Below are 49,854 nucleotides of genomic sequence, written 5' to 3'. Positions count from 1 at the left end.
CCGCAACGCCGTTCCCGCGCAAAAGCGGCCGAGCCCCTGCTTTCAATAGCTTGTGGGGTTGGTGCCCCCTGTTCCCCGATCCTGCGTTGCGCCGCTTGCGGGTAGAACCACTACCCGCTACACGACGCGCCTTGTCTCGGAAAACAGGGGGCACCAACGCGGACGTGCGATTCAATCAGCGTCTCCCTAGTCCGGCGCGTGGCCGAGGCCGGGAATGTCGAGTCAGATTAGCGCCCGTCGGCGGTGTCGGAGATGAGCGAGGTCAAGGGCCGCACCGGATGGTCGTCCTCGGCCTGGGGGTCCGCGGCCGGGCGAGCGGTCAGCAGCCAGGCCTGGTGGGCGGCGTCCAGCTCGTCACGGCGGGTGGACAGCACCAGCACGGTCTCCGGCGTCAGGCCGATCTCCTCCGCGAGACGACGGTAGCTGCCGGCATCGCGGCGGCCACCGATGCGGGTGTCGAACAGTCCGGTCAGGTGTTGTTCGACCTCCGGGTGCGGGCCGTGGCGCAGCCAGTCGCGCTGTACCGGTGCCGGGGTCGCGCCGAAGCTGTACAGGGCCACTCCGCTGCGGTGCAGCCGGTCCAGCGTCGCGGCGGTTTCCCGGGAGAGTTGTGGCTGCAGGGCCCCGGCCTCCAGCGCATCGGCCCAGACCATCCCCTGGAGCTGGCGCACCGGCGTGATGTCCTGCCCGCCCCGGATCCACGCGCGGATCTGGGACAGCAGCCCGTCCACGTCCAGCTCGCGCCCGGAGTAGGCGAGGATGTCCGTCAGCGTCCGCTGGACCGCGGTGGACTCGGCGTGACGCTCGAGGAAGTCCGGCAGCGCCTCGAGGGCGTGCGGTTCCAGCGTATCGCGCAGCACGCCGGACGGGGCGAGGACCCCCTCGAAGGCCAGGATGACGGCCTGGGGGGCGGGGTGAGCGGAGGTCGGGGTCATAGGGGTAGCTGGCGGGCCAGCGTTTCGCATTCGAACATGAACTCGAAGGCCTCGGTGCGCTGCATGGCCCGTTCCACCGTCTCGCCCCAGGTGTAGAGCCCGTGACCACCGATCAGGTAACCGGCAAGTGCCGGGTCGCGGTCCATGGCGGCGTCGACCCGGGCGGCCAGCTGCTGCATGTCCGGCTCGTTGGCGAACACCGGGATGCGGATGCCGCGCGCGGGGTGTTCGCAGCCGGGGAGTTCGCGCAGGGCCTCGTAGTCGCGCAGCAGCAGTGAGCCCGTGACCTGCCGCGACAGCACGGTACCCTGCACGCTGTGCGTATGCAGGACGGCGCCGAGCTGCGCGTCGCGGCGGTACATGATGATGTGCAGGAAGGTCTCGGGGCCGGGTTCGCCGCTGCCGGTGACCCGATGCCCTTCGAGATCCACCACCATGAAGTCGTGGGCGTCCAGCAGGTCCTTGCTGCGCCCCGGGGCGGTAATCACGATATGCCGGTCGTCCAGACGCGCGGAGAAGTGCCCGGTGCGCGCGGGGAGCCAGCCGCGGTCCGCGAGTTCGCGTCCGGCTTCGGCCAGCAGGCGAACCTGCGCTTTGAATTCGGGGCTTTGTTCCATGCGTCCGGGTGTCGACAAAAGAGCGGCAGCTTACGCGAGGCTCGGGTGCAAATCCATGGGCCGCGCGCGTTCCATGCCGTTCTCGTCGGTTGCGGTGGGCATCACTTGACGCGCATGCCGGGGCGGGCCCCGTCATCCGGGTTCAGGATGTAGAGCTCCGACCCACCCGGGCCGGCGGCCAGCACCATGCCCTCGGAGACGCCGAAGCGCATCTTGCGCGGGGCCAGGTTGGCGACCATCACGGTATACCGGCCGATCAGGTCCTCCGGGGCGTAGGCGGACTTGATGCCGGCGAATACCTGGCGCGTCTCGGAACCGATATCCAGGGTGAGTTTCAGGAGTTTGTCGGCGCCGTCCACGTGCTCGGCATTGGCGATGCGGGCGATACGCAGATCGACCCGGGCAAAGGTATCGAAGTCGATGGTCTCGGCAATCGGGTCCACGTTCGCCTCCGTGGCCTGTTCAGGGGCCGCGTTGTCGGGGCTGGCGGTCTCGCGGGCGGCCAGAGTGGCCTTCGAGGCCTCCAGCAGCTTTTCGATGGTCTCCGGCTCGATGCGCGTCATCAGCGGCTTGAACTTCTGGATGGAACGTCCGATCAGGGGTTCGCGGTTCGCCCAGCGGGTGTCGTCCAGGTTCAGGAACGCGGCGGCGTCGGCCGCCAGCTTCGGCAGCACCGGGGCGAGATAGACAATCAGGATGCGGAACAGGTCCAGCCCCTGGGTGTTGATGGCCTGCACCTCGGCCTCGCGACCTTCCTGCTTGGCCAGCACCCAGGGCTGGGCCTCGTCGATGTACTGGTTGGCCTGATCCGCCAGCGCCATGATGCGGCGCATCGCCTGGGCGAACTCGCGCCGCTCGAATGCCGCCGCGATCGCCTCGCCCTCGGCGACGAAGGCGTCGTGCAGGTCCGGGCGCGGGAGTTCCGCGGCCAGCTGGCCGTCGAAGCGCTTGTGGATGAAGCCGGCGCAGCGGCTGGCGATGTTGACCACCTTGCCGACCAGGTCCGAGTTCACGCGCTGCACGAAGTCGTCCAGGTTCAGGTCCAGGTCGTCGACCCCGTCGCCCAGTTTGGCGGCCAGGTAGTAGCGCAGCGATTCGGGGTTCAGGTGGTCCAGGTAGTCGCGGGCGCGGATGAAGGTCCCGCGCGACTTGGACATCTTCTGGCCGTTGACCGTCAGGAAGCCGTGGCAGAAGACCGCCGACGGGGTGCGAAAGCCCGCGCCATGCAGCATGGCCGGCCAGAACAGGGTGTGGAAGTAGGCGATGTCCTTGCCGATGAAGTGGTACAGCTCGGCGTCGGAGTCCGCGCCCCACCAGGCGTTGAAGTCCAGGCCCTGCTGCTCGGCGAAGGCGCGAAAGCTCGCCATGTAGCCAATCGGGGCGTCCAGCCACACGTAGAAGTACTTGCCCGGGGCGTCCGGGATCTCGAAACCGAAGTAGGGCTTGTCACGGGAGATGTCCCAGTCGCTCAGGCCGGTCTCGAACCATTCGTCCAGTTTGTTGCGGATCGCGTCCTGCAGACGGCCGGAGCGGGTCCAGTCGCGCAGGAAGGCCTCGAAGTCGCCCAGCTTGAAGAAGTAGTGCTCCGAGGCGCGTGACTCCGGGCGCGCGCCGCTGATGGCCGATACCGCGTCTTTCAGGTCCATCGGGCTGTAGGTCGCGCCGCAGGCCTCGCAGGAGTCGCCGTACTGCTCCTGCGCGCCGCATTTGGGGCAGGTGCCCTTGATGAAGCGATCCGGCAGGAACATCCCGGCCTCGGGGTCATAGGCCTGGTCGATGGTGCGGGTCTCGATGTGCCCGGCGTCGCGCAGGGCCTTGTAGATCTGGCCGGCCAGCTCGCGGTTCTCGTCGGAATGCGTCGAGTGGTAATGATCAAAGCCGATCAGGAATTCGCTGAAGTCGGCCTCGTGTTCCTGGCGCACCCGCGCGATCAGTTCCTCGGGTTCGATGCCCTCGGCACGGGCCTTGAGCATGATCGGCGTGCCGTGGGCGTCGTCCGCGCAGACATAGATCACCTCGTGGCCCCGCGCACGCTGGAACCGCACCCAGATGTCGGTCTGGATGTATTCCACCAGGTGTCCGAGATGGATCGGGCCGTTGGCGTAGGGCAGGGCGCTGGTGACGAGGATCTTGCGCGGGGTTTCGGTCATTGCTTGGCTCGTGATGGGCGGCGCCGGGCCGCGGGTGCAGGGGCGCTATTGTCGGGTGTGTCCGGCGGCTTGTCGAGGCGCAGCGCGGGCTGGGCCCGCTTGTCCACAGAAGCTGTGGATAAGTCTGTGGGAAACCCGGTGGAATCGGTCGCTACCCCTTGCCACACAAGGGCGCATGACAAATTGGTTAAAAATCGACCAACCCAGAAGAAAAGTGATAAAACAGAAAGTTACATAACTATTGTGCAGCGATTTGGATGTTTGTTCGGCTATCTTGGCCTGTCTTCCCGGTATGCTCCATGTTTGTGCATAAAGCCGTTGCGAAAGGCTTGACACCCGGCCGGATGAGCATGTTTGGGCCCCGGGAAAGGACTGGCACTGCGTGTTGCCATTGGCGTGCCGTACCGGTGCCAGTAGAATCGCGCGGTCACCCTTCAATTGCTGGATGGAACGAACACCATGGCCGAACTCTCGCGCGAGCAGATCGAAAACGCCCTGAAGACTGTTCAGGACAAGTACCTGGAGCAGGATTTGGTGGCCGCCGGCGCGGTCAAGGACATTCAGGTGGAGGGCGCGCGCGCCTCCATTGCCATCGAGATGGGCTACTCCTCGAACGGCTATCACGACGAGCTCCGCGCAGCCATCCAGGGGGCGCTGGCCGGTGTCGCCGGGCTGGAATCCTCGGAAGTGACCATCAACACCAAGGTCACGACGCACGCGGTGCAAAAGAGCCTCAAGCCGATGGCGGGGATCAAGAACATCATCGCCGTGGCCTCCGGCAAGGGCGGGGTGGGCAAGTCCACTACCGCGGTGAATCTGGCGCTGGGCCTGGCGGCCGAGGGCGCGCAGGTCGGCATCCTGGATGCGGACATCTACGGCCCCAGCCAGCCGCGCATGCTGGGCATCAAGGGCAACCCGGAGTCCAAGGATGGCAAGAGCATGGAGCCGCTGGAGCGCCACGGCGTACAGGCGATGTCCATCGGCTTCCTGATCGAGGAGGACACGCCGATGATCTGGCGTGGCCCGATGGTGACCCAGGCGCTGGAGCAGCTCCTGAACGAGACTAACTGGAAGGATCTGGACTACCTGATCATCGACCTGCCGCCGGGCACCGGCGACATCCAGCTGACGCTGTCGCAGAAGATTCCGGTGTCCGGCGCGGTGATCGTGACCACGCCGCAGGACATCGCGCTGCTAGACGCCCGCAAGGGCCTGCGCATGTTCGAGAAGGTCGAGGTGCCAGTGCTGGGCATCATCGAGAATATGAGCATCCACATCTGCTCGAAGTGCGGCAACGAAGAGTACATCTTCGGCCAGGGCGGGGCGGAGAACATGGCCGAGGAGTACGGGGTGGATATGCTGGGCGCCCTGCCGCTGGACATCCGCATCCGCGAACAGGCCGATGGCGGCGAGCCCACCGTGATCGCCGACCCGGATGGCCGCATTACCGAGATCTATCGCGAAATCGCGCGGCGCACCGGCGCCAAGCTGGCGGAGCAGTCCAAGGACTACAGCAGCAAGTTCCCCAATATCGTGATTCAGAACAACTGATCCGGCGAACCGCCGACCAGGGACAGGGCCAATGAGCATCAAGTCGGACCGCTGGATCCGGGAGATGGCCGAGACGCAGGGCATGATCGAGCCCTTCGAGCCCGGCCAGATCCGCTACCGCGACGAGGAGCGGATCGTGTCCTACGGCACCTCCAGCTACGGCTACGACGTTCGCTGTTCGGATCATTTCAAGATCTTCACCAACATCAATTCCAGCATCGTCGATCCCAAGGGCTTCGACGAGGGCAGCTTCGTGGATGTGCAGTCGGATGTCTGCATCATCCCGCCCAACTCCTTTGCCCTGGCGCACACGGTGGAGTACTTCCGTATCCCGCGCGATGTGCTGACCATCTGCCTGGGCAAGTCCACCTATGCCCGCTGCGGCATCATCGTGAACGTGACCCCGCTGGAGCCCGAGTGGGAGGGCCACGTGACGCTGGAGTTCTCCAACACCACGCCGTTGCCGGCCAAGATCTACGCCAACGAGGGTGTGGCGCAGATGCTGTTCCTGCAGTCCGACGAGGTCTGCGAGACGTCCTACAAGGATCGCGGCGGCAAGTACCAGGGGCAGCGCGGCGTCACCCTGCCGCGGACCTGACACCCACCAAATCCCCCGGAGGACCGCCATGCGCATCGTGATCGCGCTGGGCGGCAACGCCCTGTTGCAACGTGGCGAGACCCCCTCGGCCGAGGCCCAGCAGCGCAACGCGCAACAGGCCGCCGAGGCGATCGCCGCCGTGGCGCGCGAGCACGAGGTGGTCGTCACCCACGGGAACGGGCCGCAGGTTGGCCTGCTGGCCAATCAGGCGGAGTGCGATCGCATCGCCTGGCCGCTGGACGTTGTCGGCGCCGAGAGCCACGGCATGATCGGCTACATCCTGGCGCGCGAGCTGCACAACGCACTGGGGCATGACCGGGTGGCGAGCCTGCTGACGCAGACCGAGGTCGACCCCAACGATCCGGCCTTTGGCCATCCGGAGAAATTCATCGGCCCCACCTGGGATGAGGCCCGTGCTCGTGCGCTGGCCGACGAGCGCGGTTGGGATATCGCGCCCGACGGCGAGGGTTGGCGGCGCGTGGTAGCCTCGCCCGAGCCGCAGCGGCTGCTGGGCATGGAGGCGGTACGCTCCCTGGTGGATAGTGGCGCTGTCGCGATCTGCGCCGGGGGTGGGGGTGTGCCAGTCGCGCGCGACGCGGCCGGGCGCCTGCAGGGCATCGAGGCCGTGGTCGACAAGGACCTGACGGCCGCCCGTCTGGCCGCGCATGTCGAGGCCGACTGGCTGCTGATGCTGACCGATGTCGACGGCGTCTATATGGACTGGGGCACGCCGGACGCTCGGCGCTTGAAGGCCCTGCTGGTCACGGCCGTGGAGCCGGCGGCCTACCCCGCGGGTTCCATGGGCCCGAAGATGGAGGCGGCGCGGCGCGCGGCGCAAGGCGGCATCCGGGTCGGGATCGGTGCGCTGGGGCATGCCGCTGATATCCTGGACAGCCAGGCCGGGACCCGCATCCTGCCGGTCGGGGCCGTCTGACAGCGAATCCGCAGCCAGGCGGGTCTCAAGGGCGTGTGCCAAGCCCGTGATCTTCACGCCGGCGCTTGCGCGACGGGCCGTGGGCTTGCACGCTTTGACCTGAAAACACCCGAGAGCGATAGCGATGCGAGAGATTCAGCGAGCGACCCCCCTGGTGATCGGACTGACCGCCGTCGGCCTGCTGGCACTGGGCTGTGGCAACGGCGCGCCGGAGGAGGAGTCGGCGGGTGCACCCCAGAGTCTGGGGGAGGGGGGGCTGACCCCTCAGGACATGTCCAGTGACGAGGCACGGCGTCCGCAGCAGTCCGGCATGCCGGCCGCGGACGTGAAGCGCACCACGGACTGACGGACTCGCGGGGGCGCCTGCCCATGCGTGCCCCGTGCCCTCACCACATCAGGTCATCGGGAACGACGTAATCCTTGTAGGGGTCGTCCGGGTCGGGCTCGGACGACGCATCGTCCTCGGCCGGAATCACCAGCGGCCATTCCGGATCGCGCTCGCGGATGCGGTCCGCTGTCTCCCGCGGGATGACCCGGAAGCCCTTCTCCGGCCGGATATCCAGCCCCGCAATCGCGGCGCGCCCGTCGGCCAGGCGCTTTTGCAGATCCGCTGTCACCGGTAGGTGACGGATCTGCCCCCCCTGCTGAAAGTGATAGTCCAGCGCGGCATCGCCCGTGGGGATCGGCGCCAGGTGGGTGCTGACCAGCTCGCGGATCTGCGCGTGGCGGGCGCGGCGTTCGGCACGCTCCTGCTGTTCGCGGTTCTTCTGCCGCGAGCGTTCGGCCTGCTCGGCCTTGCGCGCCTCGGCCACGCCCGGCTCGGGGCCGGTCTTGCGGTCCTTCTTCTTTTTCGCGTTGCCCTTTTGCGCCTGATGCTTTTGCGCCTTGGCCTTGCGAACCTGTTTTTCGTCCACCAGCCCCGTCTTCAGGAGCTGGGTGCGCAGATCGTCGGACATGAATCCTGCCGTGTAGGGTCTGTATGCCGGGGAGGATAGCCGGAACCGCCAGCGCATGCAGCCGGCATGCCGCTACGTACGTCCCTGCGTGGACACGCTATTGAGAACACCGATCCGGAGTGTGTGGCGCGTCGCGGATCTCGGCCTCCGGCAATGCGGGGAACAGCGTGTGCAGTCGGCGCCGGTGGTTCACGGCGTGGGACCGGCTATCCGGCGTCGAGAGCTGGCGGGCCTGCGCGAGCAGTTGCAGGCCCGCCAGGCGCTCGCTCTGGAGTTCGAGCGCGAGTACCGCGCGGTAGAGCGTGTCGCGCTCGGGGGTGTGCAACTGGCGGCGCAGGGCGCGGATGCGTCCGGTGGCTGAGGTCTGCCAGCGGCGGGCGGTTTGCGCGAGCCGTTGCCACTGAGAGGTCGTCAGCGGTCGGGGGTACCACAGGGCGAACAGCGCCAGCATCACATCCACCCCGAAGTCCTCCTGCCAGCGCAGCAGGCGCGCGCGTGCATCGGGGGCGGCCCAGAGGGTTCCGGCGAAGCTCCAGAAGGCCTCGAAGCCCGTCGACGGCTCCTCCGGGGTGCCTCCGGATTCAGGCACTGCTCGCGGCGGAGGAGGTGAACGTCACCCCGGCGGTGTTCCGCAGACTCTCGGGCTCCAGGATCTCGAGGTCGCGGGTGTGCAGGCTGATTACGCCCTGGTTGCGCAGCTGGGTGAACAGTCGGCTGATGGTCTCCTGGGTCAGGCCCAGGTGGTTGGCGATGTCGGCGCGCGACATCGGCAGGTAGAACCGCTCGGGGGACAGGCCGCGAGTGCGCTGGCGTTCCGACAGCCCCACGAGGAATGTCGCCAGGCGCTGCTCGGCCGTGCGCTGGGCAAGCAGCGCATGCAGGCTTTCGTCCTGCGCGAGCTCCTGGCTCATCACGCTCATCATGTGCTGGCGGAACGTGGGCAGGCGCCCGGCGAGGTCGTCGACATGCCCGTAGGGCACGGCACAGACGCTGGTGGATTCCAGGGCCACGGCACTCACCGGGTGCTTGCCCGAATGGATCGCGTCCAGTCCCAGGAGGTCGCCGGCCAGGGCAAAGCCCGTGATCTGTTCAGTGCCGTCATCGGAGATCAGCACCGTCTTCAGCGCCCCCGTGCGGACCGCATACAGCGCGTCGAACTTGGCCCCCATGGTGAACAGGGCCGCGCCCTTGGCGATCGGCCGGCGCTGCTGGACGATCTCGTCGAGCTGCCAGAGCTCGTCCTGCGGCAGGCCGACCGGCAGGCAGAGCTGGCGCAGGGTGCAGTGCTGACAGGCTTGGGTGGGTCGTAGCGTCATGAGTGCAGGGTAGCCGTTTTTTCGGAATTGGGGAAAGGGATTTTCGGGGTCTGCCATCACGCTCGGGAATGCGCTACTGTCCCTGTGGAATGCAGGTGATTCGGGTCGGGGTTATTACGGGTCTCGAAGCGGCGCCGGCCGCCCACTTCACCGCGCGCGGCATCAGGCATGGACAACGCGAGATAACAATATTTAGACTCAGTTTACATTGGGTGGCGCGGCAACGGCCTGGAACCCACGCGTTGCGCACGGGCCGCCGAGACAAGGACAGGGGTCAAGATGATCGAGCGGTTACTCGAGCAATACATGCGCTACGGGACCTTTGTGCTGCGGCACCCGGATGGCCGCGAGCAGCGTTTCGGTAGCGGTACGCCGGAGATCACGATGCAGCTGCATGACCGGGCGGCGCTGCGCAAGATCGGTCGCGATCCGGGGTTCCAGCTGGGCGAGACCTACATGAACGGCATGTGGTCGCCTGGCCCCGAGGGCCTGCAGGTGTTCCTGGATGTGGCTATGCGCAACTTCGCGCCGATGTTCCAGCAGCGTGTCAATCCGGCGGTGCGTATGCTCCGGGCGCTGATCGAGCAGGGCAACAAGGTGGCGCGCTGCTATCAGAACATCGCCCATCATTATGATGTCGACGAGTGGCTTTATCGCCAGTTCCTGGACGAGGGCATGTTCTACAGTTGTGCCTACTTCGAGCGGCCCGATATGACGCTGGAGGAAGCGCAGCAGGCCAAGTGCGCGATGCTGCGCAGGAAGCTGCGCCTGGAACCCGGCATGCGGGTCCTTGATATCGGTTGCGGCTGGGGCGGCCTGGCCTTCCATCTGGCCGAGCACGCGGACGTGCAGGTCGACGGCGTGACACTGTCCCGGGAGCAGCTGCGGGTGGCCCGGGAGGAGGCCGGGCGACGCGGGCTGGAGGACCGGGTGCGGTTTCTCTACCAGGACTACCGCGAGCACGAGGACCAGTACGACCGGATTGTCAGCGTCGGCATGTTCGAGCATGTCGGCACACCCAACTACGGTACGTTCTTCCAGCGGGTACACGACCTCCTGACGCCCGACGGCATCGCCGTGCTGCATACCATCGGGCGGCAGGAGCCGCCGGGCACCTCCAACCCGTGGCTCAGCAAATACATCTTTCCGGGCGGGTACACCCCGGCGCTGTCCGAGGTGATGAGTGCGCTGGAACCCACCCCGCTGTACACCACGGACATCGAGTTCTGGCGGCTGCACTATGCCGAGACACTGGCTGAGTGGTACCGCCGCTTCCAGAAGGTCCGAGCCGAGGCCGTGACGCGCTTTGACGAGCGCTTCTGCCGCATGTGGGAGTTCTATCTGGCCAGTTGCGAGGGGACCTTCCGCTGGTGGGGACAGGTGGTCTTCCACGTGCAGATGGCCAAGCAGCAGGACGCGGTGCCGTTGACGCGCGACTACCTCTATCGCGACGATGCCTCCGAGGTGGTCTCGATCCCGCCCGGCGAGGCCCAGGCACGGCGCAGCAACGCGGCCTGAGGGGTGGCCGAATGCGCCGGGAACGGCGCGAAAACGGGGCCCGGAGCGCGCGAACCGAACGTACTTTCCCTACACTAATGGGGACGTTGCGGCCATGCCGGCGGTGACCATCCATTCCGGAGCAGGGGCGCGTGTTCGGTCGCTTTCGTAAACGCAGGGAGGCACCGGGTCAGGAAGACCCGCAGGCCGTCGGGCCGTCGCAGGAGAACGTCCTGATCGAGGCGGCCGGCCGCAGCCGCATCACCGAGGTGGCGGCCACCGCGCGGCGCGTCCCCTGGTCGCTCAATTTCCTCCAGCTGCTGTGGGCGGCGGGACCGGTCACGTTCCTGGCCATGCAGGGCGGGTACTTTCTCGGTTTCGGGCACGCCGCCCCGGCACAGAACTTCATCTTCTTCGCCGTCTACACCCTGCTGTTCGGGGTGATCGGCCTGGTGGCGCGCTTTGTTGCCGATGCCACCCGCGGCAAACGCCAGGAGCAGTCGCGCGACCAGCTGCGCAACACGATCGACCTGCTGCCGGACCTGCTGTTCGTGACCCGTGATCTGGCCATGAGCGAGCTCGCACCGGACATGCGCCGGCGCAAGGCGGCCGAGGTGCTGCTCCACGAGGTGGATATCTCGCCCGAGGGGGTGGCCGTCGCGGTGCGCGAGATGACCGGCGATACCAGCCTGGCGGCTGCCGCGGAGCAGATCGAGATCTATCGCCGCCTGGGCCTGCGCTCGCGCGTGGGCGATCTGGTGGGCGCGACCGAGGATTCGCGGCTCGCGGCCCTGGAGAAGCTGCACCACGAGGCCCCGGAGGTCGCCGACCTGCTGCGCGATCGGCTGCGCGGCGTGGCGCCGACCCAGGAGGATGGCGTGCGCCGCGTGGACCAGTTCCTGGACCGCCTGTTTTCCGCCGCCGATGCCGACGACCTGGCCCGGTGCACCCTCGACGATGTGCAGGCGATCTTCGTGCTCGCGTTCGAGCTCGTGAACGGGCGCCAGATCAAGCGCCTGAGCTTCGAATGGTCCGGTGGCTGGCAGCTCGGGGCCGCCCTGGACCGACTGGAATCCCAGGGCAACCGCTTTCGCGTGGCGCAGGCCGGGGTGGTCAGCCGCCTGCGCTCGCTCGGTATTCTGCTGTCCCAGAGCGATGCCTCGGGGCTGGATCCGCAGGCTCTGCGCGAGCCCGTAACCGACCTGGGGCGCCAGGTCCTGGAGGCACTGCGCACTCTGGAGGATCGGGAACCGGGGGAACATTCGCCGGACGGGCAGCTCCTGGGACTGGCACTGCGGCGGGTCGAGGACCTGCGCGAGGCGCGCGACCAGCTGATGCAGGCGCAGAGCCGTTACGCCAATGCGGTGGAGCGCTGGGAGGCCCTGCGCCGCGCCCAGGTGGAGAAGCGGGGCGAGAAGCGCTGGTTCAAGCGCAGTGTGCGCGGTATCCGGGTCAGCGAGGAGCTGATCGAGCTGACCGATGACCAGAAGCTGAAGCTGGCCAACGACTTCTGCAACTTCCTTAAGGAGTTGAAGATCCAGCGTGAGGGCGACCTGTTCTACTTCGGGGGGGCGGCGCTGGACGCCGAGACGGCCAAGCGCATCGGCATCCAACTGGCCCTGATCCTGGAGCCGCTGGTGGACCTCACCAACCCGAGCATCCAGCGCGCCATCTACGCCAACCCGGCCGCGTATCTTGGGGGGCTGTATGTGGGCATGAGCGCGGATGCCAAGGCGGGTCTGGGCTCGGCCATGGTGCGCAAGGTCCGCCAGGATCTGGGGCGCATGGCCGAATGGCTGGCGATGCGCCTCACGCGTATCTATCACCTGCCTTTGAGCGATTCCATGCGCGATTTCCTGGTCGAGCAGTACGGCGCCAACCGCGAGCGCCTGGACATGCTGGCAACGCATGCCGGCGACGAGTCGCATCCCGTGGCACTGCGCGCCGAGCGGTCGCCCGAGTTTGACGCCATGCTGCAGGACAAGACCTGGGGCCTGCTGCTGAAGCGCGGGACCCGCTATCTCCACGCCGAGGAGCGGCGCCGCCGCTGATGATCCGTCGCGACGGGCCTGGTTCGACGGTTCCGGTTGTGCGAGATCGAATCTCCCCCGGCTGGTAATTTTGCGCCCAATTGTGTAGTGTTCGCCGCGTTCCCCGGTGCCCGGCCAGGCTCGACCTGGCGGGTTAAACGGGAAGTTCGGTGAGTCCGGGCGGGTCTTCGAGGCCCGCGGACGATTCCGACGCTGCCCCCGCAACGGTGATCGAGCGAGGGACCGCCCGACGGTCCCTGATGGTCGCGGCCAGTGCCACTGAACATGCGTTCGGGAAGGCGCCGCATCGGAACGCTCGTCAGCCCGGAGACCGGCCAGGGAATGATCGCGCGGCATGCGGCGGGCATGCGAGGCGGATGATCGAGCCTGGCCGCTTGCCGGTTGTGGCCGATCCCCCCTCGTGTCTGTCTCCCCCTGTTCGGGCGATCCCGACGAATCAACGGCGTGCGGGCGGCTCGCCGGGAGACACGGACGACATGAAACGCACAGCACTTTCCACGGCCATCCTGCTGGCCACCAGTCCCGCTCTGGCGGATACGCCGAATACCAACGACGCGCAGACCCTGGAAACCGTCCAGGTCACCGCCTCTCGCATCGCGCAGACCGTCGACGAGACGCTTGCTTCGGTCACCATCATCGACCGCGAAGAGATCGAGCGCCTGCAGCCCCAGCAGTTCACCGATCTTTTAGATGGGCGCGCTGGCGTATCGGTGAGTGGTGCCGGCCCATTTGGTAAACAGTCGAGTGTGCGCGTGAGGGGTACCGAATCTGATCACCACCTGCTTTTGATCGATGGAGTTCGCATGGGCTCTGCGACCACCGGCGGGGCGAGTTGGCGGTTCCTGCCGCCGGAGGAGATCGAACGAGTGGAGATCGTGCGGGGCCCTCGAACCTCCATTTATGGGTCCGATGCCATTGGCGGCGTGACCCAGATCTTTACCCGAGAAGGTCGAGAAGGACCGCCGAAGGTCAACGCATTTGTCGGAGGCGGAAGTTTTGACACGTGGGAGACCGGAGTCGGCGTTGCCGGCGGCACCGAAAACACGAACTACAGTTTCTCGGTTAGCCACTTCGAGACCGATGGGATCAACGTGCAGGACGACGTCGGCGACGATGACCCTGACGGTTACAAAAACACCTCGCTGTCCGGGAAGGTAAGTCATCGTTTGGACAGCGGAATCGAACTTTTCGGGAATTTCTTGTACTCGGAAGGTCGTTCGGAGTATGACGCAGACGAGTTCGACCCTGCCACTTCCCTTATCCTCGGACCGTACGATCGAGCCTACACAGATTTTGTTCATGCCGCCCTGCGGGCCGGTATTCGTATTCCGGTAACCGACCGCTGGGACTCGGAAGTCACGCTTGGGCAGTCACGGGATGAGAGTGACGATGTGACGGAAGGCGGCGTGCTTGGTGGAAGCATCGATCGATTCGATACGCGTCGGAATCAGCTGACCTGGCGCAACGATCTCCGACTTGGGGATCGCACCGACCTAGTGGCCGGAGTGGATGCCTACGAGGACCAGGTTGATGGCACCACCGATTATGACGAGGACTCGCGTTACAACGTTGGCGTGTATTCGGTCTTGCGCACCGAACTTGGCAACCACGACCTGGAAGCTTCGCTGCGTTACGACGACAACGAGCAGTTCGGCGCAAAGACCACGGGGCAGATCGCCTGGGGCATGCAGGCCACCGATGCCCTGCGCCTGCGGGCCAGCTACGGCACCGCCTTCAAGGCGCCGACCTTCAATGATCTTTACTGGCCTTCTTCCGGCCCGATGAGTTTCCGCGGGAACCCCGACCTCGATCCGGAAGAGTCGGAGACCTTCGAGTTTGGGGTCAGGTATTCAGCCAGCCTTGCCTATGTGGATGTGGCAGTGTTCGAAACGCGTGTGGATGGCCTTATAACGGGTTTTCCAATGCGCGAAAACGTTGATGAGGCCCGAATTCGCGGGCTGGAAATCGAGGGTGGCCATGCCCTCGGGCCGTGGAATTCGCGGGTTGCGCTGACCCTGTTGGACGCGGAGGACCGGGATTCCGGAGATGAACTCGCGCGGCGGGCGCCGGTTTCGGCCCGTTTCGATCTAGATCGTCAGATCGGCGATTTCTCCGTAGGTGGTACGGTCCTCGCTCGGAGTCGGACCTATGAATACGACTTCTCGGGCGAGCCAAACCGGCTCTCGGGCTACGGCACGATGAACCTGCGCGCGGCGTATGCCCTCAACCCCGAATGGACGGTCGAGGGCTCCTTGACCAACGTCTTCGATCGGGATTATGAGACCCAGGGCGGCTATAACAACCCCGGCCGGGCCGCGTTCGTGAAGCTGCGCTACCAGCAGAGGTGATTCATGGGTAATCGACTGTCGAAGATCGCAACGCGTACCGGCGACGAAGGCCGGACCGGGCTGGGCGATGGCTCGCGGGTGGACAAGGACAGCCACCGCGTCGAGGCCTTTGGCGACGTGGACGAGCTGAACAGTGTCGTGGGCCGGGTCCTGGTCCACGACCTGCCCGAAGAGGTTCGTCGCTCGCTGGCTCTGGTGCAGCACGAGTTGTTTGATCTCGGAGCGGAACTGGCAGTGCCGGGGCATCAGGCCCTCCCGGAGGCTTCCGTGGAGCGGCTGGACGTGGAGCTGGAGTCCTTCAACGCCGATCTGCCCGCCCTGAAGGAGTTCATCCTTCCGGGTGGGGGTCCCGCTACAGCCGACTGTCACATTGCGCGCACCGTCTGCCGGCGTGCGGAACGGCGTCTGGTGGCGCTCAATCACCACGAGGCATTGCGTCCGGCGTCGCTGGCCTATGTCAACCGGTTGTCGGATCTCCTGTTCGTGCTCTGCCGTGTGCTGGCTCGTCACGAAAACGGTACCGAGGTCCTCTGGCAACCGGCGAACCAGCGCGGCTGACGGGTCTTCGTGGGGGCGCCGCGGTGGCGGCGTCCCATTCCCATTGCAACGGTCGAGGCGTGTCGAGTACACGCCTCGCGCCCTATTGCACCTGTTTATCGGGAAGTTTCCATGCGTTTTCGTTGCACGATCCTGAGCGTTTTCGCGCTTTTCCTTTTCGGAATGGTACCGGCCCATGCGGGTCCGCTCGTGGTGGGTGTGGTCTCCGATCGCTCGGCGGCGGAGGTGGCCGCTGGCGCGCATCGCTTCCTGGAGGCTCATCCGCAGGCGGAGGTGATCCTGCGGACACCGGAGCAACTCGCGGACAAGTCGGACGAGGCGGTATCGGCGCTGTGGCGGGAGGCCGACGCCATACTCGTTGCGGCTGTTTTCGGGGACCAGGCCGCGCGCCTCGACCGTCTGTTGCGGGAGGCCCCGCCGCCCGAGGGGGCCCCGATTCTGGCCATTAACAGCGTGCGTCACCTGACGGCGCTGTCCCGGATCGGCGGCGAGGCCGTACTCGTGGGTCTCGATGACGAGAAGCGAACCGAACTGGCGGCCAACCCCGACCCGGGCGAAGACCCGCGCGTGCACCTGGCCCAACAGCGGGAGCGTTTCCCCGAACAGGCGGACTGGCTGACCGGGCGCGCGTTCTATCAGGGGCGTACACCGGAGAATATGGAGGGGCTGATGCGCTGGCTGGCCGCGCGCGGCGGGCACGAGAACGAAGTTCCGGAGCCGGACCCGCGCGAGACCATCCGCTATTACCGGCATGGGAACTCCACTCCCGACCCGGACGATCTCGAGCTGGACGACGGGCCCGCCGTGGCGTTGCTGGACCTGGATACCGGTGACCGGCCGGGAGACCGCGCGCTGCTGGACGCAGCCTGCGAAGCCCTGGAGGCGCGAGACATCCAGTGCTTTGCGGTGCTGGCGCGCTGGGGCGGGGCCAGCCGCGAGGCGGTCGAGACGCTGGCCGAGGCGGCCGGGCCGGCGGATCTGGCGGGTATCGTCAGCCTGCAGGACTTCGTGGTCGGCGGGGGCGGCAACCGCGAGGCGGTGGCCGAGGCCTTCGGCGAGCTGGATGTCCCGGTGATCAAGGGCATCCGTCTGGCAGATGTGAGCGCGACCCAGTGGCGGCTGTCGCACGAGGGCATCCCCTGGGACAAGGTCCACTACCACGTGGCCATGCCGGAGTTGCAGGGCATGAGCCAGCCGATGGTGCTCGCGACCGCGGGCGCGCCGGAACAGGACGAACGCACCGGCGTGCGCCTGACCCTGACCGAGCCGGTCGACGAGCGGGTCGAGGCCCTGGCCGATCGGGTGGCGAGCTGGCAGCGGCTGCGCCGCCTGGACAACGCGGACAAGCGCGTGGCGGTGGTCTACTACAACCATCCGCCGGGTCGCCAGAACATCGGTGCGGACAAGCTGGATGTCCCCGAGTCGCTGCTGGAGATCCTGCAGCGCCTCGAGGCTGCCGGGTACGACCTGGGCGACGCGGTGCCGGAGGACGCCGAGACCCTGCTGGAGATGATCCAGGATCGGGCCGTGAACCTGCCGGAACAGGCGGACGCGCTGGACGCGATCGCCGGCCGGGTCGCCTCGCTGGATCGCGACCAGTATCAGGCGTATTTCGATAGCCTGCCGGAGCCCGTCCGGGCCGAACTGGTCGACGGCCCGATCGGCTATCTGCAGGCACGCCTGGAGGCCGCCAGGGCCGCCGACAAGGTCGAGATCGCGCAAGCTGCGCTGGAGAGCGGCGTTGGTGATCTGCGCCACATGCTCGAGAGTTATCCGCACGCGGCGCAGGAGCGGGCACTGGACCTGCTGGCCCAGTACGAGGAGGCCTGGGAGGCCACGCTGGCGGGAGAAGATGCCCACGCGACCACTGAGCAGTTGCGCAAGGCGTTGGTGCGCACGGGCATCCCCGGCCTGACCGGCTGGGGCGAGCCGCCGGGCGAGGCGATGACCCGCGATGGCGAGATGCTGTTCCCGGGGATCGAGTTCGGCAATGTGTTCATCGGCCCGCAGCCGCCGCGCGGCTGGGAGGTCAGCGAGCGCCTGCTGCACGCGAATACCACGTTCCCGCCGACCCACCAGTATGTCGGCTTCTACCACTGGATCCGCGATCACTTCGAGGCCGATGCGCTGGTCTATGTGGGCCGTCACTCGACCCGCGAATTCCTGCCGCGCCGGCGCGCGGGGCTGGCACCGGATGATTACCCCGAGCTCCTTGGCGGGGCCCTGCCGATCATCTATCCCTACATTGTCGATGGCGTGGGTGAGGGCATCCAGGCCAAGCGCCGCGCCATGGGCGTGATGATCAGCCACCTGACCCCGCCGCTGGCGGCCACCGAGCTCTACGACAGCCTGCTGGAACTGCGCCAGCTGGTGGAGACCTACGAGGCCGCCGCGCAGCCGGATGCCGCGACGCGCTCGCGGGCCGTCCAGACCCTGCGCGAACGTATCGAGGACCTTGGCCTGACCGAGACCATCGAGCGTGAACTGGCGCGGGGTCACCATCACGATCACGGGCATCACCATGATGATCACGGTGATCATCACGAGGGGCATCACGACGAGGACCACGCGGGACATGGCGAAGGCCACGGAGACGAACACGGCGACGAACATCGCGACGCGGACCATCACCGGGAACACGGGGATGAAGAGCACGAACACGCCCATGAGCATGACCACGCGGACGAGGGCCATGGTGAACATGCAACGACCGTGCTGGCGGAGATGGACGAGGAGTTGCTGGTCCACGAGATCGGGCATTACCTGACCGACATGCAGGAAGACCAGATGCCGCTGGGGCTGCATGTGTTCGGACGCGACTGGAGCGACGAGGCTGTGGACACGATGCTCGAGTCGATGGCGGGTGACGACGCGGTCGGCGACGACTGGGACGCCAAGCTGCGTGGGTCCCCGGCGAGCGAGCGCGCGCATCTGCTGGCGGCGCTGGAAGGCCGTTTCGTGCCGCCAGGGCAGGGCAACGACCCGATCCGTACGCCGGAGGTATTGCCGACCGGGCGCAACTTCCACGCGCTGGCGGCGGACCTGGTCCCCACGCGTATCGCCTGGGGTATCGGTCAGGAGCTGGCCGCGGATGCCCGCGAGCACGGTGATCCCGAGGCGGATGGCAGCGAGGCGATCATCCTCTGGGCGTCGGATACTGTGCGTGACGAGGGCGTGATGATCGCCTTTGGCATGGACATGCTGGGCATTCGTCCGGCCTGGAACAGTCGCGGGATCGTCCAGGGGCTGGAGCGCATGGACCTTGATGAAGCCGGGCGCGATCGACGTCGCGATGCCCTGTTTACCACCTCCGGTCTGTTCCGCGACCTCTACGAGGACCAGCTGGTGTGGCTGGACCGGGCCGCGCGCCTCGCGCTGGACGGATCGTCCGAGACCATTCTTGCCGAGTACCCCGAGCTGGAAGAGGCACTGGAAGCGGCGTTGGCCCCGCTGGGGCAAGACCTGCGCGATCCGGGCACCGAGCCCCTGGCGCGCAACGATGTGGCCGCCCAATGGGTGGAGGACACCCAGGCCCTGCGCGCCGCAGGCCTCAATGGCCTCGAGGCGGGTCAGCAGGCCGCGCTGCGGGTGTTCGGTACCGCCCCCGGGGCCTATGGGGCCGGGGTCAATCGTCTCGCGGACCGTTCCGGGGCCTGGGAGGACCGAGCCGAACTGGGCGCGGCCTATCTGCGCCGGATGGGCCACGCCTACGGGGCGGACGAATCCGGTGGCTCCGCGCACGAGGCCTTCGAGGCCCGGCTGGGCCAGGTCGGGCGCACCTATCTCGGGCGCGCCTCGCACCTCTACGGCCTGCTGGACAACGACGACGGTTTTGACTTCCAGGGCGGGCTCTCGACCGCGGTCGAAAGTATTCGCGGCGCTGTGCCGGACAACCGCGTGCTGCAGCACGCCGATCCGGACGACCCGCGGGTGGAGACGCTGGGCCGCGCGCTGATGCGCGAGCTGCAGGGGCAGAACCTGAACCCGCAGTGGATCGAGCCGCTGATGGACCACGGCTATGCCGGGGCGCGGACCATGGCCCGCGACTTCGTCGACAACCTGTGGGGCTGGCAGGCCACCAATCCCGAGATCATCCGCTCCTGGGTCTGGGACGAGGTGCATGACGTGTATCTGCAGGACCGCCACGGCCTGGGCGTGGACGAATTCCTCGCCGACGGCCACAACGTGCATGTGAAGACCCACCTGCAGGCCGTGCATCTGGTGGCCGCCAGTCGTGGGTTCTGGGAGGCCGATCCGGAGGTACTGGAGGCCCTGTCCGAACGCTTTGCCGAACTGGTGGCGGAACACGGCCTGCCGGGCAGCGGGCACACGCGCCCCGACCACCCGATGCTGGACGAGGTGGCCGAGCGCCTGGAGGAGCCCGAACTGCGCGAGGCCTTCGAGGCCGTGCGCGCGTCCGCGCAGATCGATCGCGCACAGGCGGAGGCCGACCCCAGCCGTGTCACCGAGATCCAGCCGCTGGAAGACCCGGCGGCGCAAGAGATGCCGGAGATCCCCGAACCGGCCGAGGCCGACGGCGGGCAGGAGGCTGGCGACGAGGCGGGGGGCATGCCCTGGCTCCCGTGGCTGGTCGCCGGCGTGCTGTTCCTGCTTCTGATCGGTGGTGTCGCCGCCGGCCGACGGCGATAACCGCCGCTGGAAATGTCTCCTGTAGGAGGCCAGCCCTCTGGCCGATGGGGTATGTCCGGCGGCTCATCGGCCAGAGGGCTGGCCTCCTACATAAGAACGTGGGAAGCGCTGAACAAAGGTTAATGAGGTAAACGCGAATGCCGTTCTCGATCACGATGGAACTGATGGACACCGTGGTGCGCTGGCTGCTGGAGCCGGTGATCGTCGGTCTGCTGGTGCTGGTCGCGGTCGCCGTGTGGGAGCTTGGGCTGGCACTGGGTGAACGTTCCGGCGGAGTGCGCCGGCTGGAGGCCACCGGTGACGCCGAGCGACTGGCCTACCGCGCACGACGCCGCATCGACCGCGCGGATCTGCTGGCACGCATCGGCCCGATGCTCGGGCTGATGGGGACGTTGATTCCGCTGGGTCCCGGGCTGGCCGCGATGGGCCGGGGCGAACTGGAAATCCTGGCCCAGGCCGTTACGGTGGCGTTCAACACCACGGTGCTGGGGCTGCTGGTCGGCATCCTCGGCTTCCTGCTTGGACGCCTCCGTCGGCGCTGGTATGACGCCGCGATGGAGCGCCTGGAGGCGGCGGCATGAGGGTCCCGCACTACCGCGCCAGCCGCTTCGATGCCCCTGACGAAGAGCCGATGGGCCCACTGGCCAATCTGGCCGACATCATGCTCGTGTTCGCTGTCGGCCTGATGGTGGTGATGGCCGCCTCGGGCAGCGGACTGGAACCGGCCAGCGGCGGTGCCGAGATCGAACCCGGGCGCGAGATCCCGGACCCGCCCGAGGGCGCCGGCGAGGCCGGCTCCGGCTTCGAGTCGATGGGCCAGGTCTACCGTGACCCGGAGACCGGACGAATGATCCTGATCGGCGAGTAGGCCCGCCCCCTGCGCACCCCGAACAAGCAATGAACTCAAGGAGTACATCAACATGACCAACGATACCGACGCGGCCAAGGCCGAACGCCACGCGCAGCGTATGGCGCGCAAGAAGGAAGTGGTGGACCGCAAGATCGCCGAGGCCCAGGAAGAAAAGGGCGTGTTCCTGATCCTGACCGGAAACGGCAAGGGCAAGAGCTCCTCCGGCTTCGGCATGGTTGCGCGCGCCCTGGGGCACGGCATGCACGTCGGCATCGTGCAGTTCATCAAGGGCCAGTTCGCCACCGGCGAGGAGGCCTTCTTCCGTGGCCAGGACAAGGTGCAGTACCACGTGATGGGCGAGGGCTACACCTGGGAGACCCAGGACCGCGACAAGGATGTGGCCGCGGCCCGCGAGGCCTGGGCACATGCCCGCGACATGCTGCACGACCCGAACGTCGACCTGGTGCTGCTCGACGAGCTGCACATCGCGCTGAAATATCAGTACCTGGATGTGGACGAGGTGCTGGAGGATCTCGCCAATCGCCCGCCGATGCAGCACGTGATTACCACCGGCCGCGCCGCGCCGAAGGCACTGATCGAGGCGGCCGACACCGTCAGCGAGATCGGCGTGGTCAAGCACGCCTTCCAGGCCGGCATCAAGGCCCAGAAGGGGATCGAGCTGTGAGTGTGAGCTGCCCCGCGGCGTTCGTGGCGGCCCCGGCCTCGGGGCAGGGCAAGACCACGATCACCGCCGCCATCGCCCGTTACCACCGCAACCAGGGTTTGCGCGTGCGCGTGTTCAAGACCGGCCCCGACTTCCTCGACCCGATGATCCTGGAACAGGCATCCGGGCATCCGGTCGACGCCCTGCATCTGTGGATGGTCGGGGAAGAAGCCTGTCGAGCGATGCTGTACGAGGCCGCACAGGATGCCGATCTGATCCTGGTCGAGGGCTCGATGGGGCTGTTCGATGGCGATCCCTCCGGGGCGGATCTGGCGCAGGCCTTCGGTTTGCCGATCCTGGCCATGGTGGACGCCAGCGGCATGGGCCAGACATTCGGGGCGCTGGTGCATGGCCTGTCGACCTACCGCCCGGGTCTGTCCTTCGCGGGCGTGATTGCCAACCGGGTGGGCAGTCCGGGCCATGCGCGGATGCTGGAGGATTGCACCCCGGAGGCGATCCGCTTCTTTGGTGCCGTGCAGCGTAACGAAACGCTGAGTGTCCCGGATCGTCACCTGGGGCTGGTGCAGGCCGGCGAGATCGCCGATCTGGATGCGCGGCTGGAGGCGGCAGCGGCCGCGATTGAAGAGGCTGGGGTGACAGGGCTCCCGGAGCCGGTGCGCTTTGATCCGGAAACAATTGCGCCGATCGAGGCGGCGCTGTCCGGCGTGCGCATTGCGATCGCGCGGGATGCGGCTTTTGCTTTCATGTATCCGGCCAACCTGCGCCTGCTGGAGAAGATGGGCGCCGAACTGCGGTTCTTTTCCCCGCTTGCGGGGGACGGGTTACCAGAGGCCGATGCCGTCTGGCTGCCGGGTGGCTACCCCGAGTTGTATCTGGATCAGCTGTCCGCCAATGCTGTCCTGAAGTCGGACCTTGAGGCCCATCATGCGGCGGGTCGCCCCATCCTGGCGGAGTGCGGGGGCTTTCTCTACCTGCTGGATGAACTGGCCAATCGCGAGGGTCATGCCGCGGCCATGGCCGGGCTGGTGCCGGGCAAGGCCCAGCTGGCAGACCGCCTGCAGGGTCTGGGGCTCCAGGCGGCCCCGCTGCCGGAGGGCGAGCTGCGCGGGCACACCTTCCATCACACCCATTCCGAGGTCGGGCTCGAGCCCTATGGTCATTGCTGGCGTGCGCGCGGGACGGGGTCGCAGGGCGAGGCGATCTATCGTGACGGGCGCCTGACCGCGACCTATCTGCATGCCTGGTTCCCCTCCAACCCGCAGGCCACGGCGCGACTGTTCCAGGCATGAGCGGTACAGGGCAGCACAAGGTGGCCAGGATCGGATCCGGTGCGCGCCCTGGGGTGACCCTCCCGTTTCGCGGCGAGCGGCGGGCCGGGTGCGTGGATCTGGTGGGCGCGGGGCCGGGCGATCCAGGCCTGCTGACACTGGACGCGCTCAGCGCGATGCAGCACGCGGAGATCCTGCTGCACGACCGCCTGATCCCGCAGGCGATCCTGGATCTGGCAAACCCCAAGGCGCAGCGTCTGTACGTGGGCAAGGCGCGCTCGCGGCACAGTTGTGATCAGGGCGATCTGAACGATCGCATGGTCGCGCTGGCCCGGGAGGGGCACTACGTGGTGCGCCTGAAGGGGGGTGACCCGTTTGTCTACGGGCGGGGCGGCGAGGAGGCCGCCGCGATTGCCGCCGCCGGGGTGCCAGTGCGCATCGTGCCGGGGATTACCGCAGCCGGTGGCTGTGCAGCCTATGCAGGGATCCCGCTGACCCATCGCGATCACGCCTATCGCTGCCAGTTCGTGACCGCCCACCGGCGTGCCGGCGAGACCAATCTGGACTGGGCCTCGCTGGTGCATCCGCAGCAGACCCTGGTCGTCTACATGGGGCTGCATACCCTGGCCGAGGTCTGTGGCGAGATGATGGCGGCGGGTGCGGACGGCGCGATGCCGGCCGCGCTGGTCGAACAGGGGACGCGCCCGGGCCAGCGTGTCATCGAAGGCGTTCTGGCCGACCTCCCCGCGCGGGTGGCGGATCTGGATATCCAGTCGCCGGCGCTGCTGATCGCGGGCGAGGTCGTGCGCCTGCGCGAGACGATCGCCACGCAGGGTGCCGAGTCCGTCCCGGGAACGCATGAAACCGGCTGAGCAGAACAGCTCGGCGGGCGGAATGCGCCCGGAGACGCCCGAGACGAGCGGGCGTCTGCGCACGGGGCTGACCACCGGTGTGTGTGCGACCGCCGGTGCCGTTGCCGGCGCACGCTGGCTGCTGGAGGGGCGGCGGCTCGAGATGGTGGAAGTCATCCTGCCGAAGGGACAGGTCGTGAGCCTGACACTGAACGACCTCGAACCCACTCCGGGCGGCGCGGTTGCCGGGGTCATCAAGGATGCCGGCGACGACCCGGATGCCACCCACGGGGCCCGGGTCTGGGTGGAGGTGAATCTGTGCGGTGCGCCCGGTGTCGAGTTCGTGGCGGGTGCCGGGGTCGGGACGGTCACGCGCCCGGGCCTGGTGCTGGAGCCGGGCGAGCCCGCCATCAATCCGGTCCCCCGACGCATGATCCAGGGGCATCTGGAGACACTGGCTGCAGCCGCTGGGTACAGCGGGGGCTTCAGGGTCACGGTCGGCGTGGACGGTGGCGAACGCATTGCCGGGCGGACCATGAACGCCCGCCTGGGGATCCTCGGGGGGCTCTCGATCCTGGGCACCACCGGCATCGTCCGGCCGTTTTCCTGCGCCGCCTATATCGCATCCATTCATCAGGCCATAGACGTGGCCCGCGCCAACGGCTGTCCGCGTGTGGCCTGCTGCACCGGGGGTACCAGCGAGGCGGCGATGCGCGAACAGTACGGCCTGGACGACATGGCGCTGATCGAGATGGGGGATCTGTTCGGGGCGGCACTGAAGTACCTGGGGCGTCATCCTCTGCCTGCGGTGGTGCTGGCCGCGGGGTTCGGCAAGCTCAGCAAATTCGCGGCCGGACACCTGGATGCCCACAGCCGCAAGTCGCGCATCGATCTCGACGCGCTGGCGGAGGAGGCGGCGGATCTGGGAGGCAGCCAGGAACTAGTCGCGCGCATCCGCGCGGCGAATACCAGCGCCCAGGCGCTTGCGGATTGCCTGGAGCAGGGTGTGGCGCTGGCCGACCGTATCAGTGCGCGCGCCTGGAAGCGGGCGCGCGGGATGCTGCCGGAGACCACGGCGCTGGAGGTCTGCGCGGTGGATCGGGCCGGACGCATCGTCGGGTTGGCCAGGGACACCGGGGGGCTGGCGCCATGATGGCCCCGGCAATCGCCCTGAAGTCGGTGGCCAAGCGCTATGCCGGTGGCCGGGTCGGGCTGGCGGACGTGGACCTGGAAGTCCCGGCGGGCCGCTTTTTCGGCCTGCTGGGGCCGAATGGGGCCGGCAAGACGACCCTGGTGGGACTGCTGACCACGCTGGTGCGGGCCGATCGCGGGTCGATCCGGGTCTGCGGCTTCGACGTGGCGACACAGGCGGTTGCGGCGAAGGCCTGCATGGGCGTGGTGCCGCAGGAGATCAACTTCAACAGCTTCGAGCCGGTGGGCGAGATTGTTGAAGCCCAGGCGGCCTATTACGGATTGTCCCCGCGGCGGGCGCGCGAGCGTACTGGCCAGGTACTGGAACAGGTGGGCCTGGCGGACCGGCGGCGGCAGTCCGCCTGGGGGCTGTCGGGCGGAATGAAGCGCCGGCTGATGATTGCCCGGGCGCTGGTGCACCGCCCGCGCGTGCTGCTGCTGGACGAGCCGACCGCGGGGGTTGACCTCGAGGGACGCCATACAACCTGGGAACTGCTGCGTGCGCTGAATGCGGATGGTGTGACCATCCTCCTGACGACGCACTACCTCGAGGAGGCGGAAGCGCTGTGCGATTCGCTGGCGATTCTGGATCAGGGCGAGATCGTTGCGCGCGGCGAGACCGGCGAACTGCTGCACGGGCTGAACGTGCAGACCCTGGTGCTCGAGTTGAGCGCCCCCCTTGATGCGTGCCCCGAGCTGGAAGGGTTGGCGATCCGGCGGGTGGATCGCTGGACCCTGGAGATTGACCTGCCGCAGGGTATGGAGGTGAACGCGCTTTTTGAGCGTCTCGGTGTGTACGGTGTCCGGGTGGCGGGCCTGCGCAACAAGCGCAACCGGCTCGAGTCGCTGTTCCTGCAGCGCATCGCGGAACGTGCCAGTGCATCGCAGGGGGCCGGGACATGAGGCTCGCGGCTTACGGATTTGCCTACCGCGGGATGGTGATCAAGCAGGTGCGCCGCTTCCTGCGTGCCTGGGTGCAGAACCTGCTGCCATCGGTGGTGACGACCGTTCTGTTTCTGGTGATCTTTGGCCACCTGGTCGGGCGCGAGCTGGGCACCATGCGTGGCGTCGACTACGCCGATTTCATCCTGCCGGGCCTGATCATCCTGGCCGTGTCCACCAACGCCTACAGCAATGTGACGCTGGCGTTCTATGGCGCGCGCCTGCAGCGGCACATCGAGGAATTGCTGGTTGCGCCACTCCCCGCCTGGCTGATCGTGGCGGGCTTTGCAACCGGCGGGGTGATCCGCGGTCTGCTGGCCGGGGCGCTAGTGGCGCTGGTTGCGATCCCGTTTACCAACCTGCAACTGCACCACCTGGCGGCGACTCTGGGGATCGCGCTGGTCAGTGCCACGCTGTTCGCCCTGGCCGGCCTGCTGAATGGCCTGTACGCGCGCAGTTTCGACCACACCTCCGTGGTGGCGACGTTTGTGCTGACCCCCCTGATCTATCTGGGAGGGCTGTTCTATCCGGTGGAACGGATGCCCGAGCCCTGGCAGTCGCTGGCAGCGCTGAACCCGCTGTACTACATGGTCGAGGGCTTTCGCTACGGCCTGTTGGGGACCGGGTCCTTCGCCTGGGCCACAACCTTCTGGGTGCTCGTGGGGACCACCCTGGTTGTCGGCGGGGTGGCCTGGACCCTGGTCGCTCGCGGCGTGCGGATCCGGTCATGAGCAGGGGTCCGAAGCCGTTGGGTGCCGAGCATCCGCGTGTGCGCCGGGCGTGTCCCGGAGTCGCTGCGCCCATGACGACCGGAGACGGGCTTCTGATGCGGGTACGTCACCCGATCGGAGGGCTTGACGCGGCGCAGGCGCGCATCCTCGCCGAGGTGGCGCTGCGTTTCGGTTCCGGTGACCTGGAGCTGACCAGTCGCGGCAATCTGCAATTGCGCGGTCTGGACACGCCGGGCCTGGAGACGGCACGGGCCGAACTGGAGGCGGCGGGTCTGGCGGATCGCGATCCCGAGGCGGAGGCGGTGCGCAATGTGCTGGTGGCACCAGCGACGGATATCGACCCGGAGGCCGCCATGGATGTACAGCCCATCGCGCGGCAACTTGCGCGGGCACTGGGCGCAACCCCGCGCCTGCGCGCACTGCCGCCGAAGGTCGGGGTGCTGGTGGAGGCGGGTGGCGGGTTGCCGCTGGGTAGAGTGCCGGCGGACCTTCGACTGGAGGCCTGTACGGGACCGGGTGGCGTGTGGATTCGCGTGGCCGTCGGGGCGTCGGCTCACGCCGCGACGGTGCTTGGGTGGGCACGCCCGGAGAAGGCCGTGGACGCTGCCCTGCAAGTCCTCGAGCAATTCGTGGCGCTGCGCCAGGGGGATCCGGATCCGCCGGGCCGTTTGCCCGGCGCACTGGCTCGGTTCGGCGCGAAGGCCCTGACGCCTCCCGGGCTGGAGCGGGTGCTTCCGGGTGGGGATCCGGTTGCGGCACGGAGCAGCGAAAACGCCGACTCCGGGATTGGTGCGTGCCTGAATGGCGATGCCTTCGGGGTCGCGTTCCCGTTCGGATCCCTGCGCGCCGAGGCCCTGCGGGGGCTGGCCGAGCAGATCCGCGGCCAAGAAGGGCGCCTGCGGCTGACTCCCTGGCGCAGCGTGCTGCTGGTCGGGGCGCGGCCGATCACCCTGGACCGGCTGGCTGAATGGGGCGGAGTAACGGATCCACGAGATCCTCGCCTAGTGGTGAGCGCCTGTGTCGGTCAGGGGGGATGCTCGGCGGGTACGACATTCACTCGGGCGGACGCCGCGATGCTCGGGACAGCCGCCCGCGGGCTGCTGGCGGATGACGAATATCTGCATGTCAGTGGCTGCGAGAAGCACTGCGGGAGGCCCGCGAATGCCCGGGTGGTCCTTGCGGCGCGGGCGGGGCATTACGACCTGTCGCTGCAATCTGCCCCGGCGCACTGGGAGGCCCTTCTTGAGGGTCTTTCACCGGATCAGCTGCGAGCGGCCCTGTCGGCGCTTGAACAGATTACGCACGCAGAGCGCGTCGGGATGCTCGCGGCCCTGCGCAGGCTGGGCCCGACCGACCTGCGTCGGCGCCTCAACGCGATGATGAATAACGGAGAAGAAACATGACGCAGAGCGATACCGCGGGGGTCGTACCGGATTACGAGCGCGACGGCGCAGCCATCTACCGGGAATCCTTCGCGATTATTCGATCCGAGGCGGCGCTGGATCGTTTTCCGGAGGATCTGGTGTCTGCGGTGGTACGCATGATCCATGCCTGCGGTATGACCGACCTGCCGCAGGACGTCGGGTTTTCGGCTGGCGTGGCCCGGGCGGCTCGCGCGGCGCTGGCTGCTGGCGCGCCGATCCTCTGCGACAGCAACATGGTGGCGCATGGGGTCACGCGCGCCCGGCTGCCGGCGGATAACCCGGTGATCTGCAGCCTGCGCGAGGACGGAGTGGTGGCTGCTGCCGAGCGTATGGGCACAACGCGTTCGGCGGCGGCGCTGGAATGGTGGCGACCGCATATGGAGGGTGCGGTGGTGGCGATCGGGAATGCGCCCACGGCCCTGTTTCACCTGCTGGAGATGCTGCACCAGGGCGCGCCGCGTCCGGCCGCGGTACTCGGTATCCCGGTGGGCTTTGTCGGTGCGGTGGAGAGCAAGGAGGCGCTGGCCGCCAGCCCGCTGGACCTCGAGTACCTGACCATCTTCGGACGCCGCGGTGGCAGCGCCATGGCCGCGGCGGCCATCAACGCCTTTGCGAGTGACCGGATATGAAGACTTCTTCCCCTGTGAATGCATCTCCGGAGGCGGGCTGCCTGTATGGAGTCGGCACCGGGCCTGGCGATCCCGAGCTGCTGACGTTGAAGGCCGCGCGGCTGATCGCACAGAGTCCGGTCGTGGCCTACTTCTGCCGCCGTGGCGGGCGCGGTCAGGCGCGTGCGATTGTGGACGCCCACCTTGGTACCGGCCAGTGCGAGATGCCGCTGGAGTACCCGGTGACCAACGAGATTCCGCACGGCTCCGAGGAATACCGCCGCCGCATCGAACAGTTCTTCGACGCCTGTGCCGAGCAGCTGGCGGCCGAACTGGAAGCCGGGCGCTCGGTCGTGGTGCTGAACGAGGGCGACCCGTTCTTCTACGGCTCCTTCATGCACGTATACCTGCGGCTCAAGGAGCGCTTTCGCACGAGTATTGTGCCCGGAGTGACTTCGATGATGGCCTCTGCCGCCCAACTGCCAACTCCGTTGACCATGCGCGATGACCTGCTGACGGTGATCCCGGGCACGATGCCGATCGACGATCTGCGCCAGGCCCTGCAGGGGACTGATGCAGCGGTCATCATGAAAGTGGGGACCCATCGCGATGCGGTGGTCGGTGTCCTGCAGGAGCTGGGGCTGAGTGAGCGCGCCTGGTACGTGGAACGCGCCAGCACTGCCGAGGAGCGGGTCCTGCCGCTGTCCGAGATCCCGGAACGGGTGCCCTATTTCTCGATGATCGTGATCCCTGGGCGCGGGGTTCGGCGATGAGCGGGGATGGCGGTCCGGTGGTCGGTCGGCTGAGTGTGGTCGGGGTGGGTCCGGCGGGGCCGGAATGGATCACACCGGAGGTCGCTGCCCGTCTCGAAGCGGCCACCGATCTGGTGGGGTACGGGCCGTACCTGGAACGGATTGCGGGCCCTCATCACCGTGTTCATTCCTCGGACAACCGTGAGGAACTGGCGCGCGCGATGCACGCCCTGGACATGGCCGCCGAGGGGCGGGACGTGGCCGTGGTCTCGGGTGGCGATCCGGGCGTATTCGCGATGGCGGCGGCGGTTTTCGAGGCCCTGGAAGGGGCGCAAGCGCAACGCTGGGCGGGAGTCGAGGTGGACGTGACTCCCGGGATCTCAGCGATGCAGGCCGCCGCGGCGCGGCTGGGTGCGCCGCTGGGGAACGATTTCTGCGTGATTTCGCTGTCGGACAACCTCAAGCCCTGGTCGCTGATCCGGCGGCGGGTGCGGCTGGCGGCCGAGGCCGACTTCGCCATGGCCTTCTACAACCCGATCTCGCGCGCACGTCCCTGGCAGCTGGGGGAGGCACTGGGCATCGTGCGCGAGGTGCAGGGGTCGGAGACACTGGTCGTGCTGGCCACCGCGGTGGGACGCGGCAAACGCGAAGACGTGCAGATCTCCACCCTCGGCGAGGTGGACCCGACGGCGGCCAACATGAGCACGCTGGTGATCGTGGGCGCCGCCTCCACCCGGGTGCTGGAGCGCCCCTCCGGCCGGCGCCACGTGTACACCCCGCGCTATGTCGAGTCGGCGGAGTCGCGGTGAACGCGCGGGAGGCCTTCCAGCCACTCCAGGGCTGCCTGCGGGGCGTGGAAGCGGGGCACCCCGGGGGCGTCCGGCGGCCGGTCCACCATCACCACCGGGATGCCGCGTTCGCGTGCGGCCTGCAGCTTGGGGGCGGTGGCCTCGCCGCCGCTGTCCTTGGTGACCAGCACGTCGATGGCGTGGGTCTCCAGCAGCCGGTGCTCGTCGGCTAGGCTGAACGGGCCGCGGGCCCGCAGCCAGGTGACCCGGGGCAGCGCCGGCGGCGGTTCCGGCGGGTCGATGGTGCGGATCACGTAGTCCAGCTCGGGCGCGGCCGCGAAGGCCTCCAGGTGCTGGCGCCCGGTGGTGATGAGCACGCGCCGGCCGAGGCCGGGGAGCGCGCGGGCGGCGGCCTCCAGGTCGGGCACGCGCAGCCAGTGATCCCCGGGGGTCGCCTGCCACGGCGGCCGGGTCATCCGGGCCAGGGGTACGCCGGCGCGGCGCGTGGCGGCGACGGCATTGGCCGAGATCTGCCGCGCGAACGGGTGGGTGGCGTCGACCACGGCGTCGATCGCGTGGTCGCGCAGCAAGGCGGCGAGGCCCTCGGCGCCGCCGAACCCGCCGGTGCGCCGCGGCAGTCGCGAGGGTGCCGGCCTGCGCGTGCGTCCGGCCAGCGACACGGTGGCGTGCAGCCGCGGGTGGCCGTCCAGCAGCGGTTCCAGGGCTGCGGCCTCGGTGGTGCCGCCCAGCAGCAGGATCTGCCGCGGGCGCGCAGCCCGGGGGCCGGTATCGGAGGATGAACGGGAGCTCATGAGGATGACCAGTCTAGCCACCAATGACGAACGAGCGCCATGGCTGAACATCGTCGGCGTGGGCGCGGAGGGGCTCGCCGGGCTGACCCCGGATGCCCGCATGGCGCTGGACACGGCGGCGACGGTGATCGGCGGCGCACGGCATCTGGAGATGCTGCCGGAGCGGCCGGGGCAGGAGCGCCTGGTGTGGCCGTCGCCGCTGGAGACCGCGCTGGACTGGATCGAGGCGCGCGCCGGACAGCCGCTGTGCGTGCTCGCCAGCGGTGACCCCTTCTGGTTCGGGGTGGGGGCGACCCTGATGCGGCGCTTTCCGGTCGCGCAGACCGCCGTCTGGCCGGCGCCCTCGGCGTTCAGCCTGGCCGCCGCGCGCATGGGCTGGCCGCTGCAGCAGACCCGCTGCCTGTCGGTGCACGGCCGGCCGATGGAGGCGCTGCGGCCCTGGCTGCATGACGGCGCGCGACTGCTGATCCTGAGCCGCGACGGGGATACCCTGGCGGAACTGGCGCACTGGCTGACCGGGCTCGGCTTCGGCGATTCCACCCTGACCGTGCTGCAGTCCCTCGGTGCGGACCGCGAGGCGGTCGTCCGCGCGCGCGCCGGGGCCTGGCCGGAGGTCGCGATCGAGGCGCTGAACACCGTGGCGCTGGAATGCCGGGCCGATCCGGCGGCGCAGGTGCTGGCCGCCAGTGCCGGCCGGCCGGAGGCGCAGTTCGAGCAGGACGGTCAGATCACCAAGCGCGAGGTGCGGGCGGTGGCGCTGGCCCTGCTGGCGCCCGGTCGCGGCGAGCGGCTGTGGGACGTGGGCGCCGGCTCCGGTGCCATCGGCATCGAGTGGATGCTGGCGGATCCGGCCAACACCGCCGTGGCCATCGAGCCGCGCGCGGAGCGCCTGGAACGCATCGCGCGCAACGCGAGCGCACTGGGAGTGCCGGCACTGCGCCGCATCCACGGGCGCGCGCCGGAGGCGCTGGATGACCTGTTTGCCCCCGACGCGATCTTCATCGGTGGTGGGCTGACGACGCCCGGGCTGGTGGAACACTGCGTGGAGCGTCTGTGCCCGGGGGGGCGCCTGGTCGCCAGCAGCGTGACGGTGGAGGGCGATGCGGGGTTGGCGGCGGCTCGCGAGCGCCATGGTGGCGAGCTGACACGCATCAATGTGAGTCGCTCGGAACCGCTGGGCGCGATGTCCGGCTGGAAACCGCTGCGGCCGGTGACCCTGTGGGCCCTGCGCCGGATCTGAACCAGGAGGGGGGCTTGGTCGTGCCGGGCGTCGGCTTCGCCTCCGCCTGTACGGCCCGGGAGCTGGAGGGTCTGATGCGCGAGGTACTGGCCGAGGCTCGCGCCGTGCTGGGAGTGGAGCGTGCCGGAGTGCTCGGGGCCCGGCAGCTGGCGGCACCGGTGCATAAGAGTGACAGTCGCATGCTGGCGACGGTCGCGCGGGAGCTGGAACTGGAACTCGTATTCCCGTCCATGGCCGCCCTTGCGGACTGCCAGGGGGGAGTGCTGACGGAGTCGCCACGGGTGCGTGCAACGGCCGGGGTCGGTTCCGTGGCCGAGGCAGCGGCGCTGGCAGCGGCCGGCGAGGGCGCGCGTCTGCTGTTGCCGCGGCGTCTGTCACCGCAGGCCAGCTGCGCGGTGGCCTGGGTCGACCGCCAACATCTTTTCGAGGAGTCATCATGACGGTTCATTTTGTCGGTGCAGGCCCGGGTGCCGCGGATCTGCTGACCCTGCGCGGCCGGGATCGTATTGCGGCCTGTCCGGTGTGCCTGTACGCGGGTTCACTGGTGCCGGAGGCCGTGCTGGAACATGCCCCGGAGGGGGCGCGCGTGGTCAACACCGCGCCGCTGACGCTGGACGCGATCATGGAGGAGATCGAACGCGCCCACGCGGCGGGCCAGGACGTGGCGCGCCTGCACTCCGGCGACCTGTCGGTCTACAGCGCGCTGGGCGAGCAGATCCGTCGGCTGGAGGCGGCCGGGATCGAGTACAGCATCACGCCCGGCGTGCCGGCATTCTCCGCCGCCGCCGCGACCCTGGGGCGGGAACTGACGGTGCCGGAGGTGGCGCAGTCGGTGGTGCTGACGCGTACGCCGGGACGGGCGTCCTCCATGCCGGAGCGCGAACGGCTGGCGAGCTTTGCCGCCACCGGGGCGACCCTGGCGATCCATCTTTCGCTGCACAATATCGAGACCGTGGTCGAGGACCTGCGGCCGCACTACGGCTGCGACTGCCCGGTGGCCATCGTCTTCCGTGCCAGCTGGCCGGACGAGACCGTGGTGCGCGGTTCGCTGGGGAATATCGCGGAACGGGCGCAGGCCCTGACCACGCGGCGCTCGGCGCTGATCCTGGTGGGCCCGGCGCTGGACCCGGGCGATTTCCGCGACAGTGCGCTGTACGACCCGGCGCATGTGCGCCGTTACCGCGGCATGGACGGGGACTAAGCGGCGGCGGCCCCGATCTTCCGCAGGCAGGGGTGACTCCGGTGGGTGTTGTGGGGCACTGGGCTTTTCGCCTGCAAGCAGGTTCCCACATCGCCAGGAACCTGTAGGAGTCTGCTTGCAGGCGAAGGCGGTTTCTTCTCGATCAGGACCACGGAAAGGGCCGCCGTGAGGCGGCCCCTTGGTTCCCGCCCGGTTTAGCGGCGGCGGTAGTGGTCGTGGCAGGCCAAGCAATGGTGGCGCACGCCGTTCAGGGCCTCGGTGGCGCGAAGCTGGAAGTCTTCGTTCTCCAGGTCCTCGGCCGCCTCGACCTTGCGCTGCAGTCGTTCGGCGGCCTCGCGGTAGGCTGCCTTGTACTCGGAAAACTCCGGGTCCTCCCAGGCCGCGGGCAGGGCGCCGGGTTCGCCGTCCCGCGCCGGGGTCTCGCGAGCGAACCAGGTTTCGATGTCGGCGGCTCGGCGCGCCAGTTCCTCGGCCAGGTCGGGCAGGCGCTCGGCGAACGGTGCGTCGTAGCGCAGGATCTGCTCGATGCTGCGGTAGGTGGCTGAGGTGCCCTGCATGCTTTGCTGGCGGAAGCGCTGGAAGGCCTCGGTGGCGTCCACTGTGGCCGGGTTGTCCATCGTCTCGCTGTAGTCTTTGCCCCAGGGGCCGGGCATGGGGAGCGTCACCTCGTCGCCATGGGCGCCGGTGGCAGCAAGCAGGAACAGGACAAGGCCGGCGATCCGGAGGGCCGGTGTAAAGGGGGTTCGAGTCATGTCGGATCTCCTTTCCAGTGTCAGAAGCGGAATTGGTGCTGCAAGTGCAGCTCCCAGTCCGAAGTGCCGGCGTCGCGGTCCAGCCACATCAATTGGGTTTTTTGTCGCTGGCCGCGGTGGTACCAGTTGAGGCCGGCGCCCCGCTCGCGCTGCCAGCGCTCGTCGGTGCCGAGGTCGTCGCCGGCGTCGTGGCGCAGCACAGCGTGGCGCGCGGCAACCTCTAGCCCCTCCCAGGGCAGTTCCTGAGCCAGCTCGAGTTCGGCGCCCAAGTCGTGGTATGCGGGGCCGTGATCGGGCGATACGTCGCGGCGGAAGGCGGCGAATGAAATGGCGGTGCGGGCAAACTTGACGACGCTGTCGGCCGTTGCGGTGACCCAGTCGGCGCGTTGCTGATTTACCTGGTTCTCCCGCCCGCGAGTCCAGTCGCGCAGGTGATTGCGGTTCGCCGCCTGCAGGCCGACGCCGTGGGCCACTGTATGCTCGACCGGCTTGCCGACGGTCGTGTTGTCGCGTGGAAGGGTGCCTACCGGTGCCCAGGCCCCCCGAGCGCTGAACAGGTGGCCGGAGGTGGACGGTCGGTCATCCCGCTGGTCAAGGCGGCCGCGACCATCAAACACGCCGATGGCCCAGGCCCGGTCGTCGCCGTCGCCCCCCAGTAGGGTGACGCCGGTATCGCGTCCAGCCGGGACCTCGAACTGATTCCCCGCGATGCTCAATTCGGTGAACAGCCGGTTGGGGCCACCGATGTCCCGCGGCAGGCCGAAGGGTACGGTGAACTGGCCGGCGCGCAGGTCGAGGGACTCGGTCAGTGCGTATTGGAGCCAGACATCGCGCATCGAGAGCTCGCCGCTGCTGAAGTCGGGCTGCAGGCGAAAACTAAGATCGGGGTGGAAGAGGGTGCCCGTCGAATCCAGCCAGGCGCGGCGAAAGTCGAATTCGGTGGTGGTTCCCTCGTCGCCCCGCTCGATGGCGTAGCGGCCCTGGATGAGCGGGTCCAGGGTGATTGCGAAGCCGTCGGCTTCGCTGCCGAACTCGAACTGTGCCTGGAGGGGGGAAGCCCCGCCACTGGCGATCAACAGGCCGAGAAGGGTCGGGGCCGGAGCCAGGAGTGGCGGCCGGCCGGGTCGTCGGGTCGGTTTGTTCAAGGTCATTCTCCCTGGGACGCACACCCCGTGCGCCGTGGATGGAACGACGCTGGGTGGGCCAGGGGAGGTCGGGGACTATAGACACAGCAAGCCCGACCCGACCGCTTGCCCGCCGCAGCGTCAGGTTTCCTCCTGGCCGGTCTCCGGACTCGTGAAGCGGGCGGGGGTGCCCGGGCGGATCGCCTTCCCACACCGAATTGCGGCGCAGTGGTTGTTGATCCGTTGTCTTCACCTACCGTTGCGGGGGCAGTGCCGGCATTGCGAACGGCAGTTCGCGCACCGGCTTCCCGATTATCCCCGGCGATGGAACGCCAGGGCACCTGGAGGCGGGGCGAAGGGTACTGGGGTGCAAACAGGCTGGCAAGAAGAGCGTTTGATGAGCGACCAACCGCAGTGATTGATCTGGATCAACGGGAGCGCTGATTTCGCTGGTCGATCGAATACCGGGTCGATAGGGTGGGATTCAGGTGATTTGGACCGAGTCTATATCGGTCTTCGCCGACACCGATCCAATCTCAGGGAGACTTTGCCATGATCCGAGGTTCTTATCTTCGCAGCGCCATCTTTTCGGCCTGCACCGCCCTGGCGCTGGGCGTGGCCGCGCCCGCCGTGGCGGATACTGATTACTCGCAGTATCGCGATGTGTTCGAGCCGCTGCCGGCGCTGCCGCCGATCCCGGCGGACAACTCGATGACCAAGGAGAAGATCGAGCTGGGCAAGATGCTGTTCTTCGAGCCGCGCATCTCCAGCTCCGGCGTGATCTCCTGCGCGACCTGCCACAACCCGGCGCTGGGCTGGGCGGACCGCATCCCGCGCGCGGTAGGCCATGACGGCCAGGTTGGCGAGCGCAATACCCCGACCGTGCTGAATTCCGGCTTCTTCACCGCGCAGTTCTGGGATGGCCGAGAGGACGACCTGGAGGGGCAGGCCCTGGGCCCGATCCAGGACGCGATCGAGATGGCGATGCCGCTGGAGGATGCGATCGCCCGCCTGGAGGAGTTCAATGAGTACCAGGAGAAATTCGAGGCCGCCTATCCCGACTATGACGGCGACAACGTGATCAATACCGACCACGTGGCCAAGGCGCTGGCGACGTTCCAGCGTACGCTGAACACCCCGAACTCGCCGCTGGATCGCTGGCTGGCCGGGGATGAGGGCGCGATGAGCGAGCAGCAGATGCGCGGGATGAAGCTGTTCGCCGACAACGGCTGCGTGGCCTGTCACCGTGGGCCGGCGCTGACCGACAGCAACTTCCACCGCATCCAGGTGCCGGGTTCGGAGGACGAGGGCCGCTACCTGGTCACGGGTGAGGAGAGCGACCGGTTTGCGTTCAAGACCCCGACCCTGCGCAACGTGGCCCTGACCTACCCCTACATGAACAACGGGGAGACCGCCACGCTGGAAGAGGCGATCCGCATCATGGGCGAGGAAATGCTGGGGCAGGACTTCAGTGATGACGAGGTCGCGGATATCGAGGCCTTCATGCACGCGCTGACCGGCGAAATGCCGCAGTTCGAGATTCCTGCGCTGCCGTAACCGGCCGCATCGGAATCGAATGCGCCAGCCCCCCTCCGGAAACGGAGGGGGGCTTTTTGATGGGGTGGTACAGATCTATTCCACGGTAATCGTGATCTTCTCGGAGACAACGGGCGGGTCGAAGCTGATGTGACGGTAGTCCATGAACAGCAGTTGCAGGGTGTATTCGCCGGGTTCCAGTTCCAGCTCGCCCTCGGTCTGCCCGCCGCCGAAATGGCGCTTGTGGTCGGAGAAGGGCAGCGAGGCGTCCAGGTCCACCTCGTCGAGCGGCTTGTTCACCAGCAGGTGGTGGTGGCCGGTGTTGTCCATCTCCACACCGGCCGGGGCGACACCCATGCCGCGCAGGCCCATCTGGACCCGCACCGGGCTTTCGAGCGTTTCGCCATCCTGCGGGCTGATGAAATAGACCTTCGCGCCATCCGGCGGCGCGATGCGGTCGCTGCCCATGGCACTTCCGGCCAGCGCGAGGCCTCCCGTCAGTACGAGCAGCGTGGAGAGCCGAGTAAGAGCGGTATTCATGGGTACTCCTTGGGCCCGGGTTCGGCCGGTCTGTGTACTCATTTCGAGTATAGTCGGCGGTCCGCGCGGCAGTGCAGTGGCGTTCTGCTACCCTATGCGCCTTCGTTTTCCACCTCCCGATCGAGACGAGTAGCCCGCATGAGTTTTCGCACCCGTTTTGCCCCCAGTCCGACCGGCTATCTGCATATTGGCGGTGCCCGCACCGCGCTGTTCTCCTGGCTGTACGCCCGCCACCACGGTGGCGAGTTCGTACTGCGGATCGAGGACACCGATCTGGAGCGCAGCACCGCGGAGTCGGTGAACGCGATCCTCGAGGGCATGAACTGGCTGGGGCTGACCTACGATCACGGGCCGTTCTACCAGACGGAACGCTTCGATCGGTACAAGGAAGTGATCGACCAGTTGATGGCCGCTGGCCACGCCTATCGCTGCTACTGCACCAAGGAAGAGCTGGACGCGATGCGCGAGGAGCAGAAGGCGCGCAAGGAAAAGCCGCGCTATGACGGTCGTTGCCGTGCGCGCACCGAGCCGCGCGAGGGCGTGGAGCCGGTCATCCGCTTTCGCACGCCGGACGAGGGCGTGACCGTCGTCGATGACATGGTGCGCGGCAAGGTCGCGTTCCAGAACAGCGAGCTGGACGACCTGATCATCGCCCGCTCCGACGGCTCGCCGACCTACAACCTGACGGTGGTGGTCGACGACATGGACATGGGGATCACCCATGTGGTCCGTGGCGATGACCACCTGAACAATACCCCGCGCCAGATCAACATCCTGAAAGCGCTGGGCGTGGAACCGCCGCGCTACGGCCACCTGCCGATGATCATGGGCCCGGACGGTGCCAAGCTGTCCAAGCGCCACGGCGCGGTCTCGGTGATGCAGTACCGTGACGAGGGCTATCTGCCGGAGGCGCTGCTGAACTACCTGGTGCGCCTGGGCTGGGCCCACGGCGACCAGGAGATCTTCTCGGTGGACGAACTGGTGCGTCTGTTCGATATCGAGGACGTCAACCAGTCCGCCTCGGCGATCAACCCCGACAAGCTCCTGTGGCTGAACCAGCACTACATCAAGACGCTGGACCCGGATCATGTGGCGCTGGAGTTCGGCTGGCACCTGGGCCAGCTGGGCATCGATCCGGCCAATGGTCCGGCGATGCGCGATGTGGTGATCGCCCAGCGCGAACGCGCGCGCACGTTGCGCGAGATGGCCGAGAACAGCGTGTACTTCTATCGCGAGTTCGAGGACTACGACGAGAAGGCCGCACGCAAGCAGCTGACCGCCGAGGCAAAGCCCGTGCTGCAGACCCTGCACGACGGGTTTAGTGCCCTGGGCGCCTGGGAGAAGGAGCCGCTGCACGAGGTGGTGGTGCATACCGGCGAGCGCCTGGAGCTGAAGCTCGGCAAGGTCGCGCAGCCGCTGCGCGTGGCCCTCACCGGGGGTACGGTCTCCCCGCCCATCGATGATACGCTGGTGCTCATCGGGCGCGAGCGCGCCCTGGCCCGCATCGACCGCGCGCTGGCGAAAATTTCCGCCGAAGCGGGTTGACACATTTCGGGGTGCTGGCTACAGTACGCGCTCGCCTGACACGGGGCCATAGCTCAGCTGGGAGAGCGCCTGCATGGCATGCAGGAGGTCGGCGGTTCGATCCCGCCTGGCTCCACCACTCAGGTGATTTGCGAGTTCATCAATGCATCGTTTCGGGGTCATATCACTCTACGTTGGATTGGTGCTGGCAGTAGTCGGATTGATCGGCGGATTCGGGCTGATGCTCACCGGGGAACAGACCTGGTCCAAGCCCCTCATCGCGCTGGTACCGATCGGGTTTTTGCTGGTATTCAACGGTCTGGTGACGACGCTTCTGCATCGGCCACCGGGTAGCGAAGAAGATCGGCCCAAAGGCCCACCGGAATAGCAACAAGACGTTGCCTCTACGTCCCCATCGTCTAGAGGCCTAGGACACCGCCCTTTCACGGCGGCGACCGGGGTTCGAATCCCCGTGGGGACGCCATATCAAATAAAAAGCCCGAACCTCATGGTTCGGGCTTTTTTGTATGCAAACGTTCGCTTGAAACCCTCGAGTTGACGAGCACGTCCATGTGCTCGCCTGGCGTTCGAAACTAGAATTCGAACTGTGCTCGGGCAGCCAGCACGTGGTTGCCGTTCGCCACGCCACCGCGGCCCTCGTAGTCGAAGTACATGTAGTTCAGCTTGAACACCATGTCCTGGTTCGGGTACCAGTTCAGACCAAGGGTGTAGTGGTCCATCTTGTTGCCGCGCCCCACACGGGTGTGTTCCAGCGAGTCGGCATGGGCGTAGCGAGCCGCGATCTCCCACGCACCCGTGCCTCCGTTACCAAAGGCGGAATTCGGGCGTACGGCGCCAAAATCGCCGCTGAAGGCGCGATAATTGCGTTGTTCCCCGGTCAGGAAGTAGCTCGCCTGGACATAGTAGCCGTCCAGCGTGAGGCTGCTTTTGTCCGTGGCGTTACTTCCATGGGCATCCAGGACTTGTTCACGGTCGAGATCCAGGTCCACTCGCAGATACTCACCCTGCAGAGAAAAGGGCCCTTTGCCCCAAGCGGCTTCGAGAGCATATCGGCTGTATGAGTCCACACCCTCGAGGTCATTGCGGCCAATCAGCCGGACGTCGATGGCTCGAGCGCCTTCACGCGAGCGCAGGCGAACATCTTCGAGCGTGCCCTCGTCCGTCGCGTTGACCCGGTGGTTGAAGGACGCACCCAGGTGGGTGAACGTATCTTCGGACATATACGGGGCGAACGATGCACGGGTTGCCAGGCTGTACCCTTCTTCAACATCCCGGTCGCGATCCGTGCCGTCCCCGCCAAAGACACCCGCTGCAAAATACCAATCCGGTACCAGCGTCTCGTACATCAGGCCGATCTGTCGGCTGGGGCGATAGGCGTCTACGGGCGTGGCACGTTCCATGAAGGTCAGGCGCCGCGAGCTGGTCGAGCTTTCCAGCGAGAAAGGCTCCTTGAAGTTGCCGACTGCAAGTCGCCCGCTGTCAAAGAGCCGAGCGACGTAGGCGTTTGCAAAGCGGACTTCGCTGTCCCGGAAGTCGACCTCCAGCTGCCATTCCCAAAGGTTGTCATAGACGCCGATGGCGCCCAGTCGGGCGCGCCGCAGGAACGTTCCATACTCGGGAATCGGATCGGCCTCATTGGCGGCTTCGGAAAGATTGTCGTCCCAGTTAGCGGCCTCAGCGTCCACCATCAGTCGTCCGCGCAGCCCGAATCGGTTCTTGCCGTCCTGGCTTTCGACACGGAATTTGCGTGCCTGGATGCGGTCATCGACGGTTTGCAATGGAAGGGTCGGTTCGTACTCCAGTCCCTGATAGCGATCCTCGGCCTTAATCTGGTCGGCGACGGCTTCGGATTCCCGGGCTTCCGCCTCGCGGAGGTCGCGGACATCCTGCTCGGTGAGCACGCCGCGCTCGATCAATTTGTCGATCAGGGCCGATGTGGAGCTCTCGGCATGGGCCGGTGCAGCCAGAATGCCACCACTGATCAGGGCGGCCAGGAGTACGGGAGTCTTGAATGGTTTCATGGTCTTTTCCTGTGAATGTATGCGTATGCACACCCGGCATGAGTCCCGCGAACCGGGTGTGATGGGTACACGCCTTGAGGCGTGATCAGGTGGGAGCGCGGGGGCGGCTCCGAATTTGGAATACGACCAGGACGATCGAGCTCAAGGCGATGGTGATGCTGGCCATGGCCATCGCGACGGCGAGGTCGCCCTGCTCGAACTGGTTGAAGATGAAGGTGGCGGAGGTGTCTACGCCCGGAGGAAGCAGCAAGATGGAGGCCACGAGCTCGCGCATGGTGACGATGAAGGTGGTCAGCCAGGCGGCCAGCAGCACAGGCTTGAGCTGAGGCAGAACGACCTGGAAGAACACGCGCCAGCGGCTGGCGCCGAGGATCGAAGCCGCATGTTCAAGCGCCGGATCCATCGACTGCAGGCGGCTGTTGGCGTAGTTCAGGGCGTCGGTGATGTAGATCACCACATAGGCCAGCAGCAGCATCCACACCGTGTTGTAGGGGGAGACGGGCACCCAGAATGCGTTCCAGGCGAGGATCAGGCCGACTGCCAGAACAATCTTGGGGATGACGCGTGGCAGGGTTGCCAGGCCCTCCAGCGCATGGCGCAGCCAGCCATGCGTTCGCGAGATTACATAGGCGATCCACGCGCCGAGAAAGATGCTGATGGTCGCGGCGGCGAAGGCCAGCCACAGGCTGGTGAACAACGCCTCCGTCCCCCGCGAACCCGGGATCAGGATGGCGCGGTAATGGTCGAGGGTCAGGCTGGGGAGTGCGCCTTGCCACTGGTCCGCGATGCTGGTGACCAGCATGGCGAAGTAGGGCAGCAGCGTGGACAGAGCGAACAGCCCCGCAAACCAGGCCACTCCGATGATGCGCGCCCCGGGCCCCAGCTGGAATTGATGCGGGGTTTCGGGTTCGTAACGGCCGCCGCCCATGAAGCTGGCCAGCAGGCGCGATCCGTACAGCGCGATCAGGGCGACCAGGCACAGGAGAGAAGACAGGGCGGTGGCCAGCGCGAGGTCGAGCGGCTAGCTGGTCACCAGGTAGAAGATTTCGGCGGGTAACAGCGGCAGGTTGGCGCGTGTGCCCAGGACCGCGGGAACACCAAAATTCGACAGCGCCTCGAGGAACACCAGCAGACCGGAGTTGAACAGCGCTGGCAGCATCAGCGGGATGATGATGGCGCGCAGGGTCTGGCCCCAGCTGGCACCCAGCTGTACCGCGGCGGTTTCCAGGCGACGCGGTATGGAGGCCAGCGCGGCCTCGGTGGCCAGTGCGACGTAGCCAAAGGAGGCCAGCGCCATGACGAGCGTGACGCCCCAGAACGAAAAGAACCAGGCGCGCAGCGCCTCGGGCATCGGTCCCAGTAGCTGGTCGAAGAACCCGCCGTCCTGCATCACCAGGATGTAGGACAGCGCCGCGATGTAGGGCGGGGTCATGATCGGAACCAGCAGCGAAAGCCGGGCCCACAGTTTCCCGGGCAGATTGGTCCGTGCGAGCAGGTAGCCGCAGGGCACCCCGAGGATCCAGCTGACAACAGTGGTAGCGCCCGCCCAGGCAAACGAGTTCCACAACATGGAGCCGATGCCCTCGGTTTCGCCGATCCGGCGATAGGCATCGAGAAAGCCCTCGAAGCGCCCTCCCATGATTTCGGGGAAGATGCTGGTCAGGAACAACAGCGCCAGGGGATAGCCCGCTCCCAGCAGCAAGAGGGCCGCGACCAGCAGCACCGGGAGCCGGGTGCTGGCCCACGACAGGACGAAAGGGCGCGTGGCCGCGGATGCCACGGTGATCATGGGGCCGGGCTCCGCACCGCCCGCGGGATCTCCGCGCGTTCAACCCGGAGCTGAAACTGGCGCAGCAGTCGGTTCTGAGCCGCGAGTGCCTGGCTCCGGTCCAGCGCCAGGATCGGAGGCATGCCTTCGTAGGCTGCCTGCCGTTCCGGACTGTTCGCGATACCCTCCCGGGCCGGGATCAGGTGCTGTTCGGCCACCGCCTCCTGGGCGAACTCGGAGAAGTAAAAGTCGACAAATGCCTCGGCCAGTCCGGGCGCGTGCGCCTCGTCGAGGATCACGATCGGCCGCCGAACCATGGCCGCGCCACTGGTCGGGTAGCGCATCTCGACTTCGGGATTGCGGACCTGCTGGCGCAGGACAAGGTAGTCCACCACGCCCAGTATCGCGTCGTATGCGCCGGTCACGAGCCCGCCGATGGCCTGGCTGTTGGCCGCCGCGAAGTCGAGTCCATCCGTCCGGGCGTCGATGAACGCGGGCCACAGCTCGTCTCCCTGGACCTGGGCGAAATTTACCAGGAAGTCGCCGGTGGCTCCCGATCGTGACGGCGACGGCATGACTGTCCGCTCGGCATGAGGTGCCCGCATCAGATCGGGCCAGTCGAGCGATCCCGAACCACCCAGCGGGCGATCCTTGCGCACGGCGACGCCCACGAGCGCGGCGGCCGTCGCATGGAAATAGCCGTCCGGGTCGTGCCAGTCGGCGTCGGTTTGCTCGACCCCAGAGGGTCGGTAGGGTCTCAGGCGTCCGTCTCGCTTCAGGGCCTCGGCCGCGAGTTCCGAGGCGAAAATCACCACATCCGCGCGGTTGCGATAGCGTTCCGCCTCCAGCTTCGCCATGACCTGCCCGGTGGTGGCGGCGAAGAGGTCGACGCGGACGTCGTGCCGGGCTTCGAACGCCTCAACGATGTGTTCGATCAGAGGCCGGGGCCCCGCGGAATAGACCACCAGCGTGTCGTCATTCGAGGATGATCCCGTGCACCCGGTCAGACTCGGAAGCGCGACCGTAAGACCGGCGAGCAATAGAAGGCTGCGGATGCCCATCAGTTGCGAACGACGTGGGCGCGCTGGAGGTCCAGGCTGATGCCGACGGTTTCGCCGCAGGCGAGTGCCGAACGGTGAAAGGCCCGCAGACGCATGCCCTGGTCCAGATCCAGGAGGATCTCGTGGCGGTCCCCGAGAAAGCGCGAGTGGCGTACGGAACCCGGCAGCACGCCATTGGGGCGCGCATCCGGAGGCGGTGCCTTGCCAGGTGACAGGTCAATATCCTCCCGGCGCACCACAAGGTGCCCATTGGCGGGCAGCCCGTTGGTGGCCGCCAGGCGCAGGGCATTGTCGAGGACGATCTCGTCACCCCGACGCTCGAATGCCAGGATGTTCGCGCTGCCGATGAACTCGGCGACGAAGCGATTGCTGGGGCTCTGGTAGATGGCCTCGGGGGTACTGTTCTGTGCGATGCGGCCATCCGCCATCAGGGCGATGCGGTCGCCGAGTGCGAACGCCTCACCCTGATCGTGGGTGACATACACGACGGTCTGTCCGGTGTCGCGGATGAGCAGTGCGATCTCGGACTTGAGTTCTTCTTTCAGACGGGCATCGAGTGCCGAAAGAGGTTCGTCCATCAACAGCAGGCGCGGACGGACGACCAGCGCGCGGGCGATCGCCACCCGCTGCTGCTGGCCGCCCGATAATGTGGATATGGCCCGGTCCGCAAACTCGGCAATCTGGAGGCGTTCGAGAATCTCCATGACCTGTCGGCGCCGCTGCGAGGATGTGGTCCCCCGCAGTTTCAGGCCGAAGCCCACGTTCTGTTCCACATTCATGTGCGGCCACAGACTGTGATTCTGAAAGACCATCGCCAGCCCGCGCGTCTGCATCGGCTGGTGAATAGAGCGCGCTGGGTCATCCATGACCGTCCCCGCGATCGAGAGGGTCCCGCCATCGGCCGCCAGCGACCCCGCGACCAGATTCAGGAGTGTGGTCTTGCCGCAGCCGGAGGGCCCGAGCAGGACCTGGCATTCGCCGGGATGAACCTGAAGGTCGATGGAATCAAGGGCGGTATGCGACCCGAAGGTCTTGCGAAGTTGCCGACACTCAAGCAGCGGGTCGCTGTTGGGCGTTTGCATGACACATGCCTTGGGGAAAGAGCGAGCGCTTAGACTAGGGCAGCATCGTTACAGCGGTATTGAGGTTTTGTTGCGCGCGAATGAAGCTTTCGTTGCGTTGCCCGCGAGTGTGGAACCGGAACCGGTTCAGGCGAGGCGGGGGTCGCGCTGGCGGGGTTCGTCCGGGTGCGGGCGGGGAATGATGCAGTGGTTGATGCGCAGGAGTTCGCGCTCGGCCCAGGACTGCACCTGGGGGTCCGTGGCGTAGCGCGCATGATCCAGTAGGGCCTGGCGCTCGATATTGGGGTTGCCCTGTTCGTGGGCGATACGGCGGGCGCGCTCGAGTTCGTGCCAGCCTTCTTCGTCGCGTCCCTGGCTCTGGTCGAGCAGGGCCACGGCGCGCAGGCGCCGGATCGGCGCTTCGAACGCGAGGTCGCCCCGCTTGCGGCAGCCGGCCAGGGCGACGTCGGCGACGCTCAGGCGCCGGTCCGCCGCGGTGCCGCTGGCCTGCAGGGCGTCCAGCAGGATGTACTGGAAGATGGTGTTGACCCCGTCCATGATGTGACGCATCGCCTCCACCTGCTGCTCGATGGCCTGACAGGCGTCGGCTTGACCCTGGCGGGCGAGGGCCCAGCTCTCGAGGGTGATGCCGGCGGCGCGCCACAGCGGGTAGTCGTAATCGCGCGCGATGGCGAGCGTTCGGCGTGCCGCCGGCAGGGTGGAGTCCGGATCCCCGCTGTAGAAGCCGAGCACGGCGCGGAAGGCCTGCACGAAGGCCTCGGTGGGCCGATGGCCGAGTGCGTCCGCCTGCTCGCAGGCGGTGTCCATCTCGGCCCAGGCGCGCGCGTGGTTCCCCAGGTGGAGCAGCGTCCAGGCCATGAAGCCGCGCGCGCTGATGGCCGGGTTCTCGGTGTGCCGGGCTACCAGGGCGGCGTGGTCTTCCTCGCGATAGAGCTCCACCGCCCGGGTCTGGTGTTCCAGGGCCTCGGCGTAGCGGCCGGTCCAGAAGTGGGTGTTGCCCTGCACGTAATGGGCGGCGATCCGCAGCAGGCGATCGCCGGAGCGTTCGGCGAGCTGTTCCATCTCCCCGGCGAGACGGTGGGCCTCGGTGAAGCCATGCCAGGAGCCGGCGCCGTGCCACAAACCCCACAGCACGCGGAAGTACTGCACCGGATCCTGCTCCGGCGCGGTCAGGTGCATGGCCCGTTCGAAGATGTCATTGACCGTGCGTGAGCCATAGCCCAGCAGGGCCAGATTGGACGCGCCGAGCCCGCCGAGGGCGCGCAGCGTGTTGTGTTCCAAATCCGTCGGCTCATGTTCCTTGTGAGCCTCCGGATGGCGCTCCAGGCAGGCCAGGGCATCCTCGAAGTAGTGCGAGGCCTCGGGCAGGAGGCCGCGCGCGAACGCCGCCTCGCCGGCATGCAGCCAGGCGCTGGCCGCCTCGGGGTAGCGAGCGGCATGGTAGAGGTGGCTGGCGATGCGGCCCCAGTCCGCGGTCTGCATGCCGTTCTCGCCGTCTTCCTGCATCAGGTCGGCCAGCTGGCCGTGCAGGCGCGTGCGTTCACTCAGCAGCATCGACTCGTAGGCCGCCTGACGGAACAGGGCGTGGCGGAAGCGATAGCGCACGCCATCCACCATGCCGGCGGGTTCGATGAATCCCTTTCCGGTCAGCCGGGTCAGCTGCCGCCGGATGGTGTCGGCGGGTTGACCACGCAGTCGGCTGAGGATGCGGGTATCGAAGTCGCGGCCGATGACTGCGGCCGAGTGGGCCAGTTCCCGGGCGCTGCCCAGCTGTTCCAGGCGTGCGACCAGCAGGTTGGAGAGACCGGGTGGCAGGGTGTCCGGGAGCTGACCGCTGCGGGCAGCCTCCAGGGCATACCGCGTGAGTTCCTCGAGGAACAGCGGCACGCCTTCGCCGCGTTCGACCAGCTGGTCGCGCAGGCCGCTGGCCAGGCGGCCGTGGGGGTCCAGGCGATCGACCAGGTCGCGGGCGGCGGCATCGTCCAGGCCGTGCAGGCGGATGTGCTGCAGCGAGAGATCGCGCCAGGAGGAGCGGAAGCTCATGCGCGCGGTCAGGATGGCCATCAGGGGCTGGTGCTGCAGGCGCTGGTACAGCCGGCGCAGGAACTCCGCCGTGCCCGAGTCCATCCAGTGGAGATCGTCGCAGATCAGGAGGGTCGGACCGTGGGCGGCGCGCCGCTGCACCAGTTCGACCAGGGTGTCGATGATGCGGTCGCGGTCCAGCCCTTCGTGGGCGAGGCTTTCGGGACCGTCGGCGTCCGGATGGGTGAGCCAGTGGGCCAGGCGTGGCGCAAGCTCCGGGGCGACCCCGGCATGCTTGAGGGCGCCGGCGAGTCGGCGCTTCCGGGCATCGCGCAGGGTGTCGTGTCCCATCCAGGTGGCGAAGGCCTGGCGTACCGGGGCCAGGAGCTGGCGGGCGCGGTCCTCGCGGCACTTGAGCAGGTAGCGTGAGCGGGCCTGGCCGCGGACCTGGAGATCGAGCCCGCGGGCCAGGCGGCTCTTGCCCAGACCGGCCTCGCCCTGAACCAGCACGAAGCGGACCTCGTCGCGGTCGAGCACCTGATCCCAGTGGCTACGCAGTGCCTGCAGTTCCGGGTTGCGGCCGGTCAGCGGCGTCAGGCCACGCAGGGTCTGGGCATCCACGCGGTCCAGCGGACCGGGATCGCCGGTGACGCGGTAGGCGCCCGTGCCGTCCTCCGCCTCGCGGAAGCTGAAGTAGCCGGACACGCGGGCATGGGTGGGTGCGCTGACGCGCAGGGTGCCGGGGTCGGCGCGCTGGGCGCACTCGTGTACGCGGGCGGTGAGCTGGCCGGCGGGGTCGGGCAGATCCGGGTCGGCGCCGGTGACGATCAGGTCGGTATCCACGGCGAGGCGCAGCTGGCAGTCACCGGGGGCGCTCTCCAGCGCCTGCCAGGCGGCATGCACGGCGTCGACCGTCGCCTCTTCGCGTCCGGCGGGATAGCCGAAATAGGCGAGCAGGCCATGGCCGGGCGAGGGCACGACATGGCCGTGGTGGCTCAACAGGACGAAGTCGACATGCTCCAGCGTGCGGTTGACCTGTTGCTGCTGGATCTCGATGTCGGCGTCGGCATCGGGCTGTACATGGCAGGCCACGACCGTGACCCGACGGCGCTCGGGGCGCAGGGTGGCGGGCTCGGCATCCTCGGGGCTGGCGTGCTGATGGCTGGCCTCGGCGCGTTCGGCGCCCAGGATTTCCTCGCGCGTGCGCGCCAGCAGTTCGCCCGGGGGCTTGCCGGCCTCGGCCTCCAGGTGGGCATAGTGCTCGAGCGCGCGCTTGGGGTGGCCGCTGGCCGCCAGGGCCTTCATCAGGAGGTGGTGCAGGGTCTCGTCGTGGGGCTCCATGGCCAGCAGGCGGTGGAGCTCGGCCAGCAGGGGTTCGCCCTCGTTGGGCTTGGCGAGTTCGGGGAGATTGTGGCCGATGAAGACCAGAAGATTCTGCCAGTGATGGTCGCGCTGGGACTGGGCCCAGGCGGATAGTTCCGGCAGGTCCTGCAGGGCGCGCAGGCCCTCGAGGAAGTGTCCGCGGTACTCGCACACAATGGCCAGGTCCGGCGGGGGTGCCGTGGTCTCCCGCCCCTCGGTCGTGCGGCGCTCGGAGCGCGCACGCTGCAGGGTGAGGAAGTCGATGCGCGAGTCCGGTTGCGGCTGGAAGCGCACATAGCGGGGCGTCGTGTCGAGCAGGGGCGGGTCGCCGGCGGGTAGCTGGCGACGCAGCTGGAACAGGCCCTGGCGCAGGTTGACCCGGGCGCTGTCGGCGTCCAAGTCGGGCCAGAACAGGCGCGCCAGTTCCTCGCGCGGGATACGCCGCGGGCTCTCGGCCGCCACATAGGTGAGGAGCAGGCCGAGTTTCGTCCCGGAGAGAGCGGGTATGTCACGGTCCTCCACGCGCACGCCGACGGTGCCGAAGGTCGTGATTTCCATATGCGCCAAGCAGGTCTCCCGTCTTCTTCGTCAGCGGCCGTTTGTGGCCTTCCGCGATCCGGTCAGGGCGTTCGTGTACCGGGCCGCCGCCGCATTTGCGGTGCAGGGGCGGGCCCCATCTCCGTCCGGGTTGATTGTACCGGCATTCCGCGGCCGGGGTCAGTCAATGCGGATGGTTGCATAGCCCTGGTTTTCGTAGCCCATGATCGAGAGGAACGTGTTGCCGACCAGGTGAATCCCGGGCAGCAGGTCGTCCTGTTCGAGGTCGAAGCGCCGCGTGGCAATGCTGCAGGCCTCCATGTGGATGCCGTCCAGTTCCAGCAGGCCCTCCAGCCGTTCGTGGATATGGCGCACGGCGGAGACGTCCTCGATATCGAGGTGGTCGGTGGAGCGGGCGATCAGCCCCGCCGCGCCGCCCCGGAAGGCAAACACCATCTCCGGCTCCAGGCCCTGGCGCTGCATGTCGTCGTAGGTCTCGCGGATCACGCTCAGGCGGGCGATCAGCCGGTCGGGTTCGCCGATGGTGATGTCCCAGAGGATGCGCCCGGTGTCCATGCCGGCAATGGCACGCTGATCGCCGGGTTTGTCGGCGAGTGCCAGGCCGGGGAGCAGCAGGGCACCAAGCAGGAAAGATGCAAGTAAGCGGTGCATGGCAGTCGTCCCTTTTGGCGGAGGTCCTGTTACGAGAGTAGCAGTCCCGCGCGCGCTGCGTGCAGCGATGTCGGGTCGACGCCGGGGGAGCGGCCGCGCCCGGAGTCGGGCGCGGCCGTCGGCAGTGGTTCAGTGCCCGTGGTGGCCGTTGTGCAGATATTCCACCGCTTCGAGGGTCTGGACCTGGATCTCGCGTACCGGGATGAAGCGCGAGGCGCCCGGGCTGACGACCTCCTCGGTTACGCGGATACGGTAGGGAGCCTCGTGGTTCAGCAGCTGGCCGATGAAGCGCTTGCCCTCGTGGGTGACGCGTACCGGGGTGGTGTCG

The 49,854-nt window shown here is 67.5% G+C and carries 45 protein-coding genes, 2 tRNA genes and 2 riboswitches (1 of these 49 cut by a window edge); of the genes, 29 read left to right on the top strand and 18 right to left on the bottom strand.

Annotated features, from left to right (window positions below):
- Positions 1-227 precede the first annotated feature (227 nt).
- From D105_RS0110695 to metG, 3 genes are all read right to left on the bottom strand, one after another.
- Positions 228-935 carry a hypothetical protein gene (locus D105_RS0110695; RefSeq protein ID WP_018878386.1) on the bottom strand — a complete coding sequence of 236 codons (708 nt, stop codon included), beginning with the start codon at positions 933-935 and terminating at the stop codon, positions 228-230.
- Positions 932-1,552 (bottom strand): methylthioribulose 1-phosphate dehydratase, encoded by a 621-nt coding sequence (gene mtnB, locus D105_RS0110690; RefSeq protein WP_018866877.1) that lies wholly within the window; start codon positions 1,550-1,552, stop codon positions 932-934. Before mtnB ends, D105_RS0110695 begins: the two co-directional genes overlap by 4 nt.
- Positions 1,553-1,653: 101 nt before the next feature.
- Positions 1,654-3,702: a methionine--tRNA ligase gene (gene metG / locus D105_RS0110685; protein WP_018878385.1), complete on the bottom strand. Its 2,049-nt coding sequence runs from the start codon at positions 3,700-3,702 to the stop codon at positions 1,654-1,656.
- 459 nt (positions 3,703-4,161) lie between these two features.
- Between metG and apbC the strand changes: the two genes are divergently transcribed.
- From apbC to D105_RS0110665, 4 genes are all read left to right on the top strand, one after another.
- Positions 4,162-5,253, top strand: coding sequence for an iron-sulfur cluster carrier protein ApbC (gene apbC, locus D105_RS0110680; RefSeq protein WP_018866875.1), 1,092 nt, complete (start codon positions 4,162-4,164; stop codon positions 5,251-5,253).
- A 31-nt stretch (positions 5,254-5,284) separates the two neighbouring features.
- On the top strand, positions 5,285-5,851 hold the full coding sequence (dcd, locus tag D105_RS0110675) for a dCTP deaminase (protein ID WP_018866874.1): 567 nt from the start codon (positions 5,285-5,287) through the stop codon (positions 5,849-5,851).
- 28 nt (positions 5,852-5,879) lie between these two features.
- Positions 5,880-6,785, top strand: a complete 906-nt coding sequence (locus D105_RS0110670; protein ID WP_018878384.1) for a carbamate kinase — start codon at positions 5,880-5,882, stop codon at positions 6,783-6,785.
- A gap of 124 nt (positions 6,786-6,909) precedes the next feature.
- Positions 6,910-7,131 (top strand): hypothetical protein, encoded by a 222-nt coding sequence (locus tag D105_RS0110665; protein WP_018878383.1) that lies wholly within the window; start codon positions 6,910-6,912, stop codon positions 7,129-7,131.
- A 40-nt stretch (positions 7,132-7,171) separates the two neighbouring features.
- On the opposite strand, the gene D105_RS0110660 is transcribed toward D105_RS0110665, so the two are convergent.
- The 3 genes from D105_RS0110660 to fnr all read right to left on the bottom strand — a co-directional run bounded on the left by D105_RS0110660 (position 7,172) and on the right by fnr (position 9,057).
- A complete protein-coding gene (locus tag D105_RS0110660) occupies positions 7,172-7,741 on the bottom strand; it encodes a DUF2058 domain-containing protein (RefSeq protein ID WP_018866871.1) in 570 nt (189 codons plus the stop codon).
- A gap of 97 nt (positions 7,742-7,838) precedes the next feature.
- Complete coding sequence (locus D105_RS0110655) at positions 7,839-8,330, bottom strand: DUF2390 domain-containing protein (RefSeq protein WP_018878382.1); 492 nt, start codon at positions 8,328-8,330, stop codon at positions 7,839-7,841.
- Positions 8,323-9,057 (bottom strand): fumarate/nitrate reduction transcriptional regulator Fnr, encoded by a 735-nt coding sequence (gene fnr / locus D105_RS0110650; RefSeq protein WP_018866869.1) that lies wholly within the window; start codon positions 9,055-9,057, stop codon positions 8,323-8,325. The genes D105_RS0110655 and fnr overlap by 8 nt, the downstream gene beginning before the upstream one ends.
- A gap of 279 nt (positions 9,058-9,336) precedes the next feature.
- On the opposite strand from fnr, the gene D105_RS0110645 reads away from it, so the two are divergent.
- The 17 genes from D105_RS0110645 (at position 9,337) to cobJ (ending at position 30,272) form a co-directional block, all read left to right on the top strand.
- Entirely contained in the window at positions 9,337-10,575 is a 1,239-nt protein-coding gene (locus tag D105_RS0110645; RefSeq protein WP_018866868.1) for a cyclopropane-fatty-acyl-phospholipid synthase family protein, read from the top strand.
- A 131-nt stretch (positions 10,576-10,706) separates the two neighbouring features.
- Positions 10,707-12,605: a hypothetical protein gene (locus D105_RS0110640; RefSeq protein WP_018878381.1), complete on the top strand. Its 1,899-nt coding sequence runs from the start codon at positions 10,707-10,709 to the stop codon at positions 12,603-12,605.
- A gap of 87 nt (positions 12,606-12,692) precedes the next feature.
- Positions 12,693-12,939: riboswitch (cobalamin riboswitch) on the top strand.
- A 142-nt stretch (positions 12,940-13,081) separates the two neighbouring features.
- The gene (locus D105_RS0110635) at positions 13,082-14,953 is read left to right on the top strand and encodes a TonB-dependent receptor domain-containing protein (RefSeq protein WP_018866866.1); all 1,872 of its coding nucleotides are present in this window, start codon (positions 13,082-13,084) and stop codon (positions 14,951-14,953) included.
- A gap of 3 nt (positions 14,954-14,956) precedes the next feature.
- Positions 14,957-15,511, top strand: a complete 555-nt coding sequence (locus D105_RS0110630) for a cob(I)yrinic acid a,c-diamide adenosyltransferase (RefSeq protein ID WP_018866865.1) — start codon at positions 14,957-14,959, stop codon at positions 15,509-15,511.
- A gap of 111 nt (positions 15,512-15,622) precedes the next feature.
- A complete protein-coding gene (locus D105_RS0110625; RefSeq protein ID WP_026280469.1) occupies positions 15,623-20,161 on the top strand; it encodes a cobaltochelatase subunit CobN in 4,539 nt (1,512 codons plus the stop codon).
- Positions 20,162-20,298: 137 nt separating this feature from the next.
- A complete protein-coding gene (locus D105_RS0110620; protein WP_018174775.1) occupies positions 20,299-20,742 on the top strand; it encodes a MotA/TolQ/ExbB proton channel family protein in 444 nt (147 codons plus the stop codon).
- Positions 20,739-21,029 (top strand): DUF2149 domain-containing protein, encoded by a 291-nt coding sequence (locus D105_RS0110615; protein WP_018138715.1) that lies wholly within the window; start codon positions 20,739-20,741, stop codon positions 21,027-21,029. Before D105_RS0110620 ends, D105_RS0110615 begins: the two co-directional genes overlap by 4 nt.
- A 52-nt stretch (positions 21,030-21,081) precedes the next feature.
- Complete coding sequence (cobO, locus tag D105_RS0110610; protein WP_018875751.1) at positions 21,082-21,696, top strand: cob(I)yrinic acid a,c-diamide adenosyltransferase; 615 nt, start codon at positions 21,082-21,084, stop codon at positions 21,694-21,696.
- Complete coding sequence (locus tag D105_RS0110605) at positions 21,693-22,985, top strand: cobyrinate a,c-diamide synthase (RefSeq protein WP_018875750.1); 1,293 nt, start codon at positions 21,693-21,695, stop codon at positions 22,983-22,985. The genes cobO and D105_RS0110605 overlap by 4 nt, the downstream gene beginning before the upstream one ends.
- A complete protein-coding gene (cobA, locus tag D105_RS0110600; protein ID WP_026280246.1) occupies positions 22,982-23,836 on the top strand; it encodes a uroporphyrinogen-III C-methyltransferase in 855 nt (284 codons plus the stop codon). The genes D105_RS0110605 and cobA overlap by 4 nt, the downstream gene beginning before the upstream one ends.
- Positions 23,837-23,858: 22 nt before the next feature.
- The gene (locus tag D105_RS0110595) at positions 23,859-24,968 is read left to right on the top strand and encodes a cobalt-precorrin-5B (C(1))-methyltransferase (RefSeq protein WP_018875748.1); all 1,110 of its coding nucleotides are present in this window, start codon (positions 23,859-23,861) and stop codon (positions 24,966-24,968) included.
- A complete protein-coding gene (locus D105_RS0110590) occupies positions 24,965-25,909 on the top strand; it encodes an ABC transporter ATP-binding protein (protein ID WP_018878379.1) in 945 nt (314 codons plus the stop codon). Before D105_RS0110595 ends, D105_RS0110590 begins: the two co-directional genes overlap by 4 nt.
- On the top strand, positions 25,906-26,679 hold the full coding sequence (locus tag D105_RS0110585) for an ABC transporter permease (protein ID WP_038028170.1): 774 nt from the start codon (positions 25,906-25,908) through the stop codon (positions 26,677-26,679). The genes D105_RS0110590 and D105_RS0110585 overlap by 4 nt, the downstream gene beginning before the upstream one ends.
- Before the next feature lie 71 nt (positions 26,680-26,750).
- Complete coding sequence (cobG, locus tag D105_RS0110580) at positions 26,751-28,082, top strand: precorrin-3B synthase (RefSeq protein WP_018878378.1); 1,332 nt, start codon at positions 26,751-26,753, stop codon at positions 28,080-28,082.
- Complete coding sequence (locus tag D105_RS0110575; protein ID WP_018875744.1) at positions 28,079-28,732, top strand: precorrin-8X methylmutase; 654 nt, start codon at positions 28,079-28,081, stop codon at positions 28,730-28,732. Before cobG ends, D105_RS0110575 begins: the two co-directional genes overlap by 4 nt.
- Complete coding sequence (locus tag D105_RS0110570) at positions 28,729-29,484, top strand: precorrin-2 C(20)-methyltransferase (protein WP_038032902.1); 756 nt, start codon at positions 28,729-28,731, stop codon at positions 29,482-29,484. The genes D105_RS0110575 and D105_RS0110570 overlap by 4 nt, the downstream gene beginning before the upstream one ends.
- Positions 29,481-30,272, top strand: a complete 792-nt coding sequence (cobJ, locus tag D105_RS0110565) for a precorrin-3B C(17)-methyltransferase (protein ID WP_018878377.1) — start codon at positions 29,481-29,483, stop codon at positions 30,270-30,272. The genes D105_RS0110570 and cobJ overlap by 4 nt, the downstream gene beginning before the upstream one ends.
- On the opposite strand, the gene D105_RS0110560 is transcribed toward cobJ, so the two are convergent.
- Complete coding sequence (locus tag D105_RS0110560; protein ID WP_018878376.1) at positions 30,245-31,063, bottom strand: cobalt-precorrin-6A reductase; 819 nt, start codon at positions 31,061-31,063, stop codon at positions 30,245-30,247. The two genes, cobJ and D105_RS0110560, sit on opposite strands and share 28 nt — an antisense overlap.
- Positions 31,064-31,067: 4 nt before the next feature.
- On the opposite strand from D105_RS0110560, the gene D105_RS0110555 reads away from it, so the two are divergent.
- The 3 genes from D105_RS0110555 to cobM are packed head-to-tail and all read left to right on the top strand — an operon-like array spanning position 31,068 to position 33,504.
- A complete protein-coding gene (locus tag D105_RS0110555; RefSeq protein ID WP_018878375.1) occupies positions 31,068-32,303 on the top strand; it encodes a bifunctional cobalt-precorrin-7 (C(5))-methyltransferase/cobalt-precorrin-6B (C(15))-methyltransferase in 1,236 nt (411 codons plus the stop codon).
- Positions 32,282-32,743 (top strand): cobalamin biosynthesis protein, encoded by a 462-nt coding sequence (locus tag D105_RS0110550; RefSeq protein ID WP_018866848.1) that lies wholly within the window; start codon positions 32,282-32,284, stop codon positions 32,741-32,743. The genes D105_RS0110555 and D105_RS0110550 overlap by 22 nt, the downstream gene beginning before the upstream one ends.
- A complete protein-coding gene (gene cobM, locus D105_RS0110545) occupies positions 32,740-33,504 on the top strand; it encodes a precorrin-4 C(11)-methyltransferase (protein WP_018875740.1) in 765 nt (254 codons plus the stop codon). The genes D105_RS0110550 and cobM overlap by 4 nt, the downstream gene beginning before the upstream one ends.
- Before the next feature lie 194 nt (positions 33,505-33,698).
- Here cobM and D105_RS0110540 read toward each other — a convergent pair whose 3' ends face one another.
- Both D105_RS0110540 and D105_RS0110535 read right to left on the bottom strand, forming a co-directional pair.
- Positions 33,699-34,256, bottom strand: coding sequence for a cytochrome c (locus D105_RS0110540; protein ID WP_018878374.1), 558 nt, complete (start codon positions 34,254-34,256; stop codon positions 33,699-33,701).
- A 20-nt stretch (positions 34,257-34,276) separates the two neighbouring features.
- Positions 34,277-35,407 carry a porin gene (locus D105_RS0110535; RefSeq protein WP_026280468.1) on the bottom strand — a complete coding sequence of 377 codons (1,131 nt, stop codon included), beginning with the start codon at positions 35,405-35,407 and terminating at the stop codon, positions 34,277-34,279.
- A 110-nt stretch (positions 35,408-35,517) separates the two neighbouring features.
- A riboswitch (cobalamin riboswitch) is annotated at positions 35,518-35,740 on the bottom strand.
- 192 nt (positions 35,741-35,932) lie between these two features.
- Here D105_RS0110535 and D105_RS0110530 point away from each other — a divergent pair.
- On the top strand, positions 35,933-36,937 hold the full coding sequence (locus tag D105_RS0110530; RefSeq protein ID WP_018866844.1) for a cytochrome-c peroxidase: 1,005 nt from the start codon (positions 35,933-35,935) through the stop codon (positions 36,935-36,937).
- 75 nt (positions 36,938-37,012) lie between these two features.
- Here D105_RS0110530 and D105_RS0110525 read toward each other — a convergent pair whose 3' ends face one another.
- Positions 37,013-37,456 carry a DUF4399 domain-containing protein gene (locus tag D105_RS0110525; RefSeq protein ID WP_026280243.1) on the bottom strand — a complete coding sequence of 148 codons (444 nt, stop codon included), beginning with the start codon at positions 37,454-37,456 and terminating at the stop codon, positions 37,013-37,015.
- A gap of 138 nt (positions 37,457-37,594) precedes the next feature.
- Between D105_RS0110525 and gltX the strand changes: the two genes are divergently transcribed.
- The 4 genes from gltX to D105_RS0110505 all read left to right on the top strand — a co-directional run bounded on the left by gltX (position 37,595) and on the right by D105_RS0110505 (position 39,464).
- Positions 37,595-39,001, top strand: coding sequence for a glutamate--tRNA ligase (gene gltX / locus D105_RS0110520; protein WP_018866842.1), 1,407 nt, complete (start codon positions 37,595-37,597; stop codon positions 38,999-39,001).
- A gap of 42 nt (positions 39,002-39,043) precedes the next feature.
- Positions 39,044-39,119 (top strand) — tRNA-Ala (locus tag D105_RS0110515).
- A gap of 24 nt (positions 39,120-39,143) precedes the next feature.
- Positions 39,144-39,368 carry a hypothetical protein gene (locus D105_RS0110510; RefSeq protein ID WP_026279239.1) on the top strand — a complete coding sequence of 75 codons (225 nt, stop codon included), beginning with the start codon at positions 39,144-39,146 and terminating at the stop codon, positions 39,366-39,368.
- A 20-nt stretch (positions 39,369-39,388) separates the two neighbouring features.
- Positions 39,389-39,464: transfer RNA gene (locus tag D105_RS0110505), tRNA-Glu, on the top strand.
- 109 nt (positions 39,465-39,573) lie between these two features.
- Here the strand turns inward: D105_RS0110505 and D105_RS0110500 are convergent.
- From D105_RS0110500 to D105_RS0110470, 8 genes are all read right to left on the bottom strand, one after another.
- On the bottom strand, positions 39,574-41,022 hold the full coding sequence (locus tag D105_RS0110500) for an OprO/OprP family phosphate-selective porin (protein ID WP_018878371.1): 1,449 nt from the start codon (positions 41,020-41,022) through the stop codon (positions 39,574-39,576).
- Between the two features lie 85 nt (positions 41,023-41,107).
- The gene (locus D105_RS15270) at positions 41,108-41,950 is read right to left on the bottom strand and encodes an iron ABC transporter permease (RefSeq protein ID WP_018878370.1); all 843 of its coding nucleotides are present in this window, start codon (positions 41,948-41,950) and stop codon (positions 41,108-41,110) included.
- A gap of 93 nt (positions 41,951-42,043) precedes the next feature.
- A complete protein-coding gene (locus tag D105_RS15265) occupies positions 42,044-42,811 on the bottom strand; it encodes an iron ABC transporter permease (protein ID WP_018878368.1) in 768 nt (255 codons plus the stop codon).
- A complete protein-coding gene (locus D105_RS0110490; RefSeq protein ID WP_026280467.1) occupies positions 42,808-43,851 on the bottom strand; it encodes an extracellular solute-binding protein in 1,044 nt (347 codons plus the stop codon). The genes D105_RS15265 and D105_RS0110490 overlap by 4 nt, the downstream gene beginning before the upstream one ends.
- Positions 43,851-44,933: an ABC transporter ATP-binding protein gene (locus D105_RS0110485; protein WP_018878367.1), complete on the bottom strand. Its 1,083-nt coding sequence runs from the start codon at positions 44,931-44,933 to the stop codon at positions 43,851-43,853. Before D105_RS0110485 ends, D105_RS0110490 begins: the two co-directional genes overlap by 1 nt.
- A gap of 126 nt (positions 44,934-45,059) precedes the next feature.
- Positions 45,060-48,875, bottom strand: a complete 3,816-nt coding sequence (locus D105_RS0110480; protein ID WP_018878366.1) for an AAA family ATPase — start codon at positions 48,873-48,875, stop codon at positions 45,060-45,062.
- A 159-nt stretch (positions 48,876-49,034) separates the two neighbouring features.
- On the bottom strand, positions 49,035-49,526 hold the full coding sequence (locus D105_RS0110475; protein WP_018866837.1) for a hypothetical protein: 492 nt from the start codon (positions 49,524-49,526) through the stop codon (positions 49,035-49,037).
- A gap of 129 nt (positions 49,527-49,655) precedes the next feature.
- Positions 49,656-49,854: the 3' portion of a hypothetical protein gene (locus D105_RS0110470; protein WP_018866836.1), read on the bottom strand. Its footprint extends 65 nt past the window's final position; only the last 199 of its 264 coding nucleotides appear in the window; its start codon lies off the right edge, out of view; its stop codon occupies positions 49,656-49,658.

The sequence above is a fragment of the Thioalkalivibrio sp. ALE28 genome (genome assembly GCF_000377425.1).
Lineage (GTDB): Bacteria > Pseudomonadota > Gammaproteobacteria > Ectothiorhodospirales > Ectothiorhodospiraceae > Thioalkalivibrio.
This window is presented reverse-complemented; position numbering and strand designations above follow the sequence as displayed.

What these genes read in the sequence shown, in the direction of transcription:
- D105_RS0110590 (WP_018878379.1), top strand. Translation starts at nt 24,965, where the DNA reads ATGATGGCCCCGGCAATCGCCCTGAAGTCGGTGGCCAAGCGCTATGCC.
- apbC (WP_018866875.1), top strand. Translation starts at nt 4,162, where the DNA reads ATGGCCGAACTCTCGCGCGAGCAGATCGAAAACGCCCTGAAGACTGTT.
- D105_RS0110670 (WP_018878384.1), top strand. Translation starts at nt 5,880, where the DNA reads ATGCGCATCGTGATCGCGCTGGGCGGCAACGCCCTGTTGCAACGTGGC.
- D105_RS0110560 (WP_018878376.1), bottom strand. Translation starts at nt 31,063, where the DNA reads ATGAGCTCCCGTTCATCCTCCGATACCGGCCCCCGGGCTGCGCGCCCG.
- D105_RS0110500 (WP_018878371.1), bottom strand. Translation starts at nt 41,022, where the DNA reads ATGAAACCATTCAAGACTCCCGTACTCCTGGCCGCCCTGATCAGTGGT.
- D105_RS0110615 (WP_018138715.1), top strand. Translation starts at nt 20,739, where the DNA reads ATGAGGGTCCCGCACTACCGCGCCAGCCGCTTCGATGCCCCTGACGAA.
- dcd (WP_018866874.1), top strand. Translation starts at nt 5,285, where the DNA reads ATGAGCATCAAGTCGGACCGCTGGATCCGGGAGATGGCCGAGACGCAG.
- D105_RS0110665 (WP_018878383.1), top strand. Translation starts at nt 6,910, where the DNA reads ATGCGAGAGATTCAGCGAGCGACCCCCCTGGTGATCGGACTGACCGCC.
- D105_RS0110695 (WP_018878386.1), bottom strand. Translation starts at nt 935, where the DNA reads ATGACCCCGACCTCCGCTCACCCCGCCCCCCAGGCCGTCATCCTGGCC.
- gltX (WP_018866842.1), top strand. Translation starts at nt 37,595, where the DNA reads ATGAGTTTTCGCACCCGTTTTGCCCCCAGTCCGACCGGCTATCTGCAT.
- D105_RS0110585 (WP_038028170.1), top strand. Translation starts at nt 25,906, where the DNA reads ATGAGGCTCGCGGCTTACGGATTTGCCTACCGCGGGATGGTGATCAAG.
- D105_RS0110530 (WP_018866844.1), top strand. Translation starts at nt 35,933, where the DNA reads ATGATCCGAGGTTCTTATCTTCGCAGCGCCATCTTTTCGGCCTGCACC.
- D105_RS15270 (WP_018878370.1), bottom strand. Translation starts at nt 41,950, where the DNA reads ATGGGCGGCGGCCGTTACGAACCCGAAACCCCGCATCAATTCCAGCTG.
- D105_RS0110570 (WP_038032902.1), top strand. Translation starts at nt 28,729, where the DNA reads ATGAAGACTTCTTCCCCTGTGAATGCATCTCCGGAGGCGGGCTGCCTG.
- D105_RS0110630 (WP_018866865.1), top strand. Translation starts at nt 14,957, where the DNA reads ATGGGTAATCGACTGTCGAAGATCGCAACGCGTACCGGCGACGAAGGC.
- D105_RS0110575 (WP_018875744.1), top strand. Translation starts at nt 28,079, where the DNA reads ATGACGCAGAGCGATACCGCGGGGGTCGTACCGGATTACGAGCGCGAC.
- D105_RS0110625 (WP_026280469.1), top strand. Translation starts at nt 15,623, where the DNA reads ATGCGTTTTCGTTGCACGATCCTGAGCGTTTTCGCGCTTTTCCTTTTC.
- D105_RS0110535 (WP_026280468.1), bottom strand. Translation starts at nt 35,407, where the DNA reads ATGACCTTGAACAAACCGACCCGACGACCCGGCCGGCCGCCACTCCTG.
- cobO (WP_018875751.1), top strand. Translation starts at nt 21,082, where the DNA reads ATGACCAACGATACCGACGCGGCCAAGGCCGAACGCCACGCGCAGCGT.
- D105_RS0110555 (WP_018878375.1), top strand. Translation starts at nt 31,068, where the DNA reads ATGACCAGTCTAGCCACCAATGACGAACGAGCGCCATGGCTGAACATC.
- D105_RS0110510 (WP_026279239.1), top strand. Translation starts at nt 39,144, where the DNA reads ATGCATCGTTTCGGGGTCATATCACTCTACGTTGGATTGGTGCTGGCA.
- D105_RS0110540 (WP_018878374.1), bottom strand. Translation starts at nt 34,256, where the DNA reads ATGACTCGAACCCCCTTTACACCGGCCCTCCGGATCGCCGGCCTTGTC.
- D105_RS0110490 (WP_026280467.1), bottom strand. Translation starts at nt 43,851, where the DNA reads ATGGGCATCCGCAGCCTTCTATTGCTCGCCGGTCTTACGGTCGCGCTT.
- D105_RS0110620 (WP_018174775.1), top strand. Translation starts at nt 20,299, where the DNA reads ATGCCGTTCTCGATCACGATGGAACTGATGGACACCGTGGTGCGCTGG.
- cobM (WP_018875740.1), top strand. Translation starts at nt 32,740, where the DNA reads ATGACGGTTCATTTTGTCGGTGCAGGCCCGGGTGCCGCGGATCTGCTG.
- cobA (WP_026280246.1), top strand. Translation starts at nt 22,982, where the DNA reads ATGAGCGGTACAGGGCAGCACAAGGTGGCCAGGATCGGATCCGGTGCG.
- metG (WP_018878385.1), bottom strand. Translation starts at nt 3,702, where the DNA reads ATGACCGAAACCCCGCGCAAGATCCTCGTCACCAGCGCCCTGCCCTAC.
- cobJ (WP_018878377.1), top strand. Translation starts at nt 29,481, where the DNA reads ATGAGCGGGGATGGCGGTCCGGTGGTCGGTCGGCTGAGTGTGGTCGGG.
- D105_RS0110475 (WP_018866837.1), bottom strand. Translation starts at nt 49,526, where the DNA reads ATGCACCGCTTACTTGCATCTTTCCTGCTTGGTGCCCTGCTGCTCCCC.
- D105_RS0110480 (WP_018878366.1), bottom strand. Translation starts at nt 48,875, where the DNA reads ATGGAAATCACGACCTTCGGCACCGTCGGCGTGCGCGTGGAGGACCGT.
- D105_RS0110660 (WP_018866871.1), bottom strand. Translation starts at nt 7,741, where the DNA reads ATGTCCGACGATCTGCGCACCCAGCTCCTGAAGACGGGGCTGGTGGAC.
- D105_RS0110485 (WP_018878367.1), bottom strand. Translation starts at nt 44,933, where the DNA reads ATGCAAACGCCCAACAGCGACCCGCTGCTTGAGTGTCGGCAACTTCGC.
- D105_RS15265 (WP_018878368.1), bottom strand. Translation starts at nt 42,811, where the DNA reads ATGATCACCGTGGCATCCGCGGCCACGCGCCCTTTCGTCCTGTCGTGG.
- D105_RS0110635 (WP_018866866.1), top strand. Translation starts at nt 13,082, where the DNA reads ATGAAACGCACAGCACTTTCCACGGCCATCCTGCTGGCCACCAGTCCC.
- D105_RS0110645 (WP_018866868.1), top strand. Translation starts at nt 9,337, where the DNA reads ATGATCGAGCGGTTACTCGAGCAATACATGCGCTACGGGACCTTTGTG.
- D105_RS0110525 (WP_026280243.1), bottom strand. Translation starts at nt 37,456, where the DNA reads ATGAATACCGCTCTTACTCGGCTCTCCACGCTGCTCGTACTGACGGGA.
- fnr (WP_018866869.1), bottom strand. Translation starts at nt 9,057, where the DNA reads ATGACGCTACGACCCACCCAAGCCTGTCAGCACTGCACCCTGCGCCAG.
- cobG (WP_018878378.1), top strand. Translation starts at nt 26,751, where the DNA reads ATGACGACCGGAGACGGGCTTCTGATGCGGGTACGTCACCCGATCGGA.
- D105_RS0110595 (WP_018875748.1), top strand. Translation starts at nt 23,859, where the DNA reads ATGCGCCCGGAGACGCCCGAGACGAGCGGGCGTCTGCGCACGGGGCTG.
- mtnB (WP_018866877.1), bottom strand. Translation starts at nt 1,552, where the DNA reads ATGGAACAAAGCCCCGAATTCAAAGCGCAGGTTCGCCTGCTGGCCGAA.